Genomic DNA, 57,439 nt, shown 5'->3' on the forward strand with positions numbered 1-57,439 from the left:
CGCCAACGCCGCCTTCGGTGACCTGCTCGGCAGGGAGCCCGACGCGCTGACCGGACGGATCGTCGCCGACCTGGTGGACCTGGCCTCCGACGCCCGTATCCGGCACGCCTACCGAGAGGTCCTGCGCGGCCGGCAGGCCCGGCTGCGCTGCACCCGCCGGCTCAAGCGCCCCGACGGCCAGTCCTTCTGGGCGCAGGTCACGGTCGCTCCCCTCAAGGGCGAAGAGGCCGGCACGGTGCTGCTGTCGGTCGCCGACATCAGTGTCCGCCGTGAACTTCAGGCGCGGCTGCGGCACTTGCAGATGCACGACCCGGTGACCCGGCTGCCCAACCGCGCCCTGTTCTTCGAACGTCTTTCGGCCACGCTGGAGGCGGAGTCGGACAAGCAGGGCGGCACCGGCCGGGTCGGCCTGTGCTACCTGGACCTCGACGGCTTCAAGGCGGTCAACGACACCCTCGGCCACCGTGTCGGCGACCGGCTGCTGGCCGCCGTCGCCGACCGCCTCACCCGCTGCGCCGACCAGGCCGGGCGGGGCAGGGCCGGCGCGCCGCTGGTGGCCCGGCTCGGGGGCGACGAGTTCGCGCTGCTCGTCGAGGGCTCCACCGGCACCGAGCAACTCGCCGATCTCGCCGAAACCGTACTGAACGCGGTCCAGGCCCCCTTCGACATCTCCGGACAGCGGCTGTCGGTGTCCGCCTCGATCGGTGTGGTGGAACGCCAGTCGGCGGGGACCAGCGCCACCGGCCTCATGCAGGCCGCCGACACCACGCTGTACTGGGCGAAGGCCGACGGCAAGGCCCGCTGGACCCTGTTCGACCCGGAGCGCAACGCGCACCGCATGACCCGGCAGGCCCTCGTCTCCACACTCCGCCCGGCGATCGATCGCGGTGAGTTCACCCTCGAATACCAGCCACTGGTGGGGATGGAGGACGGCCGACTGCGGGGCGTCGAAGCGCTGGTCCGCTGGAACCATCCGCGGTTCGGCATGCTGACGCCGAATCGGTTCATCGGACTGGCCGAGGAGGACGGCTCGATCGTGCAGCTCGGCCGCTGGGTTCTGGCCACCGCCTGCCGTCAGGCACGGCAGTGGCAGCTGGACCACCCCGACGAGCCGCCGATCTTCGTGAGCGTGAACGTGGCGGTCCGCCAGGTGTGGGACTCCGACCTGGTCGCCGACGTGGCGGACATCCTCGCCGAGACCGGTCTGGCGCCGCAGCTGTTGCAACTCGAGCTCACGGAGTCGGCGGTGATGGGCTCGGCGGGCCGCCCGCTCCAGGCGCTCCAGGCGCTCAGCGACATGGGCGTGCACATCGCCATCGACGACTTCGGCACGGGCTACTCGAACCTGGCGTATCTGAGCCGGCTGCCGGTGTCGGTACTGAAACTGGACGGGTCGTTCGTCCGGGGCTTCCAGTACGAGGGGGAGGGCGTCCCGCCGAACCCGGCCGACGAGGTCGTCGTCGAGGCGATGATCCAGCTCGCCCACCGGCTCGGCCTGACGGTCACCGCGGAGTGCGTGGAGACCTCCGCGCAGGCTGCCCGGCTGCGGCGGATCGGCTGCGACACCGGCCAGGGGTGGCTGTACTCGCGGCCGGTGCCGCCGGATCGTATCTCCGGACTGCTGGGGGTACGGGTGTGAGGCGGGAGTACGGGGCTGAGTCGGGAGTAGCGGGAGTAGTACGGGTGCGACGCGGGAGTACGGGCGTGAGGTGCGGGCTCAGGCGGTCGGCAGTCCGTAGGCGTCCGCGATGAGTTCGTACGAGCGCAGGCGTACGTCGCCGCTGTGCGCGTTGCCCGTGATCATCAGCTCGTCGGCGCCGGTGCGCTTGTGGAGGTCGTCGAGGCCGGAGCGGACCTCGTCGGGGGTGCCGTGGATGACGTTGGTGTTCCAGGAGTCGACGAACTCGCGTTCCATGGGGCTGAAGTCGTAGGCCTCGGCCTCTTCCGGGGTGGGCACGAGGCCGGGGCGGCCGGTGCGCAGGCGCACCATGTTCAGCGCGGCGGCGAGCACCTGACGGCGGGCCTCCTTCTCGTCCTCCGTGGCGAGGGCGGAGACGCCGATGAGGGCGTACGGCTCGTCGAGGACGGCGGAGGGCCGGAAGGACTCGCGGTACAGGTCCAGGGCCGGGACGGTGTTCTGGGCCGAGAAGTGGTGCGCGAAGGCGAAGGGCAGACCGAGGGCGCCGGCCAGACGGGCGCTGAAGCCGGAGGAGCCGAGCAGCCAGACGGGCGGCCGGTGCGGAGACTGGACGCCGCCGGGGGAGGTCGCCTGGACCGGGCCGGGGACCGCGTGGATACGGCGGTAGCGGTGGCCGTCCGGGAAGTCGTCGTCGAGGAAGCGGATCAGCTCCGCGAGCTGCTGGGGGAAGTCGTCAGCGCCCTCGTTGAGCCGCTCGCTGCGCCGGAGGGCGGCGGCGGTGGCGCCGTCCGTGCCCGGGGCGCGGCCGAGACCCAGGTCCACACGGCCGGGGGCCATGGCCTCCAGCGTGCCGAACTGTTCCGCGATGACCAGCGGGGCGTGGTTGGGGAGCATCACGCCGCCCGAACCGAGGCGGATGCGGGTGGTGTGGGCGGCGAGGTGGGCGAGGATCACGGCGGGGGAGCTCGACGCCACGCCCGGCATGGAGTGGTGTTCGGCGACCCAGTAGCGGTGGAAGCCGCGGGACTCCGCGAGCTTGGCTATCTCGACGCTGGTGCGCAGCGCGTCGCCGGCGGTGCGGCCGGAGCCTACGGTGACCAGGTCCAGGACCGAGAGGGGGGTGGGTGCGGTGCCGTGCGTCGTTCCCCGGATCTCGTCTGCCGTTGCGGTCACGGTGGGTGCCTCCTGGTGCTGGGCCGGTGCGATGTCCTCCGGAGGCAACAGGAGGGGGGCTCCGTTTATTTCCCGGCGCCGGCGTCGCTGACGGCGCTGCGAGGGATCCGCCCCGGGTGCGGGCGCTGCCGGGGCTCCGCCCCCGGGCACCGGAAGACCCCGGGGGCTGTGCCCCCGACCCCCGACCCTCGACCCCCCGGCCTGGGCGAAGGTCGGGGGTCGGGGGTCGGGGGCACAGGTCCCTGCGGTAGGACCGGGGTCAGGCCTGCACGATCGGCTCCCTCGTGAACAACGCCCCCAGTACCGGTGCGTTCACCCTCCGGTCGGCCAGCCTCAGGGCCTCCCACACCGTGACCTGGTTCGCGGTGAGGACCGGCTTGCCCAGGTCCTTTTCGAGGGTCGGGAGGTGGGCGGCCGTGTGCAGGGCCGTGTCCGGCAACAGCAGAACCTCCGCGTCCGGGGAGTCCGCCTCGCGGGCCAGGGCGAAGACCTCCGCCTCGCCCCACGTGCCGACCTCCGCCGCCGTGATGATTCCGGAGCCGCGGACGCCGGTCACCTCCAGGCCGGCCGCGCGCAGGAAGTCCGCGAAGAGGCCGGCCACGTCGTCCGGGTAGGTCGCGCCGACCGCGACCCGGCTCGCGCCGAGCTCCCGGACCGCGTGCACGAAGCCGAAAGAGGTGGAGGAGGCCGGCAGGCCGGCGGCGAGGGCGAGGGCGCGTACCTGTTCGTGGGCGCCCTCCCAGCCGTGGACGAAACTGCCGCTGGTGCAGGCCCACACCACCGACTCGGCGCCCGACATGCGCAGTTCCTCGACGCCCGCCGCGAGCCGCTCCGCGGAGCCCATCTCAAGGAGGGCGTCGACCCGGTGGGCGTCCTCGCCCATGTCGGTGTGCACCAGGTCCAACCGGACGTCGCTCCCGAGCAGCTGCTCGATGCGTGGATAGTCGTCCTCGGCGGAGTGGCCCGGGTAGAGGAATCCCAGTGCTGTCATGTCGAGCCTTCCTGCTGCTGTTCTTCGTCCGGCAGTCGCGGGACGTCCGGGAGGCCCGGTCCGTCCGGCAGTACGGGGCCGAGCCGGGCCGCCGGATCGATCAGCGCCTGGTACGGTCCCACGGCTCGGGTACCCAGTCGGCGCAACGCCGCCCACATCGTCACCTGGTTGGCTGAGATCACCGGGATCCGCAGTTCCGCCTCCAGTTGGGGGATCACGTCGTACGTGGGGAGGTTGGTGCAGCTGATGAACAGCGCGTCGGCTCCGCCGTGTACGGCCCGGCGTGCCATGGCCGCCACGTCCCGGTACGGGACCTTCCAGATGTGCCTGGTCAGGCCCATGTACGCGCATCCGGTGACGGTGACGCCCGCCTGTGCCACGTACTCCTCCAGCGCACGGGTGACGGACACGGTGTACGGCGTCACCAGGGCCACCCGGTGGGCGCCGAGCTCCGCCAGCGCCTCCAGCAGCGCCCCGGACGTCGTCACCGACGGCAGTGCACCGCCCGCCCGGGTCATCGCCTCGCACATCGCCCGCTCCCCCGCGATCCCGCCGACGAAACTGCCGGAGGTGCAGGCGTAGGCCACGACCTCGGGCTCGATGGCGATGAGCGTGCGGACCGCGTCGTGCAGGGTCTCGTGCTCGCTGACCAGGCGGGCGAGGTCGAGGCTGACCTCGACCGGGACGTACGGCGTCCGGGTCAGGTGGAGGGAGACCTCGTCGGGCACCCAGCGCCACAGCTCCCGGTCGAGGGCGAAGTCGAACGGGGCGACGACCCCGACACCACGCTGGGGGCGTGGGCCCCCCAGAAACGAAACGTCCATGGCGACACCGGCCTCACACTGAGGGACCAGGGGACAACGGACCGTGCACACGCCCCTGTTGACGAAGGTAGATATGGGTGCCAGCGTGGTCAATCCGCCCTGGTGACGCCCGCGTCACGCCTCGGTCACCCGCTCGTGTCCGCCCACGTCAGGCGGCCGTCACCGCCCGAGAAACGGCTGAATAATGACCGCATCCGCATCCGCATCCGTATCCGCATCCGGCTCTACATCCGCTTCCGTATCTACATCCGCGTCCCCGTCCTCCGCCCGCTCCTCCCCCACCCTGCTCGTCCTGGACGCCGACCCGCCGCCCCGGCTCGGGAAGCTCACCGGCCGTGCCCGGGTCGAGCACGCGGACGCGTCGACGCTCGCCGAGCGGCTGCCGTTCGCCGATGTGCTGCTGGTGTGGGACTTCACCTCGCACGCGGTGCGCGCGGCCTGGCCCGGCGAGGGGCCGCGGCCGCGCTGGGTGCACACGGCGAGCGCGGGCGTGGACCATCTGATGTGTCCGGAACTCGCCGCCTCCGACACGGTGGTGACGAACGCGCGGGGCGTCTTCGACCGGCCGATCGCCGAGTACGTCGCCGCGCTGGTCCTGTCGATGGCCAAGGACCTACCGCGGACCCTGGAGTCGCAGCGAGAGAAGACCTGGCGGCACCGGGAGTCGCAGCGGGTGGCCGGCACGCGCGCGTGCGTGGTCGGGTCCGGGCCGATCGGACGGGCGATCGTCTCCACACTCAAGGCGCTCGGCGTCACCGCCGCCCTGGTCGGCCGCACCCCGCGCACCGGCGTGCACGGCCCGGACGACCTGGACCGGCTGATGGCCCGCTCGGACTGGGTGATCGCGGCGGCGCCCCTCACGGAGCAGACGCGCGGCATGTTCGACGCCCGCCGCTTCGGCATGATGCAGCCCTCCGCCCGCTTCATCAACATCGGCCGGGGACAGCTGGTCGTCGAGGACGCGCTGGTCGAGGCGCTGCACAAGCGCTGGATCGCGGGCGCCGCCCTGGACGTCTTCGAGCACGAGCCCCTCACCCCCGACAGCTCGCTCTGGCAGGTCCCGAACCTGATCGTGTCCCCCCACATGAGCGGCGACACGGTCGGCTGGCGGGACGAGCTGGGCGCACAGTTCGTGGAGTTGTACGAGCGCTGGGAGACGGGCAGATCACTGCCGAACGTGGTGGACAAGCAGCACGGGTATGTACCCGGACACTGACGTCCTACGTTCTACGTTTTACGTCCTACGTCTTACCTCTTACGTCCTGCGGAGGGCCTGATGACGGAGCTCACCGAGCTGACCGCCTTACAACTCGTCGACGGCTACCGCAAGGGCGAATTCAGCCCCGTGGAGGCGACCCGCGCGGCCCTGAAGCGGGCGGCGTCGATCCAGCCGAAGGTGAACGCGTTCGTACGGCTCACCGCGGACGAGGCCCTGGCGCGGGCCCGGGACTCGGCCGACCGGTGGCGTCGCGGTGAGCCGGCCGGGCTGGTGGACGGGGTCCCGGTGACGGTGAAGGACATCCTGCTGCTGCGCGGCACGCCGACCCTCAAGGGCTCCAAGGCGATCTCGGAGCAGGGCCGTTGGGACGAGGACGCCCCGTCCGTCGCCCGCCTGCGGGAGCACGGTGCCGTCTTCCTCGGCAAGACCACGACCCCGGAGTTCGGCTGGAAGGGCGTCACCGACTCGCCACTGACCGGGGTGACCCGCAACCCGCACGATCCGACCCGTACCGCGGGCGGCTCCAGCGGCGGCGCGGCGGCGGCCGTGGCTCTCGGCGCGGGACCGCTCGCCCTCGGGACCGACGGCGGCGGCAGTGTCCGTATCCCGGCCGCGTTCTGCGGGATCTTCGCCCTGAAGCCGACGTACGGCCGCGTGCCGCTCTACCCGGCGAGCGCCTTCGGCACCCTCGCCCATGTGGGCCCGATGACCCGGGACGCGGCGGACGCGGCGCTGCTCCTCGACGTGATCGGGAACCCGGACTCCCGGGACTGGTCGGCGCTGGGCCCGGCGCCCGGCACCTTCTCGGCGGGGCTGTCGGGTGGGGTGCGGGGGCTCCGGGTGGCCTACTCGCCGTCCCTCGGCGGGCAGGTCGCGGTACAGCCGGCGGTCGCGGCGGCGGTACGGCGGGGCGTGGAGCGGCTGGCGGAGCTCGGGGCGTACGTCACCGAGGCCGACCCCGACCTCACCGACCCGGTGGACGCCTTCCACACCCTGTGGTTCAGCGGCGCGGCCCGGATGACCCAGCCCTTCGGGCCGCGGCAGCGCGAACTGCTCGACCCTGGGTTGCGGGAGATCTGCGACCGGGGCGCCCGCTACAGCGCCCTCGACTATCTGGCCGCGGTCGATGTCCGGATGGACCTCGGCCGCCGCATGGGCCGCTTCCACGACTCCTACGACCTGCTGGTCACCCCGACCCTCCCGATCACCGCGTTCGAGGCGGGCGCCGAGGTGCCGAAGGGTTCCGGCCACCGCCGGTGGACGGGGTGGACGCCGTTCACGTACCCCTTCAACATGACCCAGCAGCCGGCCGCCTCGGTCCCGGTGGGCACGGACGGCAACGGGCTGCCCGTCGGACTCCAGCTGGTGGCCGCCCGCCACCGCGACGACCTCGTGCTCCGGGCGGCCCACGCCCTGTACGAGACTGGCACCCCTTACGAGGCCGGCATCCCTTGCGAGGCCGGCGCCGGGATCACGCCCGCCGGAAGCTGAGCGACTCCCCGGCCGCCCCGGTCCGCCACAGATCGTTGCACCCGTCCGCGAGGTCCGGCAGGCCCTCGACGATCTGGCCCCAGACGATGCCCGGCACCCAGCCCACGTCGGCGTTGAGCAGCAGGTTGTTGCGCTCGTAGAACAGGGCCAGGTCGACGACCGTCGTGCCGGGGCGGACCTCCCGGTCGTAGCCGTAGGCCTGGGTGCCCAACTCCGCGCCCGCGAAGGAGAAATAGCAGAGATCACCCGGAATGGGGGTGACTGTCGGGTTTTCCAGCGGTGGTTCGGAAGTCGCGAAAGGCGGGAACAGGGCGTAGATCTCGTTGCGTGCGTATTTGGCGTGATAGACCTCCCCGGCGAGCGGAAGGGCATCCCAGACGGCCGCGCAGGTGATCGGCGCGCGATCGTCGAGCAGCTTCGCGGTGGCGGTGATTCCGCGCTTGACCAGCGAGACTTCGAGGTATCGGTCAGCCATGCGTTCCATGGTCCCGTGGCAGTCAAGAGGCCCCGGGCGAGGAACGGGGCTGAATTCGATCTGCATAACTCACATGCTCTCGGGTAGCCGCGCCGCCATGGCTCCACCTATGGAACATGGCGCACACACGTCCAGACCCACACGCCGGTCGCTGCTCGCGGGGGTGGCGGCGCTCGGCGCGCTGGGTGCGGCGGGCTGCTCGCGCGTGGCGACCGCCTCGACCACCGAGGGCGGTGATCTCCTCGACCGCATCAAGGCGGCCGGTGTCGTACGGCTCGGAATCGCAGGCGAGATCCCGTTCGGGTACATCGACAGGAACGGCGATCTGACCGGCGAGGCACCCGAACTCGCGAGGGTCATCTTCAAACGGCTCGGGGTGGACAAGGTCCAGCCGGTACCGACCGAGTTCGGCTCGCTGATTCCCGGTCTGAACTCCCAGCAGTTCGATGTCGTCGCCGCCGGGATGTACGTCAATCCCGAGCGCTGCGAACAGGTCATCTTCGCCGATCCCGACTACCAGATGCTCGATTCCTTCATCGTGCGCAAGGGCAACCCGAAGGGCCTGCGCACCTACAAGGACATCGTCGAGAAGAAGGCCAAGTTCGCGACCGGCACCGGATACGCGGAGATCCAGTACGCCGTCGAGGCCGGGTACAAGGAGAGCGACATCCTGATCGTGCCGGACCAGGTCGCCGGGCTGAACGCCGTGGAGGCCGGGCGCGTCGACGCCTTCGCCGGGACCGCGCTGACCGCCCGCGAGGTGGTCAAGAAGTCGGGCAAGGCCGAGTCCACCAAGGCCTTCACGCCCATCGTCGGCGGCAAACCGCATGTCGACGGGGGCGCCTTCGCGTTCCGGCCGACCGAGACCGGGCTGCGGGACGCCTTCAACGTCGAGTTGCGGAAGCTGAAGAAGAGCGGGGAGTTGTTCCGGATCCTCAAGCCCTTCGGGTTCACCGAGGCCGAGATGACCGACCTCACCGCGAAGGAGCTGTGCGGCGGATGACCTCAGGACTCTGGGAACTGGTACTCAAGGGCATATGGACCACGGTCCAGCTGCTCGTGTTCAGCGCGCTGCTGGCCGCCGCGGTCGCCTTCGTCGCGGGTGTGGCCCGCACCCACCGGTTGTGGATCGTCCGCTTCCTCGCGGGCCTGTACACCGAGGTGTTCCGCGGGACCTCCGCGCTGGTGATGATCTTCTGGGTGTTCTTCGTGCTGCCGATCGCCTTCGGCTGGCAGCTGGTGCCGATGTGGGCGGGCACGCTCGCGCTCGGGCTGACCTACGGGGCGTACGGCTCGGAGATCGTGCGCGGTGCGCTGAAGGCCGTCGACCCGGCGCAGCAGGAGGGCGGGATCGCGCTGAGCTTCACGCCCTGGCAGCGGATGCGGCTGATCCTGCTGCCGCAGGCGGTGCCGGAGATGATCCCGCCGTTCTCCAACCTGCTGATCGAGCTGCTCAAGGGCACCGCGCTGGTGTCGGTGATGGGCATGGGCGACCTGGCGTTCAGCGGCAACCTGGTGCGCCTCGCGCTGCAGGAGAGCGCGGAGATCTACTCGTATCTGCTGGTGATCTACTTCGTGATCGCCTTCCTGCTCACCCGGGTGATGCGCGGGCTGGAGAAGAAACTGAAGGCGGGCGTCGGGAAGGCGCCGCAGCGCGGCGTGGACGCGCGGGAGCTGAAGCCTGCGGAGACGACCGGGGTCGGAGGTGCTGTCGTATGAAGTGGGACTGGAACGCGGTGAGCGACTTCATGCCGCACTTCTGGGACGGTCTGCTGATCACCCTGCAGGCGCTGGCGCTGGGGTCGGTCATCTCCTTCGTACTGGGCCTGGTGTGGGCGATGCTGATGCGCACGCCGTCGCGCTGGGTGCGCTGGCCGGTCGGGGTGGTCACGGAGTTCGTGCGCAACACTCCCCTGCTGGTCCAGCTGTTCTTCCTCTTCTATGTGCTGCCCGAGTGGGGCGTGACCCTGTCGGCGCTGAGCACCGGTGTGATCGGGATCGGGCTGCACTACTCGACGTACACGATGCAGGTCTACCGGGCCGGCATCGAGGCGGTGCCGGCCGGCCAGTGGGAGGCGGCGACGGCGCTGAACCTGCCGGTGGCCCGGACCTGGCGGGTGGTGATCCTGCCGCAGGCGATCCGTCGGGTGGTGCCGGCGCTCGGCAACTACGTGATCGCGATGCTCAAGGACACGCCGATGCTGATGGTGATCACCGTGCTGGAGATGCTCGGCCAGGCGCGGCTGTTCTCCCAGGAGCACTTCCAGTTCACCGAGCCCCTGACCGTGATCGGCGTGGCCTTCATCGTCATTTCCTATCTGGCCTCCCTTCTCCTGCGAGCACTGGAGCGACGTCTTGTCCACTGACACCTCCCTGATGAAAGATCCCGACGCCCACTCCAACCCGCCGGTGGACGGCAGCGAGCTGATCCGGCTGGAGCGGGTCACCAAGCGGTTCGGGTCCAACACGGTCCTCGACCGGCTGGACTTCTCCGTGGACTCCGGCAAGCACGTCACGCTGATCGGGCCGTCCGGCTCCGGCAAGACGACGATCCTGCGGCTGCTGATGACGCTGACCAAGCCCGACGAGGGCACGATCACCGTCGACGGTCAGCAGCTGTTCCCGGCACCGGAGAAGCAGGTCCGGGAGGTCCGCAAGAAGATCGGGATGGTGTTCCAGCAGTTCAACCTGTTCCCGAACATGTCGGCCCTGAGGAACATCACCGAGGCCCCCGTCACCGTCCTCGGGATGTCCAGGGACGAGGCGGACGAGCGGGCCCGCGACCTGCTCGACCTGGTGGGTCTCGCCGACAAGGCCGACGCCCGTCCGAGCCAGCTGTCCGGCGGGCAGCAGCAGCGGGTGGCGATCGCGCGGGCGCTGGCGATGCGGCCGCGGATCCTGCTGATGGACGAGGTGACCTCCGCGCTGGACCCGGAGCTGGTGGCCGGTGTCCTGGACGTGCTGCGGGACATCGCCCGCACCACCGACATCACGATGCTCTGCGTGACCCACGAGATGAACTTCGCCCGGGACATCTCCGACCAGGTCCTGATGTTCGACTCGGGCCGGGTCATCGAGTCCGGCCCCCCGGAGAAGATCTTCGGCGATCCCGAGCACGACCGGACCCGCGAATTCCTCGGCGCGGTGCTGTGATCTCCCAGAGGTGAACGGCGCTCAACGTCCGAGGTCCCGGCACCGGGTCATACCTCTGGCACATGCCAGGTGTCAGCGTTCCTGTTGACAGGGGTGCCGGGCCCTCGGAATCTCGTCAGCAGGCTCTTGTCAACAACCGCTCGCCGCACGCCATGTGCCCGCTATCGTGGACGCGATTCGCTGTCCGGATTACAGCCCAGTTGTAGAGATTACGGCCCAGTTGTAGAGCGACCGAGCGAGCGCAAGGGGAACACCGTGGCGCTGATGCACGAGCCGACCGCGCCGTACCACTCGGCCCAGGACGCCCTGCGGGTGCTGGAGACCGTGGCACGGCACACCACCGGAGTCACCGACAGCCGACTCGCCCGCCTGACCGGCATCGGCCCGGAGCGCCTGACCACGCTCCTGAGGATGCTGCGCCGCGAGGGTTACGTCGAGCAGGTCACCGACAGGGCGTACGTCACCGGCGCCGCCCTCACCCGCCTGGGCTCCACCCGGGACCGCGAACGGACCCTGCGCGAGAAGCTCCAGGGGGTCCTGGACCGGCTGCGCGACTCGGTCGGCGCCGCCGTGTACATCAGCCGGTACGTCGACGGCGAGATCAACGTCACGCAGTACGCCGCCGGCCCCGGCACCCCCGCGGTGAACGAGTGGGTGGACTTCCGCCACTCCGCCCACGCCACCGCGATCGGCAAGAGCCTGCTCGGCCAACTCGACCACAACGGCCGGCGGGACCACCTCTCCCGGCACAAGATGGCCCGCCTGACCTCGCGCACCATCACCAGCGACAAGCTGCTGCTGTCCCGCCTGGAGTCCCAGCCGCCGACCGTGCCCCACCTCGACCTCCAGGAGTACGCGGTCGGCACGGTGTGCGCGGCCGTCCCGATCACGGCCGGCTCCTCGGTCGGCTGCCTCGCCCTGTCCCTCCCGGTCGAGCACGCGCACCGTCTCCGCCAGGCCGCGGACCGGCTGAACCGGGGGGCGGCACCGGTGCTGCTGTCCCTGGCGCTGTAGGGCCTGCTGGGTGGATCATGCCGCGGACGCGGGGGTCCGGCCCGCCCGGCAGGTGGTCCGAAGCACTCGCGCGGACCGGGTAGTATTTTCTCTGTCGTCAGCCGCGGAGAGCGGCTGGCGGGAGTCATGCGCCGTTAGCTCAGTTGGTTAGAGCAGCTGACTCTTAATCAGCGGGTCCGGGGTTCGAGTCCCTGACGGCGCACCGATGAAGGGCCTCTCGTGAGACGAGGGGCCCTTCGGCGTCCTCCGAGGTCAGCCTCCGGTAGGTCTGCTCTCCGGGCGGTCGCCACCACACCGGATCGGCACACCGGACCCCCTCCTTCCTGAGCCGCGCCCGGTGGATCTTGTTCGTGGCCGTGACCGGCATCCGCTCCACCACCCGGACGAACCGGGGCGCCATCTTCGTCCCCAGGTCCGGCTGGGCGCGCAGGAACGCCGCGAAGTCCGCGGGGTCGAAGTCGCCCGCGAGTGCCGCCATCACCTGGTCCCCGGTCACCGGGTCCGGCACCGCGTAGACGGCGACGGCCACCGCGCCCTCGTACCGGGCGAGGATGTTCTCGATCATCGCGGCGGCCAGGTTCTCGCTGTCGACGCGGAGACGGTCGTCCGTGCGGCCCGCGAAGTAGAGGAAGCCGTCGGCGTCCCGGTAGAAGAGGTCGCCGGTCCAGTAGCCGCCGTCGTGCCGGCGCTCGGACTCCGCCTCGGGGTTGCGCCAGTAGCCCTCGAAGGGGCTCGGTCCGAAGTTCACCAGCTCCCCGATGGCCTCGTCCCCGTTCAGCAGCCGCCCCGCCGGGTCGAGGACGGCCGGCGGACACTCCTCGTGCGTCTCGGGGTGGAGGACGGCCAGGCCGGGCACCGTCGGGCCGACCGCGCCGGGCGGTGTGCCGGGCCGCCACTGGATCGCGGCGCCGCCCTCCGAGGACCCGTACCCCTCCACCAGCCGCACTCCGAACCGCCGCTCGAAGGCCGCCGCGTCCACCGCCCCCGCCTCGGTGCCGAAGCCCAGCCGGAGCGGATTGTCCCGGTCGTCCGGGCCCGGCTCGGTGGCGAGGAGGTACTGGATCGCGCGGCCCACGTAGGTGAAGTACGTCGCCCGGTACCGCCGTACGTCCGCCAGGAACCATGACGCCGAGAACCGTGGCCTGAGCGCCACGCCCGCCCCGGCCGCGAGGGCGGGAGCCCAGTCGGCGATCACCGCGTTGCCGTGGAACATCGGCATGCACACGTAGTGCACGTCGTCGGCGCGGACGGCGAACTGGTCGGCCAGGGAGCGCCCGGCGGCGGCCAGGCGGCCCTGGGAGCAGAGCGCGGCCTTGGGGGCGCCGGTCGAACCCGAGGTGAAGTAGAGGAGGAGGCGGTCGGCGGGGGTGGCCCGGGAGGGGTCCGGCCGCGCGTCCGCGTAGGGGGCGAGCAGGGCGTCGTACTCCTGCGTGTCCGTCACCAGCAGCCGTACGCCGGGGAGTTCGAGGCCGGTGAGGAGCGGGAGGTGGGTGCGTTCGGTGACCAGGATCCGGCACTCGGCGTGCAGGATGTCGCGGGCCAGTTCGGGGCCCCGCCGGGTGGGGTTGATGCCGGCGACGGCCATGCGGGCGACGGCGGCGGCGCTCAGCCACAGCGGGTACTCGGGGGTGTTGTCGAGCAGGATACCGATGTGCGCCGCGGCCGGCAGCAGGTCCGCCAGCAGCGCGCCCCGGGCCGCGGCCCCCGCCGACACCTCGTGATGCGTGAGCGTCCGCTCCCCGCACCACAGCCCCGGCCGGTGGTCGCCCCACCGTGCCGCCACGAGCTCCGCCACCGTGCCGTGCCGACTGGACTCCATGGGCGCGCACAGTAGTTGACGGTCCGTCAGATGTGGAGGGCGAACGACTGCGGAATCAGGTCGCGGCGGCGTCGAACATCGCGTGGGCCACGGCCATGAATCCGAGGCAGATCAGGATGATCACCGCGAAGAACGCCAGCAAGCAGCCGGTGCCCGCCGCCAGCTTCCCGGGCGCCGGCGCCTTGGCGGTGGCCCGTTCGGGGCGGTCCGCCGCGTAGTGCACGGTGACGACGTCGCCCTCGATGGTCGTGCCCGGGCCGCCCGTCTCGTCGAACCGGACGACACGGCCCTCGCGGGTGGCGAACTCGTAGACGTGGTGCAGTACCGTGCTCACGGCCGTCTCACCGCCGCCGCTGGTCGTCGTGTACGTCCGCAGACAGCGTGCCTGGGCCGTCAGACCGCTGCTCCAGGCACTGCTGATGTCCCGGGCCCGGCGGGTCACGGTGACCGCGGCATAGGACACGAGCCCGATCATGAGCAGCGGCACGACGTAGAAGAAGGCTTCCATGGTGTCCCCCGGGGTCCGTACGCCGTCACGCTCGGCGGCGTGTGGGGGGAACCTACCCGTGGGGGGTGCCGGACGGCCTCAAGGAACGCTCAAGGTTCCGACACCCCCGAACCGGATCAGAAACGTCAGAACGTGACGTCCGAGCAGGCGTAGAAGGCGTTGGTCGTGTCCGCGACCGTCCACACCGCGACGATGACGTGGTGGCCGCTCAGGCCGGACGGCAGGGTGCCGGAGTGGGAGAGCATGTTCGGGGGCCGCTGGCCGTTGTAGGGGACGGTCAGGAACGGGGTGAGGTTGAGGTCGGAGCGGGCCAGGTTGTGGCTCTGGTTCCAGCCCGCCTTGGTGACGTAGTACCTGAAGTCGGTGGTGGCGTGCATGGCCGTGAACTGCCACCGGAACGTGTACTTCTGACCGCCGGTCACCTTCGTGGTGGGCCAGGCGCCGCCCGAGGGGGTCTTCGCGCTGTCGAGCTGGGCGAAGCGGGTGTTGGCGCCTGAGCAGATCTGACCGTCGGCCGGGCCGGCTCCGGGGAAGCCCTTGAGGCCCTCGACGCTCTGCGGCTCGTACTGGATGTCACCGCAGTTGGTCACGGAGGCGTTCTGACAGAGCTTCTGACGGCTGACGGGAAGGTCGGTGTAGCCGTGTCCACTCGCACCCTGGGACGAGAGCACCAGCGCTCCGGTCGTCGCGAGGCCGAGCACGGCGGCGTACCACTTGGTCTTTTTGCGCATGCTGCCGCTCCTGGAGAACGTGGGGGAAATTCAGCGAGCTGTGCAGGTAGGTCTAGACCAAGGCCCAGATTATTGCGGCTCCTTGAACATGTCCATCCCCATCAGGAGGCGGCTTCCCCTCGTCCCGAGCAGAACGCCACCGTCAGGTCCTTCACCAGCGCCTTGCGTTCGTAGTCGTCCAGCTCCACCAGTCCGCGCATGGTCAGCCGGGTCACCGTGTCCTCCACCGAGTCCACCACCGAGGTGAGCACGCTCGCCCGCTGCTGGGCGTCCAGCGCGGCGATCCGGCGGCGGTGCATCGCGGCGGCGACCTCGGGGGCGTACTCCACCCGCAGCGGCTGCACCGAGAACACCTCGATGCCGACCGGTGCCGCGTCCCCCGCGACCAGCCGGGTCAGCGCATCCCCGGCCGCGTCGACGGAACCCCGGCCGGAGCCCGGCATCTCCACCGGCACCCGGGCGAGCCCCGCCTCCACGCACTCGCGCAGATACGTCTCGTGGTCCTCCACGCCCAGCGTGGCCTTCGCGGTGTCCCGCACCCGCCACACCACCAGCACCGCCACCCGCAACGCGACCCCGCTCGCGTCGGCCGCGGGCATCTCCTCGGTACGCCAGTGCCGCAGCCGTACGTCCACCCGGCGGCGCAGCAGCAGCGGGTTGACCCACATCAGGCCGGTGCGCCGGACCGTGCCCCGGTAGCGGCCGAACAGGCCGAGCACCCAGGCCCGCCCGGTCCGGCCCCGGGCGAGCCCGCCGAAGCCGAACAGTCCGAGGGCGCCGGCCCCCGCGTACGCCGCCCACTGCACGGGCCCCAGGCCGGTGCCCGCGGACGCCGGCAGCCCGAGCGCGTGCACCGCGAGCGGCGGCAGCATACCCGCCCACCACGAGGTGGCCACGCCCCCGGCCACCCCGCAGGCACCGGCGAACACCCCCGCCGTGCCCGGCAGCACCCGCGCGGGCCGTTCCCCCAGCGCGGGGTCGACCTCCGGTACGGGCCGGGGCCCGGACGGCATCCGGCGCCTGAGGCGCGGCTGCTCACCCGTCCCCTGGCGGCGTGCCACGACCGCGGGCGCCAGCGGCACCGCCACCGGGCTGGGGTCGTCGCGGAACAGCAGATGGACGGGGATCTCGGTGGTCGCCTCGTTCTGGATGAGCCGGGCGGGCCGGGACGGACTCCCGGCCGGCCCCTCGGGCTCAGTCGGCCCCTCGGGCTCAGGGGTGTGTGAAGGGGTGTGTGAAGTGGTCGTACTCATCGGTGCCTCCAGCCTCCGCGCCAGATGCGTCACAACAGGGGGCCACGGCAGACGCCGTGGTCAGGAACGGCAGATGCCGCGGTCAAGAGCGGCACACGCCGTGGTCAGGAAGGGCACGCGCCGCGGTCAAGAGCGGCACACGCCGTGGTCAGGAACGGGACAGCCGTGGTCAGGAGAAGAGCCGCCGCCAGGTTTCCGGTCCCGGGTAGCCGTCCGCCGCGCCGCCCCGCCAGCCCTGGGCGCGCTGGAAGGCCTCGACGCCTCGCCGGTCCGCCTCGCCCCAGCGCGGTCCCGTATCGGTCGTGTAGTACATGCCGAACCCTTTCTTCAGAAGCTGCTCCCCGAGCTGGGTGACGTACTCGTTGTCGGCGCCCGGCCGGAACATCGCCCGTCCCGGATAGCCGGGCACCCCGTGCGAGGAGGGCGCGGGCGGCCCCGCCGCCCCCTTCGTCGCCGTCCCTCTCGTGACCCCGCTCGTCGCCGCTCCGCTCTCGGCCGTCACTTTCATCACCGTCCCGCTCGTCGCCGCTCCGCTCTCGTCCGCCCCGCTCGTGATGTCCCGGCCCGCGCCCGTCACCAGCAGCTTCCAGGTCCGCGGGCCCGGCCTCCCCTCGGCGTCCTTGCCCCGCCAGCCCTGGGCCTCCTGGAACGCCCGGGTGGCCCTGCGGTCCGCGTCCGACCAGCGAGGGCCGGGCCCGGAGGTGTAGTAGCGCCCCGCCCCGCGCTCGACGAGCATCCGGCCGAGCCGGGTGACGTGCCTGTTGTTCGCCCCGGGGCCGAAGTACGCGCGGCCCGGGTACGCCATCGCGTCGCCCCTGGTGATGGCCGGCTCGGCGGTGCCGGGTTGCGTGCCGTCCTGCGTCGCACCCCCGGTGCCGTCCGGCGTCTCCCCCGCCGTGCCGCCCGCGAGCCCCTTGTAGCGGTAGGCGACATAGCGGTCGGCGTTGTTCCAGTAGGCGTACGGGGTGGTCTTCCGGCGGGCATGCGGGCGGGTCTCCTCGTAGGCGATGTAGGAGGTGTGCGTGGAGTCGGTCCAGCCACCGAAGAGCACGACGTGGGATCCCCGTTGGGCGTCGGCCGCGTTGTGGAAGAGGAGGATGTCGCCGGGCTGGAGGTCGTCCCTCTCGATCCGCACCCCGTACTGGTCGAGGCTGCCCGTCCATTCGCTGCCCGGCAGGTTCCAGGCCATCGACACGAAGCCCGAGCAGTCCTGCCGGTATCCGTCGCCCCAGTACGCGTACATGCTGTACGGCACCTTCGCGGCGACCCACTCCCTGGCCCGCTGGATGATGTCCGCGCGAGTGGTCGCCGACGCCCTGCCCGACGCTTTCGCCGCCTTCCCGACCGACGGTTTCTCCGCCTTCCCGACCGACGGTTTCTCCGGCGTCCCGACCGGGTCGCGCAGCGGGGTCCCGCCGCTCTGCGCGGTGTCCGGCGCGTCGCCCGCGGGAACGCCCGGGCGGGCGGGGGCGTGGGGAGCGGCGAGGGCCGGTGCCGTATGACCCACGACGAGCGTGGTGGAGGCCGCGGCGGCGAGAACCACGGCCCGGTGGGCGGCCGGGTGGCGGCCGGCCCGGGAGTGCGGCAGGACTCGCCGCCAGTGAACGCATCCGGGGCAGTCGCAGTCGCTCGCGGGATCGAATTCCTCGAAGACCGGAGCCGCCATGCCGTTCCCCTCACACCTTGGGTTGAAATATCCGTACCTGTACACGTCTGTCAGTTTCTCAACTGTCTTCCCGACGCGCATTCTGACGGTCCGAATGATGTACGGCGGTTGCTCCGGGTGGTGGGCCTGCGGTTCCGCCGGGCGGCAGGTGAATGGTCCGGGGCACCCTCCCGCATCCGGTAGAGTTGTGCAGGTCAGCAGGCGCCGCTAGCTCAGTTGGTTAGAGCAGCTGACTCTTAATCAGCGGGTCCGGGGTTCGAGTCCCTGGCGGCGCACGACAGTGGGAAGCCCCTCGCGACAGCGGGGGGTTTTCGCGTTTCCGGAGGCACCCCTGAAAGCCCCCTGGAAGCGCCCCCAGAATCCTTCCCGCAAGCTCTCCCGTAAGTGTTCCCGGAAGGAACGGCTCCCCCGTCGGCCGGACTCCGTTGAACTGGACGCGCCCTCCGGCCGTATGGAACGGGAGGCCGGCGAGGAACCCGGTCTCGCCGGGACCGACCGCGCGCTTCACGCCACCTGGTAGCGCGGAACCGACAACGCGCTACTGAGCGAGGTGCCGGAGTTGTTCCGGGTCGCCTTCCTCCGCGTAGGCACGGATCCAGGCGGTGTACGGGAGGAGCCGCAGGTCACCCGCCGTCAACGCCGGAATGCCCCGGGCGCGGCCGGGTCGGCCGACGCGATACCGGCAGAGGAGGTCACAAGAAAACACCTCGCCACCGTCCGCGCCCGGCTGTCCACAACCGCTCCACAAGCTCCCCACAGGGGCCACAATGAACGCGTATGACCGGTAAACACCGCGTTTCGCATCTTGCGATCATGATGAACACCGTAGAACCCTGGTTTTCAAGATGCTGCGTATACGCGGCACTTGGGGGGCAAGGAGCCGGTTGCCGGTGTTGCGGGGATGAGGGGCCCCGTTCATGGAGCGATGCCGAGGGGGGCATCATGCAACCGGAAGGCCGCGGTTCTGTGTCCATGGATGTGGACGAAGTGGTGACTGTGGCCCATCTGATACGACTGTGGAGGGTCGAGGGGGACCCGAGCAGTAGAAAGACACGACACCACGCGGTGACCCGCGTGTGGGGGGATGACTCATGACGTCGACGCCGACGGGCGCCCGGCAGAACTACGACCCGTCCCAGACCACCCAGCTGAGGGTGCCGTCACATCGGACCGGCGCGTTCCGCCGGATAAAGAAGACGCTGCCGAAGTACGACTACGAGCATTACAGCCGGCTCGCAGGTCCCCTCACCCAGCCCGATCCGTCCAAGCCGTACAGAGTCCAGTACCGCTCGCTGATCTCGCAGGAGCCGCACCGCATCCGGGTCGCTCTGATGCTGGCCGCCGCACCGCTGCTGTCGCTGGTGCTGCTCGCGTGGCTGCTCCAGCCCGAGCACTGGACCGAGCGCGACTACCCGGCCTTCTCCTGGCTGCCCGCGCTCGACATCGTGATGCTCGTCTCGATCGGTCTGATCGAGTTCTTCCGCTGCATGAACGTGTTGTCGAACGCGCACGCCACCCTGGTCGCCCGCGACCCGATCCCGGTGGTGCCCGAGACCGGTACCAGAGTCGCCTTCCTCACCTCCTTCGTGCCCGGCAAGGAGCCGCTGGAGATGGTGACGAAGACCCTGGAAGCCGCGGTGCGGATCCGCCACCGCGGCCTCATGCATGTCTGGCTCCTGGACGAGGGCGACGATCCGGCGGTCAAGGAGGTCTGCGCGCGCCTGGGTGTGCACCACTTCTCCCGCAAGGGTGTCGCCAAGTGGAACCAGCCCTCGGGACCGCACCGCGCCAAGACCAAGCACGGCAACTACAACGCCTGGCTGGACGCGCACGGCGACGACTACGAGTTCTTCGCCTCGGTCGACACCGACCATGTGCCGCTGCCCAACTACCTGGAGCGGATGCTCGGTTTCTTCCGTGACCCGAACATCGGCTTCGTCATCGGCCCGCAGGTCTACGGCAACTACGACAACTTCGTCACCAAGGCCGCCGAGTCGCAGCAGTTCCTCTTCCACGCGCTGATCCAGCGTGCCGGCAACAAGTACGGCTCGCCGATGTTCGTCGGCACCTCGAACGCCGTACGGATCAGGACCCTCCAGCAGATCGGCGGCCTGTACGACTCGATCACCGAGGACATGGCCACCGGCTTCGAGATCCACCGTGCCAAGAACCCGGCCACGGGCAAGAAGTGGCGCTCGGTCTACACCCCGGACGTCCTCGCGGTCGGTGAGGGTCCCAGCGCCTGGACGGACTTCTTCACCCAGCAGATGCGCTGGTCCCGCGGTACGTACGAGACGATCCTCAAGCAGTACTGGAAGGGCTGGTACTCGCTGCCGCCGAGCAAGCTCTTCAACTACACGATGATGATCATCTTCTACCCGATGTCCGCCCTCAACTGGATCCTCGCGGCGCTGAGTTGCGCGCTGTTCCTGGGCCTGGGCGCCTCGGGTGTGAACATCGACCCGACCGTGTGGCTGATGCTCTACGGCAACGCCTCCGCGCTGCAGATCGGCCTGTACATCTGGAACCGCCGGCACAACGTCTCGCCGCACGAGCCGGAGGGATCCGGCGGTGTGGCCGGCATGGTGATGTCCGCGCTGTCCGCGCCGCTGTACGCCAAGGCGCTGATCGACTCCGTCCTGCGCCGCAAAAGCAAGTTCGTGGTCACTCCAAAGGGTGATTCCGCGAGCCCCGACCGCTGGTTCGGGACCTTCCGGTACCACTGGTACTTCATCGCGATCTTCGGCGGCTCGATCACCGCCGGTTTCGTCTTCGGGCACTCGCACCCCGCGATGATCATCTGGGCGATGTTCGCCACGCTGATCACCGCGACGCCGATCTTCGCCTGGCGCCACATGCTGCGTCAGGAGAAGAAGAAGCCCGCCGTGCCCGAGCAGGAGCCGCAGGACGCGGTTCCCGTCGCCCCGCCCCTCCAGCCCGCGGCGCACGCCGGGCCCTACGAGTCGCAGTCGCTGCCCACGCAGCGCACCCCGGCGCAGCACGCCCCGGCGCAGCACGCTCCGGCGCAGCACGCTCCGCAGCAGAAGCCGAGCTGGGCCGACTCGAACGGGACGGGCGACCAGACCATGCAGATCGCCCTTGGTGGACTTGGGGGACGTAAGGAATGAACGACCGTGCAGGCCGCCGCCGCGCCCGTCGACTCGCGATAGGCACGGCGGTGGTGCTCGCGCTGGCCGGGATGAACGGACCGTGGGTGTACCGCTTCGGGACCGCGAAATACCACCAGTACCAGATCAACAAACCCGAGTACAAAGCCGAGAACGGCAAGTGGGACGTCATCGATTTCCCCGAGAAGTACCGGCAGAACACCATTCACGCGGCGCTCTTGCGCACCGGAAAGGTGCTGCTCGTCGCGGGTTCGGGCAACAACCAGGACAACTTCGACGACAAGAAGTTCGACACCCGGGTCTGGGATCCCGTCAAGGGCACCATCAAGAAGATCCCGACGCCGAAGGACCTGTTCTGCACCGGCCACACCCAGCTCGCCAACGGCAACCTGCTGATCGCGGGCGGCACCAAGCGGTACGAGAAGCTGAAGGGTGACATCACCAAGGCCGGCGGCCTGATGGTCGTCCACAACGAGAACCCGGACAAGCCGATCACGCTGCCCGCGGGCACCACGTTCGTGGGCAAGGAGAACGGCAAGACCTTCGTGTCGAAGGACCCGGTCGTCGTCGAGCGGGCCACGAAGAACTTCGACAAGCAGACCGGCAGGTTCCTCGGCAACACGCCGGGCCTCGGCCGCATCTACGTCGAGGCGCAGAAGAGCGGCGCCAAGTACGAGACGGGCACGCAGGACAACTACACCGTCCAGGGCCTGACCGGCGCCGACGCGAAGAACACGTACGGCATCGCGCAGAAACTCGCCCTCGACAAGAAGGACTTCCAGGGCATCCGCGACGCCTTCGAGTTCGACCCGATCGCCGAGAAGTACATCAAGGTCGACCCGATGAAGGAGGCCCGCTGGTATCCGACGCTCACCACCCTGAGCAGCGGGAAGATCCTCAGCGTCTCCGGCCTCGACGACATCGGGCAGCTGGTCCCGGGCAAGAACGAGGTCTTCGACCCGAAGACCAGGAAGTGGACGTATCTGCCGAAGACCCGTCAGTTCCCTACGTACCCCGCGCTGTTCCTGATGCAGAACGGCAGGGTCTTCTACTCGGGTTCCAACGCGGGCTACGGGCCGGACGACGTGGGCCGCGTCCCGGGCGTGTGGGACGTGGACACCAACAAGTTCACGAAGATCCCCGGGCTGAGCGACCCGGACCGGATGGAGACGTCCGGGACCGTGCTGCTGCCGCCGGCGCAGGACGAGAAGTTCATGGTGATCGGCGGCGGCGGGGTCGGCGAGTCCAAGCTGTCCAGCAACAAGACGCGGATCGTGGACCTGAAGGCGGCCGACCCGAAGTTCGTGGACGGGCCGACACTGGAGAAGGGCACACGGTATCCGCAGGCCTCGGTGCTGCCGGACGACTCCGTGCTGGTGTCGGGCGGTTCGGAGGACTATCGGGGGCGTGGCGACTCCAACATCCTTCAGGCACGGCTGTACCACCCGGACAGCAACACGTTCAAGAAGGTCGCTGATCCGCTGGTGGGGCGCAACTACCACTCCGGGTCGCTGCTGCTGCCGGACGGGCGGGTGGTGTTCTTCGGGTCGGACTCGCTGTACGGGGACAAGGCGAACACGAAGCCGGGAACCTTCGAGCAGCGGATCGAGATGTACACGCCGCCGTATCTGTACCGGGATGCCCGGCCGTCGTTGTCGGGCGGACCGGGGACGATCGCGCGTGGCGGGTCGGGGACGTTCACGTCTCAGCACGCGTCGTCGGTCAAGAAGGTGCGGTTGATCCGGCCCAGTGCGTCCACGCATGTGACGGATGTGGATCAGCGGTCCATCGCCCTGGACTTCAAGACGTCCGGGAACAAGATCACGGTGACGGTGCCGAAGAACAAGAACCTTGTTCAGTCGGGGTGGTACATGCTGTTCGTGGACGACGATCAGGGGACGCCGTCGAAGGCGCGGTGGGTGAAGGTTCCCTGATGCCGCCGCGGTAGGCACGGGTTCGTCTGCCGGTTCCGCCCCGTTCCCCGCACCCCCTTCCGGGGGGGGGCTGCGGGGAATTGCCGTGTTCGGGGCGCGGGGAGTTGCCGTCGTCGGGGCGCGGGAAATTGCCCTCTTCGGGCGCCGGGAATCGCCGTCGTCGGGGCGCGGGCGATTGCCGTCGCCGGGGCGCCGGGAATCGCCGTCATCGGGGCGCGGGTAATTGCCGTCGTCGGGGCGCGGGGAATTCCCCGCGTTTGGGCGCGGGGAATTGCCGTCAGTCTGAGGCTTTGGCCAACTTCAGTGCGTAATCCACCCACCACTGGCCCGCCTTCGGGCCCCCTTTGCACTCGCCGTCCGATTCTCCGGGGCGTTTGACCCAGACGTAGGCGTCGACCAAGGGGTCTGACGTCTTCGTGGTGGGTGGTTCTCCCAGGGCGCGGCCGGGCGGGTTGCACCAGCGTTCGTCCGGGTTGCCGCCCTTGTACGGGCCGTTGCCGTTCCGGCTGGTGTCGATGACGAAGTGCTTGTTGCCCACCTTTGAGGAGAGGTCCTTGCCGTAGGCGAGGGAGTCCTCGGTGGAGTAGAAGTTGGAGACGTTGACCGCGAAGCCGTCGGCCTGTGCGATGCCCGCGCGTTGGAGGGGCTCGAAGATCTGGTCGGGGTGGCCCCAGCCGGCGTTGCCCGCGTCCAGGTAGACCTTGGTGTCCTTCAAGGCGGCGAGCTTGCCCACAGCCTCCTTGAGGAGGGCGTAACGCTCCTCGTGGAACTGCTCGCCGGTGCAGCCGTCGACGAGGTGGAGTACGGCGTCGGGCTCCAGGATGACCGTGGCCGAGCGGTCGCCGATGCCCTTGGCCACGCCGTCGATCCAGGAGCGGTAGGCGTTGCCGTCGGCGGCGCCGCCCTGCGAGTACTGGCCGCAGTCGCGGTGCGGGATGTTGTAGAGGACCAGCAGGGCCGTGCGGTCGGCCTTCTCGGCGGCCTCGGTGAAACCGCGCGCCTCCTGCTCCGGGTTCTCCGGGCCGATCCATTCGCCGGTCGGCTGCTCGGCGATCTCGCGGATCTGCTCGGCCTGCGCCTTCTTGCCGGCCTTCTCGTAGTCCGCCACCTGCTGGGCCGCGTTGCCGTCCGGGTTCACCCAGAAGGGGTCGGTCGCCTTGGGCTGCTGGCTGATCGCCGCCCCCGCGTCGTCGCCGTTCTTCCCCCCTCCGTCCCCGCCCCCGTCCCCCGAGGAACAGCCCGCGACGAACAGCGCCATCCCCAGCACCGCCGTGGCAGCCCTCGTTCCGGCCCCCCTGCTGACGTACATCCAACTCCCCCTTGGGTGCACCATGCCAAGTCTCAATCCTGACACACCCGTCGTGCTGCCCACGAGGTCGTTCGAACCTTGTCCGCGAGCTGTTACAGCCCCGACGCGCGGGATACGCGAGCGCCTGGTGACCGCCCTCGCGGCCCTGTACGGGGGGTGGTTCCGCGGTCCGCCGGGCGTCGGGTCCGCGAGCGCCCACCAGCGTCCGGCACAGTCGGTCCCGTCACGGTCCCCGGCACTGTCGGCCCCGTCACGGCCCGGGCACAGTCGGTCCCGTCACGGCCCGGTGCCCGTCAGGTACGCCGAGACGATCACGTTCGCCGTGTAGCTGCGGCTCGCCTGGTCGAAGCTGCCGCCGCAGGTGATCAGCCGCAGTTCGGCCCGTCCGGTCCGGCGGGGGCCGTAGGCCTGCTGGGCGTCGAAGCGGTCGCGGGTGACGACCTGGACGTCGTCGACGGTGAACTCGGCGATCTCGCCGTCGTCGCGGAACACCCGGACCTTCTCGCCGGGCTTCATCGCGCTGATCTTGTAGAAGACGGCGGGTCGGGTCTCGGTGTCGACGTGCCCGACCATCAGTGCGGTCCCTGCCGCGCCCGGGCTCGTTCCGGCCGCGTACCAGCCGACGACCGCCGCCTGGTCGTAGGACGGCGGGTCGATCGCCCCCTGCCCGTCGAGGCCGCGGGCGACGACCGGTGCCTGGATGCCGAGCTGGGGGACGTCGACGCGCTGCGGGAGCGCGTTCCCGAGCGGCCGGTGCGGGGGCGGCAGGTCCACGTCCGGGGGCCGGCCGACCGCCGCCATGTCGCCGGTGTCGGGCGCGGAGGTGCCGGGCCGTACGTCGGTCACCTCGCGGCCCCACAGCCACAGCCCGAGCAGCAGGACCACCCAGGCCACGCCGGTGAGCAGCCGGCCGGTGTGGGAGGGGCGTGCGCGGTCGGCTGGGTGGTCGTCGGCGGAGAGGTGTTCGTGCTTTCCCATGGCGTCAGCCCGTCCTACGGCTCCGGCGGCTGCCGCGCAGCACGACGGCCACCGCGGCGACCCCGGCGAGGAGCAGCCCGATCACCGCGTGCCCGGTGCCGGGACCGGCCTCGCGTGCGTCGCCCGCGGCGGCCAGACGCGCGGTGCCTCCGCCGCCGGCCTGCACGGGTGCGACCGGCGAGGCGGGGGTGGAGGGGGCGGCCCGCGGGACGGGAGCGGGAGCGGAGGGGGCGGCCCGCGGGACGGGAGCTACGGGTGCGGCGGAGGTGGCGGGCGAGGCGGGCGAGGCGGGGGCGACCGGCGAGGCGGGGCCGGCGGCCTGCCCCGGCCTGTTCACGACGGTCACCGTCCTGTCCACGACGGTCAGCGGAATCTCGCGGTCGATGTCGCCGCAGCTGACCTTCACGTCGTACGTGCCCGCCCTGAGCGTGGAGCGCACCCGGCTCTCGCCCACGAGCACGTCGTCCGCGACGGTGAGTTCGGCGTCCGCGACGAACGCGGCGGAGACGGCCGTGGCGGTCTTCTCCCCGCAGCCGCTCATCCGCAGGCCGACGTCGCTGCCGGGAGCGGGGGACGACGGGCTGACCGAGAGACCGCCGTCCTGCGCGTACGCCGTGGGAACGTACGCGACGACAGCCAGGAGACCGGCACAGAGAGTGATTTTCGCTGAACCCATCGTGAACCTCCAGATACCTGGAGACTCTCCCCCGGTCACCGGCCCCGCATCCCGGGCTGGGCCGCACTGCTCCGAACGGGTCGTCACCCTCACCACCCGGGTCTCGGACCCGGTCGGGCAGCCCGTCACCGGCCTGTGAGCCGCCCCCGGTCCACCACACCGGCTCGAACACATGCCGACGGTAGTGTCTGGACATCAGCCCTGGCCACGGCACAGTTCCTCGACGACCAGCGGCCGAACGGCACGGCGTACGTCATCGGCGAGGCGGGCCTGACAACTGCCCTGCATGCGATCGGGTACGTCCTGACCGACACGGAGCCCGACTTCGTCATTCTGGGTGAGACTCGGACGACCAAAACATACTTGGCCCTGACCTGCGGTTTGTCGCCCTCTGTAAGACATCGGCCACACGCCGAGACCAACAAGAAGGCCCTCCCTGGATACCGGGAGGGCCTTCTTCGTTGTGGCGGATTCCCCGCGATCAGACGTAGTCGATCAGGTCCGCAATCGAGTTCACGACCTTCGAAGGCCCGTACGGGAAGCGGTCCACTTCACCCGGCTGGGTCACTCCAGTCATGACGAGGAAGGTCTGCATACCGGCCTCAAGGCCCGCCAGTACATCCGTGTCCATCCGGTCGCCGATCATGGCCGAGGTCTCCGAGTGAGCCCCGATGGCATTCAGCCCGGCGCGCATCATCAGCGGGTTCGGCTTGCCGACGAAGTACGGCTTCTTGCCGGTCGCTGCGGTGATCAGTGCCGCGACGGCCCCCGTAGCGGGGAGTGCCCCCTCCGTGGAAGGCCCAGTCTCGTCGGGGTTCGTGGCGATGAAGCGGGCGCCATTGTTGATCAGCCGGACAGCCTTCGTCATGGCCTCGAAGGAGTATGTCCGAGTTTCACCCAGAATGACGAAGTCGGGCTCCGTGTCGGTCAGGACGTACCCGATCGCATGCAGGGCAGTTGTCAGGCCCGCCTCGCCGATGACGTACGCCGTGCCGTTCGGCCGCTGGTCGTCGAGGAACTGTGCCGTGGCAAGAGCCGAGGTCCAGATGTTCTCGATCGGCACATGGAGGCCCATGCGGGCCAGGCGCGCGTGTAGGTCGCGCTGGGTGTAGATCGAGTTGTTGGTCAGAACCAGGAAGGGCTTCCCGGACTCCTTCAGCCGCTTGAGGAAGTCCTCGGCGCCGGGGATCGGTACGCCCTCATGGATGAGCACACCGTCCATGTCGGTCAGCCATGACTCGATGGGCTTGCGGTCTGCCATGGGGCGTTTCTCCTGCCGGACGCGTTCATACGAGGCGGCTTGCGCTCGACGTAGACACTACCGCCGACATGTGTTCGATTCCGGTGTGGGTGAATGCGTCCGATAAACGGTGATCCGCGTCCGAGGTTACTTAGCGGTACATGGTTGACCTCACAGAGTGAGCGTGCGAGCGAAAGGCACAACGAGGGGCCGCATGTCGAGCCCGTGGTGAAGAGCGTCGTCACGGACACCGACACAGGGGAAGTCCTCGCCGAGGACACTGAGACCTGCCCGAACGCACACTCCGTCTCGGCGGTGGCCATCGGTCAGACCGTCGATGTGGTGATCGAAGCGCGCGAGGCCGAATTGGCGAAGGCCCGGCCGCCGAGGTGGCCGGGCTATGCCGCGCTCAGGGCTGGGCGGCCTCGACGGTCTCGGGTTCGAGGGGCTGGCCGGACAGGTTCGTGACGGGCTGGCCCGTGAGGGACTGGGCGATCTACCAGAGCTGGCCGCCGCGCGACGCCTTGATGAGCACCTTGTCCCCAGGTTTCAGGATGGTGTGAAGGAAAGCCGCGGCGGTCTTGTTGTCGCCCACCATCGCAAGGTCGGGCACGCCTGCCGCGCCGGCTGCAAGGGCGAGTTGCTTCGCGAGGTCTCCTCCGATCGCCACGACGAGATCGACGCCGTTTTCGGCTGCCATGCGCCCAACCTCGCGGTGGGCTTCTACGGCCTCGTCGCCCAGCTCCAGCATCTCTCCGAGTACGGCGATCCTCCGGCCTCCTGCGGCCTCGGCGGTTGTAGAGGGTGCTCTCCTCCAGGATGATCACGAACGTGCGCGGTGTGTAAACGATCCTCTGCTTCTCCAGGCGGACCTCAACAGCCGCGTCCACATCGTCCTTCAGGCCACGACGGTCGCGGATGGAGGTCAACAACGCCTTGATGTAAGAAGCCGTTTGCACCGGCCCAGGGATGAGCCACGGCGAGTAGAAGCGGAAGTGTTGAGTGCGATCCCACAGAGGGAGGGCTGATTGCTGGGCCCACTTGAGTCCGTGGCCCTCCATTTCTCGCCACTGGATGTACATGCCCTCGATTCCGCGGGCTGTCATGACGAGATCCTCTGCCTGGCCCTCTGCGCCGCAGACCCTGCACCAATCACGAAGGTCGCGCTCCGAGGGCGCGCGTGTGCCGCTCTCGAAGCGCGATGCCTTTGATTCGTGCCAGCCCAGATCCGCAGAGAGGGCTCGTTTGGTGAGTCCGGCCGCTATCCGGATTTCAGCGAGGCGTTTTCCGAGCGCCTTCCGGGCTTCCTGTGCGCTCGAAGATGCCGGTTCCATTTTCGGGTGACGGTCCTATGTGAGGTGCTCAGTGCGCTTCGAAGTCTGCGTGCGGTGTCGCCCTGTCCCACATGACCTCGAAGGCTGACTCGTAGAGCTTCGCGATCTCGGGGTCTTCGGTGATCTCGGGCTCTGTCGGCTCGCCCTCTCCGTCAAAGTGGTTCAGGTACGTCAGCCGGGAGTCGAACAGCCAGAAGTCGTTGCCCGGCACGAGCAGGTCCGAAGCGTTCCGCCGGGGGAGCCATCGCACCTGCTCGCCCGCCGCGATGTTGAGCCCGTCTGTCACCTCGTGCTCGAAGCGGATGTACTCACTCACGGGTGTCGACACGATGCGGGCCCGACGTACCTCGACACCCCGCGAGACCGCCTCCGAGACGATCGTGTGCCAGGCGGCCCACCGCTCGGCCGGGTCGATGTGCCTGCCGGCCTTCCAGTCGACGAAGGTCGAGTCCGTCTTGCTGTAGGCGTCGCGGGCTTCCAGGTGGACGGCTGTCCTCTGGCAGTCGCGGAACAGTTCCTTAAACGTCGGGGGACTCGACAACCTTCTTCTCCTCCGGCTCGGCGTCCTTGGCGGCAGGCTCCCTGTCGCTAGGCAGGAAGAACTGCACCATATAGCGCGGGATCTCTACCACCGTCTCGTGCTCGGGGATGTCCATCTGACCGAGCCGCTCCTTGTCCAGAACCTTGAACCCCTGGACGAGGTACCTGTCCGTCTCGTCGTCCACGTAGATGGTGGGCGAGTTGCCGTCAGGGCTGTTCGGGTCCTTACCGAGCATGCGCAAGGCCGTGATGTCCTCCTACCTCGCCGGTGATACTTCCCATGCCAGAGCTTGCCTGCGCCTTCGCTACGATGCGAGGAACTTGCCCAAACTTGCCGGGGCTTGGCGTGTTGACCTTACGCAGCCGGGGCGTACCCGCCGACTACTATCCCCATGTGGATTCTTTCGTTCCGGTTCGGGGGTCAGGGTAATCGAATCTGTTCGAACTACGGTTTGGTGGTTCGGGGTGAGACTCGGACCTATTCCTTCGAGGCCATGACGAAGGCGGTCCGGCTGATCAACAACGGCGCCCGCTTCATCGCCACGAACCCCGACGAGACGGGGCCTTCCACTGAGGGTGCACTTCCCGCCACAGGGGCTGTCGCGGCACTGATCACCGCGGCGACCGGCAAGAAGCCGTACTTCGTCGGCAAGCCGAACCCGCTGATGATGCGCGCCGGGCTGAACGCGATCGGGGCTCACTCGGAGACCTCGGCCATGATCGGCGACCGGATGGACACGGATGTACTGGCGGGCCTTGAGGCCGGTATGCAGACCTTCCTCGTCATGACTGGAGTGACCCAGCCGGGCGAAGTGGACCGCTTCCCGTACGGGCCTTCGAAGGTCGTGAACTCGATTGCGGACCTGATCGACTACGTCTGATCGCGGGGAATCCGCGGCACATCCGCCGCACATCCGCGGCAAAGAAGAAGGCCCTCCCAGCAGGAGAGTGGGCGCGGGGTCCGGGGTCGGTCAGCGGCGTCTGCGGCGGGTCAGCAGCAGGGTGCCGGTGGTGACGAGGAGGAGGGCGAGGGCGGCCGCGATGGCTTCGGCGGTCGGGCCGGGGCCGGTTCCGGTGCCGGCGAGTTCGTCGGCACCGGGGAGCCGGCTGGGGTCCGGTGCGGTGGCGTCGGGGCCCGGGGTCGGCGACGCCGACGGTGACGGTGACGGTGACGGTGACGGCACCAGGTTCGGGATCGGGATCGGAGCGTCCGCCTCGATGTCGATCCCGAACAGGTAGTCGTTCGACTGCCCCACCCAGTCGCCGTCGTCCTCATGCCGTTGTACGACGGCCGCGTTGGCGGTGACGTGGTTCGGTACGGCGTCCGAGCCGACCGCGAGGCGTACCTTCACGCTGAGCGTCTTCCCCGGCCCGACGGTGAACCCGGGGAACCGGTCCTTCTCCCCGGCGAAGACTCCGACCAGCTCGTCGGAGTCGGTCCGCTCGAACGGGACGGAGTGCGTACGGGCGCCGTCTGCTGTCTCCTCGTAGAACTCCAGGTGGGGCTGCCCGGGTTCGAGAGCCCGCCGCTCGTCGACGAGGACGATCACCGGGTGGATGTTCCCGCAGCTCAGGCTGGTGGTGTTGGTCAGGTCGAGATACCAGACGCCGTATCCGCCCCCGGCCTCATAGGAGTCGGGCCCCCCGTGAATCCGAGCCGTGAGCGGAAAGTCCCGCCCCTCGGACGCATCCGCGCAGGAATCGGCATACGCCGGACTCACGAGCGGAAGCTGAACGCCGGCGGCTACCGCGAGGCAGAGCAGAGCAGACATAGGCAGTCGTCGCATAAACACATGACCATGCCGGGTGGGAGCACCTGATGATCGGCGCCGCCCCGACCGGGTTCACCGGATGGACGCGCGATGCCGCCCGATTGGCGGGCTGGGGGCATCGGCTGCGGGCGTCCCTACCCGTCCCCCCGCCCGAACACCGGCGCCAACAGCAACTGAGCCGCCCCCTCCGCGACCCCCCACACCCCGCCGGAGGCAACCCGCACGGGCACGCCACCCTCCCGACTCCCCTCCCGTCCCCCCTCACGCCGGGCCCGCGCCGCCAACACCGCGCCGACCCCCCGTACGAAAGCCGACGGATCCGCAGTCACCGTCCGGCCCCCCAGCAACACCAGGTCGATATCCAGCAACCCCACCAGATTCGCCGCCGCCTCCCCCAGCACCCGCGCCGCCTCCCCCACCTCCCGCCGCGCCACCGCCCCCAGACACAGGGCCTCCACGCACCCCCGGTTCCCGCAGCCGCACACCGGCCCGTCCAGCTGAATGACCTGGTGTCCGAACTCCCCCGCCCCGGTCCGCGCCCCCCGATGCAGGCTCCCGCCGATCACCAGCCCCGCCCCGAGCCCCGTACCGAGGTGCAGATAGGCGAAGGACCCGCCCTCACCGCCCACCGCGAGCCCCAGCGCGGCGGCGTTCGTGTCCTTGTCGACGACCACCGGCACGCCCAGCCGCTCCGCCAGGGCGTCCCGCAGCGGAAACCCGTCCCACTCGGGAAACCCGGTGACGCGGTGCAGGACCCCCTGGGTGTGGTCGAGCGGACCCGGCAGCGCGACGCCGAGCCCGAGCAGGGAGCCGACCGTCGCGAGCGACCCGGCGGCAGCGGTCCCGAGCGCGTCCCTCACCAGTTGCTCCGTCTCCTGGGCCACCGCCGTCACCACTGCGTCCGCCCCCGCCCCCAGATCCAGCGCGGCCCGCCGCTGCCCCACCACGGTCCCGGTGAGATCGACGAGCACGGCCCGCAGCTCGTCCCGGTCGAGGTGCACCCCGGCCGCGTGCCCGGCCTCCGGCACCAGCCGCAGGACGGTGCGCGGCTTGCCGCCCGTGGACGCCCGGCGTCCCGCTTCCGCGGCCAGTCCGGCCTCCCGCAGCCGTGCGGTGATCTTGCTGACCGCCTGCGGGGTGAGCCCGGTCCGCTCGGCGAGTTCGAGCCGGCTGATGCCCCGCGCACCCGCCGTGCGCAGCAGATCGAGGACGAGCGCGGTGTTGTGGCTGCGCAACGCGAACAGGTTCACGCCGACCGCCGCCCCCATCGCTCCCTTCCCCCTCATGCCATTCATCGCACCCGTACTCGCACTCGCACTCGTACTCGTACCTGCGCCCGTACCCGTACCCGTACCCGCGCCCGCGCCCGTACTGGACTCCGCGCCCGTCCCCGCGCCTGCGCCACCCTTCACACCACCCGTCGCCGCGCCTTCCGTACCACCCTCCGTGCCGCCCTCCGTGCCGCCACCACCTGCCCCGCCGCTTCTCGCCCTGTTCACGCCACCATTCTCCCCGCCGCTTGCACTTTGGCAACAGCGTTGCGAAAGTGGGACGTATGACTGGTACGACTGGTACGGCTGGTACCTCCCTCCGCGTGGGCCTCGTCGGCTACGGCCTCGCCGGGTCCGTCTTCCACGCCCCGCTGATCGCCGCCACCGAGGGCCTCGCCCTCGACACGGTGGTCACGTCCAACCCCGAGCGGCAGCGGCAGGCCCGCGCCGAGTTCCCGGACGTGCGCGCGGTCGCGACCCCGGACGAGCTGTTCGACCGGGCCGGCGACCTGGACCTGGTGGTCATCGCGTCCCCGAACCGGACGCACGTCCCGCTCGCCACCGCCGCCCTGAAGGCCGGCCTGCCGGTCGTGGTCGACAAGCCGGTCGCCGGTACGGCCGCCGAGGCGCGCGAGCTGGCCGCCCTGGCGGACGAGCGCGGCCTGCTCCTCTCCGTCTTCCAGAACCGCCGCTGGGACAACGACTTCCTGACCCTCCGTAAGCTCCTCGCGGACGGCGAACTGGGCGACGTATGGCGCTTCGAGTCCCGCTTCGAACGCTGGCGTCCGCAGCGGAAGGGCGGCTGGCGGGAGTCCGGCGACCCGGCAGAGATCGGAGGTCTGCTGTACGACCTCGGCAGCCACATCGTCGACCAGGCGCTGGTTCTCCTCGGCCCGGTCGTCTCCGTGTACGCCGAGTCGGACATCCGCCGCCCGGGCGCGGAGACCGACGACGACACCTTCATCGCGCTCACGCACGCGAGCGGCGCCCGCTCCCACCTGTACGCCTCCGCCACCACCGCCCAACTCGGCCCCCGTTTCCGGGTGCTGGGGTCCAAGGCCGGTTATGTGAAGTACGGCCTCGACCCGCAGGAGGCGGACCTGAAGGAGGGGAAGCGCCCGGGCACGACTTCCGACGCGACAGCCGACGCGACAGCCGACGCGACAGCCGACGCGACAGCCGACGCGACGGTGGGCACGACAACCGGCACGACAGCCGCCACGACGGCCGAGTGGGGCCGGGAACCCGAGGACCTGTGGGGCCGGGAACCCGAGGACCTGTGGGGCCGGGTCGGCGCTGGGGGTCCCCCCTTTGGGGGAGAGTCCCCGCTGACCGGCGCCGGCCGTCCCGTACCGACGCTGCCCGGTGACTACCCCGCTTACTATGCGGCCGTGGCCAGGGCCCTCACCGACGGCGGCGCCAACCCGGTGACCGCGCTGGAGGCGGCCGCCGCCCTCGACGTTCTGGAGGCGGCACGCCGTTCGGCCCGCGACGGAGTGGTGGTAAAGCTGTGACGCACAACCCGGGGATCACCCCGAAGTTCCACCCGGAGCTCACCCCGCCACTGGAGGAACTGGAGGCGCAGGAACGCCGCCTGGTCTTCCGGCAGTTCAGTTACGAAGACGCGTGGGCGCTGGGCTCGCTGCTGGTCGGCCTGGCCCGGGAGCGGCAGGCACCGGTCGCCATCGACATCCACCGCGCCGGCCAGCAGCTCTTCCACGCGGCCCTGCCCGGTTCGGCCCCCGACAACGACGTCTGGATCGCCCGCAAGCGCCGGGTCGTGGAGCGTTACGGCTCCGCCTCCTACCTGGTCGGCGCCCGCTGCCGCGCCAAGGGCACGACGTTCGAGGAGTCCTCGCGCCTGGACCCGGACACGTACGCGGCCCACGGCGGCTCCTTCCCGATCACCGTCGAGGGTGTGGGCGTGATCGGCGCGGTGACCGTCTCCGGGCTGCCGCAGTTGCAGGACCACCGGTTCGTCGTAGAAGCGCTGGAACAGTTCCTGGAGCTCTGACTGGAGCTCTGACGGGAGCTCTGACGGGAGCTCTGGCTGGTTGCCCTGACGGGAAGATCCGGAGGTACCCTCCGATTGGTACGTATGTACTGCACCCCGACCGGAGGGACCGAACTGATGAGTGACGCCGTGAAGAAAGCCGTCGGACGGTACGGCATCTGGAGCGCCGGCCTGCGTTCCGAGGACCCGGCCCGGCGCGATGAACTGGCCGAGGCCGCGGCCGAGTTGGAGCAGCTCGGGTACGGCGCGATCTGGCTGGGCGGCAACAGCTTCGTCGCCAACGCCGTCCCGCTGGTGGCGGCGACCTCGCGGATCACCGTCGCCACCAGCATCCAGAGCATCTGGGAGCACGAGCCCGCCGACACCGCGGCCGCCCTCGCCGACCTGGAGGGGGCCCACCCCGGGCGCTTCCTCCTGGGCCTCGGCGTCAGCCACGCCAAGATCGCGGACCAGTACCGCCGCCCGTACTCGGCGCTCGTCGCCCACCTCGACGGCCTGGACGGGGCGGGCGTACCGGCCGACCGTCGCCTCCTGGCGGCTCTCGGCCCGAAGTCCCTGAAGCTGGCCCGCGACCGCGCCGCCGGCTCGATCCCGTATCTGGTCACCCCCGAGTTCACCGCTTACGCCCGCGAGATCCTGGGCGAAGCCCCGCTCCTGGCCCCCGAGTTGGGGGTGGTCCTGGAGTCGGACCCGACCCGGGCCCGTTCCCTGGCCCGCGAGGCCCTCGCCATCTACCTCAACCTCCCCAACTACACCAACAACTTCCTCCGCCACGGCTTCGCGGAGGACGACTTCACGGACGGCGGCAGCGACCGTCTGATCGACGCGCTGTTCGCCTGGGGCGACGAGTCGGCGATCCGCACCCGCATCGACGCGTTCCTCAACGCGGGCGCGGACCACGTGGCACTCCAGGTGGTGAACGACGAGCCCCGGGACTCCCTGCCGAGGGCAGCTTGGCGCCGACTCGCGGACGTACTGGCCTGACGGGGGCCCAAGGGGGCCTTAAGGGGCGCGGGGAACTGCGCGACCGGCCACGACCGGCCCGCAGCCGACAAATGACCGCAGTTCCCCGCTCTCCCCGCGGAGCGTTACGCGTCCTTGAACTCCTGGCGCTGACGGCCGAGCCCGCCGATCTCCAGCTCCACCACATCCCCGGCCCGAAGGAACGGCTTCGGGTCGGGGGCCCCCAGGGCAACGCCCGCCGGCGTCCCCGTGTTGATCACGTCTCCGGGATAGAGCGTCATGAACTGGCTGACGTACCGCACGACTTCGGCGACGCCGAAGATCTGCTCGGCCGTCGTCCCGTCCTGCTTCAACTCACCGTTGACCCACAGCTTCAGCGACAGGTTCTGCGGATCCGGAACCTCGTCCGCCGTCACCAGCCACGGCCCCAGCGGGTTGAACGTCTCGCAGTTCTTCCCCTTGTCCCAGGTCCCGCCCCGCTCGATCTGGAACTCCCGCTCGGACACGTCGTGTGCGACGGCGTACCCGGCGACATGGCCGAGCGCGGCCTCGGCCGACTCCACATACCGAGCCGTACGGCCGATGACGACCGCCAGCTCGACCTCCCAGTCGGTCTTCACCGACTTGCGCGGGACCAGCACCGTGTCGTGCGGCCCGACCACCGTGTCCGCGGCCTTGAAGAAGACCACCGGCTCCGGCGGCGGCTCGGCCCCGGTCTCGCGGGCGTGGTCGTGGTAGTTCAGCCCGATGCACACGATCTTGCCGATACGGCCCAGCGGCGGCCCGATCCGCAGTCCCGCCTGGTCCAGGACGGGCAGTGTGCCCGCGTCGGCGGCGTCGCGGATCCGGCTCAGGGCCGTCTCGTCGGCGAGCAGCGGGCCGTCGATGTCCGGAACGACACCGGACAGGTCCCGCAGGACCCCCTCGGCGTCGAGCAGTGCGGGCCGCTCCGACCCCGCCGTACCGACTCGCAGCAGCTTCATGGTTCCAATCTCCCTCAATCGCCGGCTGTCCGCCGACGGGTGCAGCACAGCCATCGGATGACTGGTCGATCCTCCAAGCTGCGTGTCCAGTCCGCAATACCCGTTCACGGAGTGGACCGAACGGGCAGGGGTCAGCGGCCTCAGCGATCTCAGTGGTCGCAGTGGTCTCAGTGGTCTCAGTGGTCTCAGTGATCAGCGGGCTCAGTCTTTTCGATCTTGAGAGATGGGCATCGAACGGGAGTCCCGATCGGGTGGTAGCGGGGCTCTGGGCCCATGAGAACAGGGCCTCCTGAAGAGATCTCCGTCGACGGCGAGGCGGAACCGGTGGCCATGGAATGGGCGTGAACGGCCTGTCCGTCATGGTCTTTCTCCCCGTACGAACGCAGGGCCGGCCGCCCTACCCTTGGATGGCTTGATGAGGACATGATTGGAGGGGGTGGTCACGTGATCGAGACCGTGTTGCGCAGTGAGGACTTACCAGTAGCCGATCGCTTCGCGTGGTGGCGGGAGATGACGTCACAAACGCTCACGCCCACGGAAATCATCAGCGACCACGCCGACGACTTCCGCGCCTGCTTCCGGCTGCTGGACCTTGGAGCCGCTCAGGTGTCGGTGCTGTCCTATCCGTCATTGCGCTCACGTCGCACGCCTGCGCTGGTGCGTCGCTCCGATCCCGAGCTGTACCACCTGGCCCTGACACTGAGAGGCCGGCAGAGCATCTCCCGTTGCCGGCGCGACGCGTCGGTGGCGGTCGGGGACCTTCTGCTGTATGACAGCTCGCACCCGAGCGACGCCTCGGCCTTCCCCGACGACGACGGCGGTGCAGTCGAGGGAATCGTCGTTAACGTGCCCCGCACGGCGATTCTCCTCCCAGCGGCGAAGGTGGACCGCCTCCTCGGGGCGCCGTTGCCGGGCGACAGCGGCATGGGGGCCCTCCTGTCACAGTTCTTGATACGCCTGGCACCGGAGTCCGACTCCTGTCGGCCGCGGGACGCCATACGTCTGGGCGGGCTCACAGTTGACCTGATCACCGCTTTTCTCGCCCACCACACGGACACCGAAGACGGCGTCCCACCCGAGAGCCGCCACCAGACGCTGATGGCCGGGATCCACTCCTTCATCGAACGCAACCTGGGCGAGCCGCAGTTGTCGCCCGGCGCGGTCGCCACCGCCCACCACATCTCCGTGCGGTACCTGCACCGGCTGTTCCAGGCGCAGGGCGTCACCGTGAGCGCGTGGATCCGGCAGCGGCGCTTGGAGGGCTGCCGCCGGGACCTCGCCGATCTGCAACTGTCCGACAAACCCATCGGTTTCCTGGCCGCACGCTGGGGCTATGTCCACGCTTCCGAATTCAGCCGCGCATTCCGTAGGACCTACGGGATCCCGCCGAGCACCTATCGGCAAGAGGTACTCCAGGGCAACAGTGCACCGGCCGCCGACTCCGGGCACCCAGGGGGACCTGGCGATCTGATGCCCAGGTAGCAGTAACACGGCGGCCTGCACGCCTGCGTTCCTTAGACGGTCTGGTCCTGCTTGGCGGTCGGTTGACGGGGTCGACCGGGGCGTCTGCGGACGTCCCTGAACGGAGCTGCGGGAACTGGCCCTCAGGGAGAGGACTGGCGGGACAATGATCTGGACGGCGTTTTCGACGGAACATCTGTCGGGGACTGAACGATTCGACTGCTGAGAAGCCATGGTCTTCCAGGCGCACTTTCGCACCACGATTGCCAGCGATCACCTGGATGACTTCCTCGCCAGCTCCCAGGCACTGAACCTGGGCGACATCCAGACCTTCGCGCAAAGCTACCCGCCCATGCACGCGCGCCGGACCCCGGCGATGATCCGGCAGAGCGATCCGGAACTGTGCCAACTCTGGCTCACCGTCCGTGGGGAGGTCGGGCTCAGCCAGTCGGGTCGGCACGTCGACGTCGGTGAGGGCGATCTGGTGCTCTACGACTCCTCCCGACCCTGCCAGGCCCAAACCGCCGCCCATGACCGCCCCGACGTCTCCTCACTGATCGTGCAGATACCCCGGGGCAAACTGCCCCTGCACTCCAACGCGCTCGACCGGCTCACCCTGACCCGCATCCAGGGACAGACAGGCATCGGCGCACTGTTCCGCCACTACCTCACCGACCTGATGAACCACGCGCCCCAGTACGAGGAATGCGACGCACCCCGCCTGGCAGGCGTCACCCTGGACCTGCTCAGCACCATGCTCGCCCAGGCCGCCCGGACCCCAGACCTCCTGCCGATCGAAACGCAGCACACCGTCCTGCGCACCCGGATCAACGCGTTCATCCAGCAGCACCTGGCCGATCCCCGCCTCGACGCCCGGTCCATCAGCTCGATCGCCGCACGCTGGGGCTTTGCGGAGCCCACATCTTTCAGCCGCGCCTTCAAGACGCTGTACGGCACCACACCACGCGACCACCGCCACCAAAGCCAGCACCGCAGGGCGCAGGCCGGGCGCTGAGTGCCAACAACCGTGCACGCAATGCCAACAACCCCACGGACATGTCAGGCAACATGTCAACGCATATCGCCCCGTTCATCCACAGAGAGGTACCGCCTCATGCTGAGCACCACATCACAGCACCGCCCGGTCCGGGCGGCCGCGAATATCCTGCTCGCAGTCCTCATGGCGTTCGGCGTCAGCACCGCGATCGCGCCGTCCGCGCAAGCCGCTCCGCAGGCGGAGTGCTGGACTCCCACGGCCAACGGGGAAGGGCGCGGGTACACGTACTGGAACAACGATAACGGCTACAACCTCAAGAGCGGGCCCTACACGGACGGATGCTGGAACGTCGGGTGGGTGGGCCAAGAAAAGTTGATCTACCTCCAGTGCTGGAAGAAGAACTCCTACGGCAACACGTGGTGGTACGTCCGGGTCGCGGGCACCAACGACTACGGCTGGACGTCGGAAAACAACTTCTGGGGCGACTCGGTGGACGAGAACGGCGACGGGCAAATCAGCTTCTACGAATGCTGAGACCCGCCCCGTATGGAAGCCGTCCCTTCTGAGCACTCTGGTGCGGAGGGGCGGCCTTCCCCCGTGTCCTTCATCTCACCGACACACTAAACAAGAGCACGGGATGCGCGCTGCCCACCATTGCGCCGCCCGACATGGCGCTGCCGATCAGCACGTACGGCGCCGCAGCCGTAACCTATGGCTTCGCGCAGCACGCTCTTCCCGACGGGTGGGGCCTCCGCAAGTCGATGCAGCGCGCCCTCAACGGCAAGGAAAGGCGCGAGTACACCTGCGGCTCCAAGAGCACTGTCCAGTTCGTCCGCAGGCCCGACATAGTGCGCGACGACTCGTGCGACGAGTATCCCTTCGCCTCAACCAAGCAAGGTGGCACCGACGGGGCACTCTGTGCCGAAATCACTCCGCTCCTCGAGGATGACGGCAAATATCAAGTGTATGACTCCGATCCGTCCAGGCCCGTCACTGGCAAGGAACCCTGCGTGCGCGGCCACGTGCCTGAGGACTTGAATGAGCTCGCCGGCAACGCGTACTCCCGCTACATCCAGGACTGGCGACTGATTGAGGATGACTCCTTCTGGGTGGATATCCCCGATTTCTTCGACAAGGTGAAAACTGGCGAAGAGAGCGGCGACGGAATCGTGATCGTTGATTGACGGAATAACCGGCGAGCGGCACCACCGCCACGGTGAACAGCGTGAAGAAGGACATGAGAGGCATGACCTTGCTCATCGCGCCCATCCCGGGCAGCTGCGCGCCGTCCCCCACGGGCACCGCCGGAGCGGCGGCCGTCATCGACTTCGTACGGCGGTAGTTGAACGCGGCGACCGCGGAGACGAGCGCGAACAGGCCGACGTACACGAGACCCGCGCCCCCGAACATCCCACCGCCGTCGCCGAGCGCGTCCGTCCACCGTTGCCCGAGGGGTGCGGCGAACAGCTGGTGCGTGAGCAGTTCGTTCGTCCGGTCGCCGATCGTCGTGTTGGAGAACAGGTGGTAGAGCAGGAAGAACGCGGGCAGCTGGAAGAGGCTCGGCAGGCAGCCGGACAGCGGCGACACCTTTTCCTCGGCGTGCAGTTCGAGGACGGCCTGCTGCAGCTTCCCCGGGTTCTTCGCGTGCTTCTTCCGCAGCTCGGCGATCTTCGGCTGGAGTTGGGTGCGCGCCTTCTGGCCGCGGGCCGCCGCCCGGGACAGGGGGTGCACGAGGAGTCTTACGAGTGCGGTGAACAGGACGATCGCAGCGGCGGCCGCGGTGGCGCCGAACAGCGGCTGGAGCAGGTCGGCCAGGTGCTGGACCAGGTCGGCGAACGCGGACATGAACACGGACATGGGTGAGCCCTCCGGGGGTCTCGTCGTGCCAGGAGTGGTGAGGAACGGCATGACGACCCGCGCGGGGCCCGGCCCGTTGGGCTCGTTGAGCTGGTTGCGCTCGTTGGGCTCGTTGGGCTCGTTGGGCTTGCTGAGCTCGTTGGAAGAGGGCGCCCTACGCGACGGTCGTCGGGAGGGCGTGTCCGGGCGCTCGGGGGCGGGTGCGCCCCCTGGCGTCGGGATCTCGCTGCGGCAGGAACGCCGTACGGCGAGCGCGGTCGCGGATGGCCGTACGCACCCGGGTGGGCGGGACGGCGGGCGCGGTGCGCGAGGCGAGGAGGGCGCAGACGGCGAGCGCGGAGCCGGCCGCTGCGGTCGCGGCGAGCGCGACGGTGACGGAGAGGCTGCTGCCGGCGTCGAGCAGCGCGAGGTCAAGGAGCAGGATCAGCAGTACGGCGACGGGACCCGCGGTGGCACTGGTCCAGCGACGGATCACGACCGGCCCCCTCCCTTCGTGCGGCTGTTGCGGCCCTGCGCGTACGGCTGTTGCGGCCCTGCGCGTACGGCTGTTGCGGCTGATGCGGCCTTACGGCCTCCGGGGCGCGGACTCTCGCGTCCTGCCTCCGACTTGAGTCCATCCTGCCTCGGTCATACCTGTATACCTGATCGCCGTGATCGATCACAGGGCGATCCTGGCCTGACCGAGGAGCTCGGGGACGGGCCCCGGAGGTGACGTGAGTCAGCGCGGTCTCACCTCTGCGAGCTTGGCCCACACCACGAGCCGGTACCTGGACGTGTACTCCGGGGTGCAGGTCGTCAGGGTCAGGTAGGAGCCGGGCTCGGTGTAGCCGCGGCCGGGGTGGACCGTGGACCGCGGGATCGGCTGGATCACGCCCCCGTCCCGGGCCGAGGTCTGCGGGAGGGCCCGGTCGACGGCGTACGTGTAGGTCGCGTCCCTGGTCTCGACCTCGATGGTGTCCTTCGGCCGCAGCCGGTTGATGTACCGGAAGGGCTCGCCGTGGGTGTTGCGGTGCCCGGCGAGAGCGAAGTTCCCGCCCTGGCCCGGCTGTTGGGTGCCGGGGTAGTGGCCGACGTACCCCTTGTTGAGGACGTTCGGCTTGCTGACGCCCTCGGCGACGGGGACCCGGAGGTGGAGGCGGGGGACGGTGAGGATGGCGTAGGCCTGGGAGCGGCGGGGCCCTGAGGGCCGGTCGCCGTCGGCGTACCGCTCCCTCGGCGACCCGGGGGACGCGGACGTGACGGACGTACCGGAATCACGGCTGCCGCCGTCGCTGCCGCCGTCGCCGGGGTCGCTGTCACCGTGGCCCGTGTCGCTGTCACTGTTGCCGAGGCCCGTGTCGCTGTCGCCGCGGCCGGTGTCGTTGCCGCCGTGGCCGTCGCCCCACTCCCGCTCCAGCGCCTCCACCTTCCGCTCGGCGCCTTCCCGGGCCTCCCGGTTGGTCCACCACAGCTGGTGCACGACGAGCAGCAGCACCAGGACCCCGACGGTGACGAGGACTTCGCCGCCGGTCCACAGCGCCCGCCGGCGCAGGGCGCGTCGGCGCCGGATGCCGTGGTGCACGACGTGAAGCCGCATGCGTACGCCTCCTCGACCGGGGCCGCCCGCACGATAGGCGCGGGGCGTCGAAGTAACCAGCCCGAACACGCCCTGGGCTTCCCGCCGTTCGGGATACCGGACTTCCTCCACAGGTTTGAGAAAGGGCTGACAGAACCCTCGACAACCTCACGCGCCACACCCGATGCTTCTCCTCCTGGCACCTGCCTCCCGGCACCTGCCTCCCGGCTTCAGCCTCGGGGCGCCTGCCTCCGGGCAACAGCGGGACAGGCCACAGGGCCGGTAACCGGCGACCGCCCCCGGCCCCCGGCGACCGGTTGCCGGTTGCCGGTTGCCGGTTGCCGGTTCAGGGACCGGTATCGCTCGACTCGAAGTTCGGAGAACCCATGATCCGACGCAGAACGCTCCTCACGGCCGCGGGCGGCACGCTCCTCGGCAGCGCCCTGGCGACCGGCACCGCACGAGCGGACGCCACCGTCGCCGTCAACCCCGGTACCTCGTACGGCACATGGGAGGGCTGGGGCACCTCGCTGGCCTGGTGGGCCAACGTCTTCGGCGCCCGCGACGACTTCGCCGACCTCTTCTTCACCACCAAGTCGGTGTCGTACAACGGCACGTCCCTGCCCGGCCTCGGTCTGAACATCGCCCGCTACAACCTGGGCGCGTGCAGCGGGAACAGCGTGGGCGGCACGACGATGACCGCCTCGCCGAACATCCCCGCCTACAAGCAGATCGAGGGCTTCTGGCAGGACTGGAACAACGAGGACCCCGCGTCCTCGGCCTGGGACTGGACCGCGGACGCCCACCAGCGCGCGATGCTGCTGAAGGCGACGGCACGGGGCGCGACGACCGAACTGTTCGCGAACTCCCCGATGTGGTGGATGTGCGTCAACCACAACCCGTCGGGCGCCTCGGACGGCGGCAACAACCTCCAGTCCTGGAACTACCGCCAGCACGCCTCCCACCTGGCCGCGGTGGCGCTGCGCGCGAAGAACGACTGGGGCGTGAACTTCGCGACGGTGGACGCCTTCAACGAGCCGTCGTCGTCCTGGTGGACGGCGACCGGCACGCAGGAGGGCTGCCACCTGGACGCGACCGTCCAGTCGGCCGTACTCCCCTACCTGCGCAGCGAGTTGGACAAGCGCGGCCTGACCGCCACCAGGATCTCGGCCTCGGACGAGACGAGCTACGACCTCGCGCGCACGACCTGGGGTTCCTTCAGCTCGTCGACGAAGGCCCTGGTGAACCGGGTGAACGTGCACGGTTACCAGGGTGCGGACGGCCGTCGGGATCTGCTGTACTCGGACGTCGTCACGTCGTCGGGCAAGGCCCTGTGGAACTCGGAGACCGGCGACAAGGACGGCACGGGCTTCACCATGGCGAGCAACCTGCTCTACGACTTCCGCTGGCTGCACCCCACCGCCTGGGTGTACTGGCAGGTCATGGACCCGTCCGCGGGCTGGGCGATGATCGCGTACGACGCGAACACCCTGCAGCCGACCACGGTCCAGACCAAGCACTACGTGATGGCCCAGTTCAGCCGCCACATCCGCCCCGGCATGCGGATCCTCGACACCGGCGTCAGCAACGCGGCGGCGGCCTACGACGCCTCGGCCAGGCGCCTGGTGATCGTCGCCCTGAACACCTCCGCCTCCGCCCAGACCCTGACCTTCGACCTCTCCCGCTTCACCACGGTCACCGGCGGCTCGGGCGGCCTGGTCCCGCGCTGGAACACGGTCACCACGGGCGGCGACACGTACCGGGCGTACTCGGACACCCGCCTCAGCGGCAAGTCGGTCGCGGTCCCGTTCGCGGCGAAGGCGGTGCAGACGTTGCAGATCGACGGAGTAACGCTCTAGATCGTGGCGTACCAGGACACTCCAGAACCCTCCAGAACGCTCCAGAACACTCCCGAGCGTGCCGGAGATCTAAGGCCTGGCCTGCACATACCTCTCCTCGGACACCTCTCGGCAGTACCGTGTCTGCCATGCGCCCCGACACCCCCGCCGAGACCGTCGACCACCCCGCCGAAGCGGCACGCCTGGAGCGGACCGCCGGCCTGCATCCCGAGGATGCCGAGGCCCTGCTCCTGCGGGCCGCGGCCCACCTGGAGCTCGCCGGCGACCGCCCCGCCGCGAGCACCCTCTACGACCGCCTGCTGTCCTCACCTGACGGCCTGGAGAACCCTCATCTGGTACGAGCCCTCAAGGCCTCGAACCTCTGGGAGTACGGCCACGAGGCCGAGGCCCGAGCGATCATCGACGGCGTCCGAGCAGCGTCCCCCCGCGACCCGGCCCCCTGGGTGATCGTCGCGGAGGCACTGGAATCCCACGACGAGCTGGAGGCGGCGCAGGAGACGTTCACGGAGGGGACGAGGCTGCTGCTGGCGGACGTCCAGCAGCCCCCGTACTCCATGCACCCGCTCCTGTTCGGCCGCCACCGGGTCCGCCGCATGCTGGGCCTCCCCCACGACGACTGGGACGTACTGGCGGACACCCTGCACGTGTCCCCGGTGTCCCTGGACGAACTCCACGACCCGAAGCGCGTCTGGTCCCTCGGCTCGGACAACCCGGCGGAACTGGAAGCGGAGATCTCCCGCCTCCGAGCAGAACTCGGCACCTACCGCGAGGCCCTCTCCCGCCCGTTCCCGGTAGCGGTCCTGCACTGGCCGGCAGCCGAACTCTCCGAACTGCTGGAGGCGTACCCGTCGCTCACGTCGGAGTACCCCTCCCACGAGACCCACCTGACCACCATAGAAACCTCCCTCCGCGAACTGGCCTCCTCCGGCACCCCCAACCTGGGCATCGTGACGGGCACGGTCCCGTCCTACGAAGCCTTCGCCGCGTCGGAGGCCTCGTCCCCGGAGGACGTCTCCCTGCTGCCGCAGTACGCGACGACGTTGGCGGCGAGGGGACGGGCGGTGGCTTGGCCGCCGGAGCGGGGGGCGGTTTGTTGGTGTGGGTCGGGACAGCCGTACGGCGACTGCCACGGGGCCTCCAACTGAGCATTCAATCCGTGGATTGGTGGTCGGGCCGTGGGCAGGTCTCGCGCCAGTTCGGGCTATCTGACCGGTGAGATAGTCGCCACCGAGAGGAAAATCACGGCGAGGCGATAGGACACTGGGAGCATGCAGGTTGCGCTCCCCTCCAGCCCTGATGTCTCGGCCCGGATGAGCCGGCAGACCAACCGGGACACCGGTGCGGAACGCGCGGTGCGGCGACTTCTCCACGCCTCCGGATACCGCTACCGGATCCACTATCCGGTACCGGGCCTGCCTAGGCGAAAGATCGACATCGCGTTCACGCAGGTCAGGTTGGCGGTCTTGATCGACGGCTGCTTCTGGCACGGCTGCCCGGAGCACGCCACCAGTCCCAAGGCGAACGCGGAATGGTGGCGGCAGAAGCTCGATCGCAACATCGAGCGGGACCGGGAGACTACCGCGCAGTTGGTGTCTGAAGGTTGGACGGTCATGCGCTTCTGGGAACACGAGTCACCGGAAGCTGTCATGCGTCAGGTGGCCGCGCATGTGGAGCGGGAGAGGGCAAGCAGGCGGAAACGGCACACGAAGGGCGGGGACAGATGAGCGGATTGGGTTCGTCGACCCGCGCGCGGGTGCCCACCGGTCTGCGTCGCGCCAACAGGCCATGGCCATCGGGCGGCGCAGGGCTCGGCCCACGGACACATACTCGCGAACAGTGGCCTCAGCCAGCCCTCCCGCCCGTTCACCGGGAAGAAGACGGCCTGATCCGGCCAGATGGGACAAGCTTCCCCACCGTCGGTGGCTGGGTCGCTGCGGGTGGTGATCAAGCGCATTGATGACACCGGCCCCCTCGACCGCCGGCTACACTTCACCCCTATGAACAGCCCGGGAACACAGGTTCGCCACCTCGACGGAATCCGGATCCTGGATCTCTTCGCGGGCCCCGGTGGACTCGACGTGGCCGCGCATTTCCTGGGTTTCAAGAGCATCGGGATCGAGTGGGACCGGAACGCTTGCGAGACGCGTTACTCGGCGGGTCTGCCGACGATCCACGCCGATGTGAGCGTCATGCGCGAGAGCCGCTTCGACGAGATCCCGGAAACAGTCGACGTCCTGGCCGGTGGACCACCCTGCCAGTCCTTCTCCGTCGCCGGGAATGGCAAGGGACGGCGAGCGCTGACGAGGGTGGAGAATTTCATCTACCGCCTCGTGGACGGGGAGGATGAAGCGAAAATCGACGAGGAACTGCACGCTCTCGACGACTCGCGCACCGCCTTGGTCCTGGAGCCATTGCGCTGGCTCCTCAAAGCGATCGACACAGAGGGACGCGACCCGTACAAGGTAATTGCTCTGGAGCAGGTGCCCGCGGCACTGCCCCTCTGGGAGGTCTACGCGAAGCTCCTGCGTGGCGGGGAAGGAAGACTGAAGGGCGTCAAGTACGAGGCCGACTGCTGGGAGTTGAAGACCGAGCAGTTCGGGGTGCCGCAGACTCGCACACGTGCCGTACTCGTCGCCCGGCGCCCGGGACACGGGGCCATCGATCCGATCGAAGCGACTCATCTGCCCTTCGACCTGCATCGTGGCAAACGGAATGCCGGTCGGACAGAGATGTTCCCCACCAATTCTCGGATTCCCGGGACCAAGCAGCGCTGGCTCTCCATGGCGGAGGCCCTCGACGCGGCGAGCAAATTGGAGGGTTCACCCGTGGATGTGTCCCGCCTCAAAACAGGAGGCAGGATGGGATTCTTCGTTGTCTCGAACTACGGCTCCGGGGGCGACCCGAAGAAGCGAGGTCGACGCTTGTCGTCCGAGCCCGCTTTCACCGTCACCGGGAAGGTTTCTCGGAACAAGGTGTACAAAAGCATGACCGAGTACGAGGCCGCCATATCCGAGCGATTTACCATTCCCGAATCAGGAGTACTCCAGACCTTCCCGCACAACTTCCCCTGGTCGGGAAACGACCAGGCGCAGCAGGTGGGCAATGCGGTGCCACCCCGGCTCGGCATGCACGTGCTGAGCCGGGCACTGCGCGGGAATGCTCCCTCGGACGAGGAGCTGGCGGCCGCAACCACTTGGCCCAGTGTGCCTCCGACCACCACGGCTGAGCTGCGCGTCATCGGATGCGGCGATCAGAGCCAATGCCCCCCGAACTCGCACAAAGTCACTCGCCCCCGTCGGAAGGCCGCCCCCTGACCGGCGCGTCCGCGAACAGTTCCTCGAAGTGGGCAACCAGTCTCCGCACCACCTCTTCCGGGGCGCGCTCCTCGTCCGGGCCCTCGGGAGGACTGTCCCGGGGGGATGGCAGAGCCGAACCGGCCGCCGCAATCCAGTCGCGCAAAGGCTCCCGGTCACGCTCCACGTCCGGGGCGATGACGTCATACATCAGGGTCGCGGCAGCGGCATTCACCGCGGGCGTCAAGGCGTTGACCTCGCGACCGGTGCGCACAATCCCCCTCTCTATCAGTCTGACGACAGCAAGGGCACTTGGACGATGGTCGACGATGTCCAACCGAAGAGCGGAGTTGAGCATGTCCTGATTACCGCAGGCCACAACAGCGGGGTGATAGTCGGGGCCGTCACGGAATAGCTCGGCCGCCCACCAGAGTCGGGCAAATGTCTGCTTGTGGTGCGGACCGACGAACCTGTCCCGGGCCACTCGTCCGCGTGCGCCGTCCGCCTTCGGCTCGGGCAGGTGCCGCCAAACGACGTAGTCCGGAGCCACACCCAAGGCCATATACGTCCAAAGCCTTTTCTCGGCCGCTTCCCGGCGCGTCAACCGGAGGGTTTCGTGCAGCCGCGGCGCCAGCCACGCATCGGCCGCCGTGGGGCGCTCGTCTCGGAACCTGTTCATGGCTTCTTCGAGCAGGTCTCGTATCCGGTGCAGCCGCAAGCGCACATCATCGCCCGGCAGCGACTCGGCGACCTTGTTCAGCGCGATGGAAGGGACATCCTCGCGTCCCTCAAGCAGTCCTGTGGACATGAACTCTGCAGCCTGCACGTCGGAGATCAGAGCAAGCCGTTCCGGCAGGTGCTCGGGGCGGGAAGTCACGCGTGGATCTCCTGGTCGAATCGTTCGATGTCGCGGACAGCGCCGGCCAAAGCTTTGGGAACTTCGGCACGACGAGCGGCTGCGTACTGGATACGCGGTTGCAGATCCGTCCAGTTCCCTTCACCGGTGCGTCGCATGTGCACCTCGCGCAGGGCATCCTCCGCCGAGCGACCGGGGACGATGTCCGGGAGCATCTCGCGGAGCACTGCGCCCCGCCAATCGGGCGGGAAAAGCGGCGTCCCGTCGTCCTCGATCTCCAAGTCACCGATGGCGGTGTGGAAAACTGCGGTCCACACGTCGGCGCACATCTGGGCCAACAGCATCTCCCTCACAATGCTCTCCACCTTCGCCCCCTGGCTTTCCAGGAGCGCGACGAGGCCTTCGAAATCCGAGTTCAGGCGGACTGTGGGCATCCGCCCCGCAGTGTCCACGATCCAGGGTGCGTCCCGGAAATTCCGCAACCACTCGGCACCACGGGCGAAACTGACCGTGCTGACGTCGAGCTGGCGATCTCTGAGCGGGGTGCTGGCCGTCATATCGATCACCCACTCCTGATCGGTGGAGGCGATGATCCGACCCGCTACCCCCCCGACATTGGCGACCACGTGCACGGCGAGGGACGCGCGGTCCAAGTGGTCGTCTCGGTCGAGCTCAATCTCCCCGCTCCAATCCCTAACGCCCGCCTTATCAGGCTCCAAGCAGGCCACAGTGCGTGCGTTTGTGGTCCCTTCCGTCAGAACGGCGACAACCGAGATATCGGACCAGTGGCCTTTGGTCTCGATCTCACGAACCGGTACGGTCGCGGTCAGGGTGAGCCGTGCGGTCTGCCAGTCGGCGCGCTCCGCCCTGCCGAGCGCCACGACCTGCTCGACAACCGAGTATCCCCTCGAGTCCAACTGCTCGCGGCTGTCGTCGGTTCCGCGCAGCCGCACGGCCGTGACCCGCATGGTCACCGCGCCGGTCAGTCGAGGGTACGGGTAGGCCTTCACGCGATGTGTCCCTTACTCTCCTGCAGTTCGACGACAAGACCGGTCAATGAGGCACGCACCGGATGTGTGGACACATCGGTGACACCTCGGAAAACAGCACGGCGGGTTCCAGGCGGGAAATGTAGGACGCCGTCGGACAGTTCACAGTTGCTGACAGCAACAAGTTCGGCCCACTTGACCACCGGACGAGGTCCTGAGCGAACCTCCATTTTGGCTACAGGGCTCATGGACCAGACCTCGCCCCCTGGCGACACCTTGACCTCGGCGGTGATCTGCCACGCGCCGGAAGGGGCGACCACGGCCTGCAAGTCATCCAGTTTCGGAAGCGTCACCGTCCCTCTGACCCTGCCTGTGGGCTTACCCGAAATCCTGAGCCGCTTGCTCACCTTGCTCGTCCCACTCTGTTTCTTTTCCTTGGGGATCGCCACAAGTTCATGCACGGCCCTGTTGGTCTCGGACGTCAACGCTGCGATCCGCCGATGGGCCGAGGGGGAGTAACGCATCCTCAGTTCCTCGGTCTGACCCCACTTGTTGTGCTCCGGCGGTTCGGAGGATCGAAGGAACTCCTCGGCCTCGGCAGCGAACGGCGCGTCGTCCCCCGCCGCTCGGCCCGCGAGCAGAACTGCTTGGAACGGATTGGTACCTACGGGAAGGCCAGGCACCCAGGTGGTCTTGACCGTCATGCGGTTGCCGCGCATCGCGGTCACCCGGTTGATTTTGCCATCGGCGTCCGTGGCCTCGGTCACGAGGAGAACTGCCCGGTGCTCGCCGGCCGTACCGGTGAGACCATTCTTCTCGGGAACCTTCAACGACACCGTGGTGAGCGCCACCTGACCCGCTTCAGTGAGGCGGTCCACCGTGGTGCCGCTCAGGAAAGCCTGAAGAGCACGCGAGCGCGCGGGTTGGTGCACTTGTGGGTCGACTCGCTCTTCCTCAAGGTGTTCCACGCCGTTCCGCAGTGTCCGAACCGATGCCTCCAGGAGCGGCTGGCTGTCGACCCCCGCTGTCATCGCAGCCCAGAAGTTGCGGCCGAGCGCGCGAACAAGCCTCTGGTGCATGCGCTCCAGACTGTCATCGTCGTCGCCTGCGTCGCTTTCCTGGTGCTGCCCGGTCTCGGCGAGGCTGGCTACGTCATGGGCACCGACGATCAGGAAGGACGTGCCGGGATCATCGCTCTCGCGGGTGAGATGTAGATTCTCGACCGTCTTCCCGTCAGCCCACCAGGAACGAACAACCTCTGCGTTGTCCGCCTCGGGGTCCGGCCGGCCCAACCAGGCGGGGCCGGCGAATCTCCTACCGTCCACCTCTCGCCAGGGCAAATCGAGTCGTCCGATCAGCCGCCGACTTGTGCGTCCCTCGTGCGGTTCGGAGAGCGTGGAGTTCATGAGGACGAGCCCCAGACGGCTCGTCGCCCAGAGTGTGGCTTTCCCGAGACCGTATGAACCGCCGGCCGCCACATCCGACTTGCGACTTTCGAGTTGGCGCCGCACCACGGCGGCGAACCGGCCGTCGTCGTAGTCGTCCCCGGTCAGCCCATTGGCGTTGTAGTCGTCGACACGTAGGAGGACCAGCCGATCTCGCTCGTCCATCTCCCGCAGACCGGCGCTGATGACACGTCCGACCTTCTGGTCCTGCGCGGCTGCCGCCTCGTAGTGCGGATGGAGGTCCTCCCAGCGGATCGCCGCCTTGAACCGGGCTAGAGCGTCACCGGTGAGTTCGTGCAAGGTGTAACGGACCTCGACCGGACGGTCGTTGCTCTTGTCACGCTCGTCCAGGCTGTTCTGGGTCGCCTCACGGGCCAGGACCTCGAGATCGGCCTCGAAGGCGAAGGCCGCTGCGTTGCCGAATTCTCGACCACCGTCTTCGTGTCCGGGGCGGTGATACCAGACGCCTGACGTCTCCACAGGCTCATCCTGCCGTTTCGAACCAACTGCTGTGCCCCTTGAGGCCACCGTTCCTTCTTTCCTCTTGGAAATTCTTTCCATCCTCAGCTTGCCGACACCCTCACCCGATACCAACTCACCTGTTCTAATTCCCTCCTGCGCCTTGAGATCAAGGCGCAGTGCGGTCCGCTCTGCGGCCTCGTGAGTGATCTTCCGGCGGCGGCGTTCTGTGCCAGGGTCGTCGGAATCCAGCCCCATCTGGATCCTCAGATCCTTCAGTGCTCGCTTCTCTATCTGCCGAATACGCTCGCGCGTGACTCCGAACCGCTTGCCGATTTCATCCAGTGTCCAGGATTCGCCATCGACGAATCCGTAACGCAGCAAAAGGACTTTCCGGGTTCTCTCTGTGAATAAACACGCATCAAAGAGCTGGAATAGCTCCTGCCGCTCGAATTCGTACCACAGCGCCTGTTCCGGTCCCGGCGCCGCGTAGAACTCATCGACGACCATCTCTCCGAGGGTCGCGCTCTCGCCGACGGGCTGCTCGAGCGAGAGAATTGCTCGATTCCCCAGCCTCAGACACTCCATCACCTTTTCGGGACTGAGATCACAAGCCAACGCAAGGTCATCGACATTAGGGATTCTCCCTTGATCGAGAAACGCCCGCTCCCTTTTACGAACCTTCTCCACGTCGGCCCATATATGGACCGGGAGACGAATGGACGATCCCTCGTTGGCCACAGCTCGAGTGATGCGCTGCCGAATCCACCAAGTGGCATAGGTGGAGAACTTGCACCCCAAGGACACGTCGAACTTCTCTACGGCCCGGATGAGCCCAATCATGCCGTGTTGTACAAGATCTTCGTACGCAGAACCGCCTGGCTGGTACCCCAGGCCACGCAGGATCCTGTGGACGAGACGCTGGTTATGGATGACCATCGCGGACAGAGCCCTGTACGGCTCACTGTCCCGCGAAAGCGTCGCCAGGTAGCCCTCGGGCAACGACTCCGATGTTTTTCTGGCACCGCGGAACAAGAGGCTGAGTCCCACTTCCTCCTCGGCGCTCAGCAGGCGCCGGTGCGGGTTCACTCTCCTTCGGTCAGCCGCGAGCAGGTCCCGAGCGCTACGGCGAGCCCCTTCCATGTCGTCGACACGCACTGTTCCCCGAAGGGACTCCACGTCCGGGGCGTCCTCTTCCCCCTCGGAAAGTTCCAAGCCTTCAAGAACTTCCTCGAGGCCGGTGCCATGGTCGCCCCTCGTGCTCTGCGCGAGGGGCGGTACCACTTCGCCGAGCTCATCCTCCAGTTCTGCTAAGGTCACCGCTTCGTACAGGGCCTCGGTCTCCTGTGCGTCGAGGCGCGCAGCCCTCATCACTTGGCTCAGAGCCACGCGGCGTTCGAGTCCTTCGGCCGTGAACCTGTGGATGAGACCGACGAGCAGATCTCGACTGGCTTCATTCATCCGTCTGTTGGATGCACCGCCCCGCTCCGTGGTCATCACGCCCCCGCGCCCCTGCTCTGTCTCGGTTCACCACGTAGTCCATCACTCATGGGACCATCGCTGCCAGCGCTCCCTTGTTGACGCCGCCGGCCCCCCCGGCATCCCTGACTCGGTATTTTAGAACTGAGTTGGCGTGACCATGGGGAGAGTTGATGCGGATCATTCCGAGCGAAGTCTCGAGCAGCACGAAGAGCCAGGCCGAGCGCAGCGTCTTCGCGGCGCTCAAGGCGATTCCCGACGACCAGAGCGTCGCGCTGCACTCGGTTCACCTTCCTCAACACCGCAGGAAGCGTGTCGGCGAGATCGACTTCGTCCTCATCATGCCCGACCTCCTGCTCTTCATCGAGGTCAAGGGCGGTCACATCCACCAACGCGACGGGGGCTGGTACTACGGTCCGCCCGGTCGCGAAGCAGGCCCCAAGGAGAGTCCTTTTGCACAGGCGAGCGGGGGTATGCACGAGCTCGAACGGGAGATCGGCGCGCTGGTCGGTGACCTGAGGGGTCATGGCGTCCCCAGCGGATACCTCGTGATCACCACGGACGTCGACCTACGTCGTACGACCGAGTTCGAGGCACCACAGTATGTCGGCACCACCGCCTACGATGGTGGACGCGGCCTGGCACAGGGCATCGAGCGAGCCACGCGCTTCTGGCTCGGGCGGAACAACTGGGCCCGTACCCCCGTCCCCGCCTCGCTGCGCAAGAAGATGCTCGACGCCGTCCGTCCGGAGTTCGACCTCGTACCCAACCTCCAGTCCCAGTTGACACACCTGGAGGTCGCCTTCGAACGGCTCACCAACGAACAGTTGGACAGGCTGGATGAGTTGGAATCCAACCCACGCCTCATCTGGACCGGTGGCGCAGGCACCGGCAAGACGTTCCTCGCAGCTGAGGCCGCTCGCCGCAAGGCTGCCACCGGCAGCGTCCTGTTCACCTGCACAAGTACCACGCTGGCCACACATATGAATCGAATCCTCACCGAAGACGCGATCACCATCCTGCCGTTCGACCGTCTGGACGAAGTTGGAGACCGTACGTTCGATCAACTGATCGTGGACGAGGCGCAGGACCTGATGAGCTTCGACAGCCTCAGCACTTTGGATGAACTGGTAGTGGGGGGACTCACCGAAGGCCGCTGGATCTTCATGTTGGATCAGAACAACCAGGTGCTGGTCCCGGACTCCTACGACCCGGAAGCCTGGGAATACCTGCGTCCTCTTGGGTCCGTATACGGACCCATGAAGCGCAACTGTCGCAACACAGTACAGATCGTCAATCAGGTTCGCCTCTACACAGGCGCCGACCTGGGCGTTGCCTCCGCCGGCGAGGGCGACCCTGTCCGTTTCGCCGACGTGCACGACGTTCAGGAGGAGGCAACCGTTCTCGATGCCTATGTGAACGAGCTCGTGGGGGAGGGTGTCTCGCCGCGGGACATCACGCTGTTGTCCGCTTCCGGGGACTGGGAGACGAGCTCGGCCCGTTTGTCACAGCGAGCCTCCAAGATGGAGCGATTCGCCGATGTGGTCGGGTCGGACCGCACGAAGCACCGTCTCACCTGGTCGTCAGTCCCCGACTTCAAGGGCCACGAAAACCATGTCGTCTGTCTGATCGACCTCGAACCTGAACACCTCCAAGGCCGCCTCGACGCGCTCTACGTCGCCTGGACCAGGGCCCGCGCCCAACTCTGGGTAGCCTGCCGGCCCGGCACCAACCGAGCTCTGAAGGACTTGGGCATGGCCGCATTGACGCGTGAAAAGAGTCTCCGATGAACGAGTCAGATGCCCGGTTCTCCGACCACCGAGACGAGTTCGTGACCTATCTCCGCCAACAGTTGGTGGGCCCTGCCATCGCAGAGGACGAGACCCTTGTCGACCCGCCTGACCGCCGCTACCTGATGGGCACTCTGTATCCGCGCGGAGCCTCCTTGCTGGAGCACTCGCAGGAGGACGGCGAGCAGGCATTTCACGAGACAGCGGCCGGAAACGGCGAGGAGGACAGCTTTGCCGACGATCCGGTGGCCGAGGCAAATGCATGGCTTCCGTCATCTCTCGGTTTCTCCTTCTTCACCAACGCTGTCGCAATCGAGGTGACTTGTGGCGCCTCACGCTATGTAACGACGCGCGAGGGAGGACGTCGCAGCTGGCGAAGGCAACCGCGACTCTCCACAACAGAGACCGTCGCTGCGGATCGGACGACCCCGATCAGTGTTCTGGGGGGTCACGGTCGCCTTCATATCCGGTGGCGCCGTTTCGGCGTCGGACATCTCGTCACGTGCGTACTGGCGAATGCACATGGCGAAGAGGAGAGTACGCACAAGGACCGCGATCTGATGCTCTTCCAGGCCGAACTAGAGGCGACAACGCTCGGCGGAGCCGTCCTGGAGTATCCGAGCACCCGCCTCAACAGCCGCGACGACGAGGAGCAGGAGCTCCGCGTCCAGTACCGGCACATCGTAAACAGGGCCGTGGGACACGGGTGTGCCGTCGAGTGGGAGGATAAATCCGACCCGGTCACCACGGTGCGGGCGCAAGTCATGCCTCAGCAGGTGGTCGAGCACATCAAACCCGACGGGCCGAAGGACCTGCCGGTGCTCAACCTCGCGTACCTCTCCCAACCCGACCTGACTGTGGACGAACTCAAGGACGAACTGCACTCCTTCGTGCTGGGCTATCTCGGGTGGTTCGATACCCAGCGGTCGGAGGCGAAGTCCTTGAGGCCATGGGCCGCCGCACCCGCCGAACGCATCCTCAACCGCATCAAGACCGCACTCGACCGTATGAAGTCGGGGGTGGAAGCCCTCACCGCACCAACTACCGCGGGGGGCAAAGCACGCGAGGGCTTCCGCCTTGCCAACCGAGCCATGGCGCTCCAGATGCTCCATAGTCGTCGTGAACTGGCGGGCAGCCGTCGCCGCAGGAACAGCGAAGTACTCGAACTGTCCGAGCCCGATGGCGACTATGCGTGGCATCCGTTCCAGCTCGCCTACTTCCTGCTTGTGGTCGAGGGCCTGATGAACCCTGAGCACGAGGACCGTAAAACGGTCGACCTCATCTGGTTCCCCACAGGTGGAGGCAAGACGGAGGCCTACCTCCTCACCGCCTGCTTCGAGATTCTCTGGCGTCGGCTGCGGTTCGGCCCAGCCGGGGGTGGCACGGCCGTTCTGAGCCGCTACACACTGAGCCTGCTCACCACACAGCAGTTCCAGCGCACGGCGACAGCCATCTGTGCCCTGGAATACATCAGGAAGGGATACGACGGGCCGCTGTCCCATGATCTGGGCCAGGAAATCTCCATCGGGCTCTGGGTGGGCAAGGAGACAACGCCGAACAAGATCTCCGCCGCACAGGACGAACTCAGTGTGCTGAAGCAGATGAACTCGCCCGATGATCGCTTCCTGCTGGAACGCTGTCCCTGGTGCGGCACCGAAATTGTTCCGGAACGACAAGGGCAGGATCGCGACTTCGGCATCCGGGCGGACGGAGTCACCACCTCGTTCTTCTGCCCGCGTGATACCTGTAAGTTCCACGAGCGTCTTCCGGTGTCCGTGGTGGACCAACAGATTTACAAGGAACCTCCCACATTCGTGCTCGGTACCGTGGACAAGTTCGCACGGCTGGCGTGGGAACCAGAGGCCGGGAGCCTGTTCGGCGGAGACGGCAGGCGCGCGCCCTCGCTGGTGATTCAGGACGAGTTGCACCTGCTGGCCGGCCCGCTGGGAACAACGGTTGGTCTGTACGAGTCGGCCATCCTCGAATTGTGCGCCTGGGGCGGCACCGTGCCGAAGGTCATCGCGTCGACAGCGACGATCCGACGCTCGCAGGACCAGATCCGCAGCCTCTACGGTCGCCCCGCACAGCTCTTCCCTCCAGCAGGGATCAGTGCCGGCCATTCCTACTTCGCCTCTCCCGACACGGACAAACCCGGCCGCCAGTACGTAGGAGTTATGGCGCAGGGCCACACCGCCTCGACCTCGACTGTTCACGTGGGCGCCGCCGCATTGCAGGCCCCGAAGGAGGTCTGTGACGACGACACCCTCCGCGACGCGTACTGGACCGCGGTCGCCTACCACAACAGCCTGCGGGAGCTCGGACGAACCGTCACGATCGCGAGAGACGACATCCCCGCTCGTCTTGGGCATCTGACCAAGGACGACACTCGGCGGCGCAAGTTGAACGACGACTCGGTGGTCGAGCTCACCAGCAACATCCCACGCGCCGCTCAACCACGGCTCCTCGAGCGCCTGAGTAAGAGTTTCAAGGAACCTGGCAGCGTCTCCTTCCTCGCCACCACCAACATGCTCTCCGTGGGCGTCGACGTTCCACGGCTCGGCCTCATGCTCATGAACGGGCAGCCCAAGACGACGTCAGAGTACATCCAGGCCACCAGCCGGGTCGGCCGTCGCCATGTACCAGGGTTGATCGTCACGCTCTTCCGCTCGACCAAACCACGCGACCGGTCCCACTACGAGTCGTTCGGTGTCTACCATCGCTCGCTCTACCGGCACGTCGAACCCACCAGCGTCACTCCATGGTCCTTGCCGTCTCGCAACCGAGCCCTGCACGCCGTACTCACCATCCTGGTGAGACACGGAATCGGCTTGAACTCCGAGAACAAGGCCGGCGACATCCTTGACCACAAGGTCGAAGTTGCCCGGATCCGTGACCTCGTGGTGGATCACGTGCGACGAGCCGACCCACACGAGGCCGAGGCCACGGGCAAGCAGTTGGATTCGCTGATCGCAGACTGGCAGCAGGAGGCCGAGATCGCGCGTGGTGACGGCAGCCGTCTCTACTACGGACCTCAAGGCCGGTTGCACACATCGCTCCTCACCGACTTCGGCAAGCAAGGCGGCCTTTGGCAGACTCCTCAATCGATGCGCAACGTCGACCGTGAGTGCCTCCTCTCCGTGAAAGGAGCATGAAAGCGGTGAAGGATATTCGGCGCAAAGTCCGGAGATCACAGACCATCGTCCCCTTCGGAGTCGGCGGAATTGTCGATCTCCGAGGCGAATCATTCGTAGCCGCCGACATCAGGAGCTGGGCGGCGGCGGCCGAGCGGGTGGAATCACCA

Annotated in this window: 47 protein-coding genes, 2 tRNA genes and 6 pseudogenes (2 of these 55 only partly in view); 28 read left to right on the plus strand and 27 right to left on the minus strand. The window is 68.5% G+C overall.

The genetic code is table 11. The features are described from left to right. Window positions 1-1,639, plus strand: the 3' portion of a protein-coding gene (locus M2271_RS22030) for an EAL domain-containing protein (RefSeq protein WP_280889009.1). Its footprint begins 170 nt before the window's first position; the window shows 1,639 of its 1,809 coding nt (coding positions 171-1,809); its start codon lies off the left edge, out of view; the stop codon is at window positions 1,637-1,639. Between the two features lie 78 nt (window positions 1,640-1,717). On the opposite strand, the gene M2271_RS22035 is transcribed toward M2271_RS22030, so the two are convergent. From M2271_RS22035 to M2271_RS22045, 3 genes are all read right to left on the minus strand, one after another. Then, window positions 1,718-2,812 carry an LLM class flavin-dependent oxidoreductase gene (locus M2271_RS22035; RefSeq protein ID WP_280889010.1) on the minus strand — a complete coding sequence of 365 codons (1,095 nt, stop codon included), beginning with the start codon at window positions 2,810-2,812 and terminating at the stop codon, window positions 1,718-1,720. A gap of 259 nt (window positions 2,813-3,071) precedes the next feature. Continuing rightward, window positions 3,072-3,803, minus strand: coding sequence for a decarboxylase (locus tag M2271_RS22040; RefSeq protein ID WP_280889011.1), 732 nt, complete (start codon window positions 3,801-3,803; stop codon window positions 3,072-3,074). Continuing rightward, window positions 3,800-4,627 (minus strand): aspartate/glutamate racemase family protein, encoded by an 828-nt coding sequence (locus tag M2271_RS22045; protein ID WP_280889012.1) that lies wholly within the window; start codon window positions 4,625-4,627, stop codon window positions 3,800-3,802. The genes M2271_RS22040 and M2271_RS22045 overlap by 4 nt, the downstream gene beginning before the upstream one ends. Window positions 4,628-4,811: 184 nt before the next feature. Between M2271_RS22045 and M2271_RS22050 the strand changes: the two genes are divergently transcribed. Then, on the plus strand, window positions 4,812-5,843 hold the full coding sequence (locus M2271_RS22050; RefSeq protein ID WP_280889013.1) for a D-2-hydroxyacid dehydrogenase: 1,032 nt from the start codon (window positions 4,812-4,814) through the stop codon (window positions 5,841-5,843). Window positions 5,844-5,903: 60 nt separating this feature from the next. Continuing rightward, the gene (locus M2271_RS22055) at window positions 5,904-7,337 is read left to right on the plus strand and encodes an amidase (protein WP_280889014.1); all 1,434 of its coding nucleotides are present in this window, start codon (window positions 5,904-5,906) and stop codon (window positions 7,335-7,337) included. Here the strand turns inward: M2271_RS22055 and M2271_RS22060 are convergent. Continuing rightward, a complete protein-coding gene (locus M2271_RS22060; protein WP_280889015.1) occupies window positions 7,318-7,812 on the minus strand; it encodes a DUF3830 family protein in 495 nt (164 codons plus the stop codon). The genes M2271_RS22055 and M2271_RS22060 overlap by 20 nt on opposite strands. A gap of 109 nt (window positions 7,813-7,921) precedes the next feature. Between M2271_RS22060 and ehuB the strand changes: the two genes are divergently transcribed. The 6 genes from ehuB to M2271_RS22090 all read left to right on the plus strand — a co-directional run bounded on the left by ehuB (window position 7,922) and on the right by M2271_RS22090 (window position 12,181). Next, a complete protein-coding gene (gene ehuB, locus M2271_RS22065; protein ID WP_280889016.1) occupies window positions 7,922-8,815 on the plus strand; it encodes an ectoine/hydroxyectoine ABC transporter substrate-binding protein EhuB in 894 nt (297 codons plus the stop codon). Then, window positions 8,812-9,531, plus strand: coding sequence for an ectoine/hydroxyectoine ABC transporter permease subunit EhuC (gene ehuC, locus M2271_RS22070; protein WP_280889017.1), 720 nt, complete (start codon window positions 8,812-8,814; stop codon window positions 9,529-9,531). The genes ehuB and ehuC overlap by 4 nt, the downstream gene beginning before the upstream one ends. After that, on the plus strand, window positions 9,528-10,178 hold the full coding sequence (gene ehuD, locus M2271_RS22075; RefSeq protein WP_280889018.1) for an ectoine/hydroxyectoine ABC transporter permease subunit EhuD: 651 nt from the start codon (window positions 9,528-9,530) through the stop codon (window positions 10,176-10,178). The genes ehuC and ehuD overlap by 4 nt, the downstream gene beginning before the upstream one ends. Window positions 10,179-10,188: 10 nt before the next feature. Further along, a complete protein-coding gene (gene ehuA, locus M2271_RS22080; RefSeq protein WP_280889128.1) occupies window positions 10,189-10,965 on the plus strand; it encodes an ectoine/hydroxyectoine ABC transporter ATP-binding protein EhuA in 777 nt (258 codons plus the stop codon). Between the two features lie 255 nt (window positions 10,966-11,220). Next, window positions 11,221-11,979 (plus strand): IclR family transcriptional regulator C-terminal domain-containing protein, encoded by a 759-nt coding sequence (locus M2271_RS22085; protein ID WP_280889019.1) that lies wholly within the window; start codon window positions 11,221-11,223, stop codon window positions 11,977-11,979. A 128-nt stretch (window positions 11,980-12,107) separates the two neighbouring features. Continuing rightward, window positions 12,108-12,181, plus strand: a tRNA-Lys gene (locus M2271_RS22090). On the opposite strand, the pseudogene M2271_RS22095 reads toward M2271_RS22090, so the two are convergent. The 5 genes and pseudogenes from M2271_RS22095 to M2271_RS22115 all read right to left on the minus strand — a co-directional run bounded on the left by M2271_RS22095 (window position 12,147) and on the right by M2271_RS22115 (window position 17,956). Next, window positions 12,147-13,798, minus strand: a pseudogene (locus M2271_RS22095) (AMP-binding protein). The gene M2271_RS22090 and the pseudogene M2271_RS22095 overlap by 35 nt on opposite strands. A gap of 55 nt (window positions 13,799-13,853) precedes the next feature. Continuing rightward, on the minus strand, window positions 13,854-14,306 hold the full coding sequence (locus M2271_RS22100) for a DUF3592 domain-containing protein (RefSeq protein ID WP_280889020.1): 453 nt from the start codon (window positions 14,304-14,306) through the stop codon (window positions 13,854-13,856). Between the two features lie 125 nt (window positions 14,307-14,431). After that, window positions 14,432-15,037, minus strand: coding sequence for a lytic polysaccharide monooxygenase (locus tag M2271_RS22105; protein ID WP_280889021.1), 606 nt, complete (start codon window positions 15,035-15,037; stop codon window positions 14,432-14,434). 101 nt (window positions 15,038-15,138) lie between these two features. Continuing rightward, window positions 15,139-16,290 carry an SPFH domain-containing protein gene (locus M2271_RS22110; protein ID WP_280889022.1) on the minus strand — a complete coding sequence of 384 codons (1,152 nt, stop codon included), beginning with the start codon at window positions 16,288-16,290 and terminating at the stop codon, window positions 15,139-15,141. A gap of 169 nt (window positions 16,291-16,459) precedes the next feature. Then, window positions 16,460-17,956 (minus strand): peptidoglycan-binding protein, encoded by a 1,497-nt coding sequence (locus M2271_RS22115; RefSeq protein ID WP_280889023.1) that lies wholly within the window; start codon window positions 17,954-17,956, stop codon window positions 16,460-16,462. Between the two features lie 201 nt (window positions 17,957-18,157). On the opposite strand from M2271_RS22115, the gene M2271_RS22120 reads away from it, so the two are divergent. From M2271_RS22120 to M2271_RS22130, 3 genes are all read left to right on the plus strand, one after another. Beyond that, window positions 18,158-18,231: transfer RNA gene (locus tag M2271_RS22120), tRNA-Lys, on the plus strand. Between the two features lie 816 nt (window positions 18,232-19,047). Beyond that, window positions 19,048-21,084: a glycosyltransferase family 2 protein gene (locus M2271_RS22125; protein WP_280889024.1), complete on the plus strand. Its 2,037-nt coding sequence runs from the start codon at window positions 19,048-19,050 to the stop codon at window positions 21,082-21,084. Further along, entirely contained in the window at window positions 21,081-23,018 is a 1,938-nt protein-coding gene (locus M2271_RS22130) for a kelch motif-containing protein (protein WP_280889025.1), read from the plus strand. Before M2271_RS22125 ends, M2271_RS22130 begins: the two co-directional genes overlap by 4 nt. Before the next feature lie 277 nt (window positions 23,019-23,295). On the opposite strand, the gene M2271_RS22135 is transcribed toward M2271_RS22130, so the two are convergent. From M2271_RS22135 to M2271_RS22145, 3 genes are all read right to left on the minus strand, one after another. Next, a complete protein-coding gene (locus tag M2271_RS22135; protein ID WP_280889026.1) occupies window positions 23,296-24,327 on the minus strand; it encodes a glycoside hydrolase family 6 protein in 1,032 nt (343 codons plus the stop codon). A gap of 276 nt (window positions 24,328-24,603) precedes the next feature. Next, window positions 24,604-25,305: a class F sortase gene (locus tag M2271_RS22140; RefSeq protein WP_280889027.1), complete on the minus strand. Its 702-nt coding sequence runs from the start codon at window positions 25,303-25,305 to the stop codon at window positions 24,604-24,606. A 4-nt stretch (window positions 25,306-25,309) separates the two neighbouring features. After that, window positions 25,310-25,981 (minus strand): hypothetical protein, encoded by a 672-nt coding sequence (locus M2271_RS22145; RefSeq protein WP_280889028.1) that lies wholly within the window; start codon window positions 25,979-25,981, stop codon window positions 25,310-25,312. 183 nt (window positions 25,982-26,164) lie between these two features. On the opposite strand from M2271_RS22145, the pseudogene M2271_RS22150 reads away from it, so the two are divergent. After that, window positions 26,165-26,356 (plus strand): annotated as a pseudogene (locus M2271_RS22150) (hypothetical protein); the annotation flags it as partial. 106 nt (window positions 26,357-26,462) lie between these two features. Here the strand turns inward: M2271_RS22150 and M2271_RS22155 are convergent. The 5 genes and pseudogenes from M2271_RS22155 to M2271_RS22175 form a co-directional block, all read right to left on the minus strand. Further along, complete coding sequence (locus M2271_RS22155; protein WP_280889029.1) at window positions 26,463-27,242, minus strand: HAD-IIA family hydrolase; 780 nt, start codon at window positions 27,240-27,242, stop codon at window positions 26,463-26,465. A 475-nt stretch (window positions 27,243-27,717) separates the two neighbouring features. Next, entirely contained in the window at window positions 27,718-27,972 is a 255-nt protein-coding gene (locus tag M2271_RS22160) for a UDP-N-acetylmuramoylalanyl-D-glutamate--2,6-diaminopimelate ligase (protein ID WP_348539182.1), read from the minus strand. Between the two features lie 88 nt (window positions 27,973-28,060). Continuing rightward, a pseudogene (locus M2271_RS22165) lies at window positions 28,061-28,555 on the minus strand (Scr1 family TA system antitoxin-like transcriptional regulator); the annotation flags it as partial. A gap of 28 nt (window positions 28,556-28,583) precedes the next feature. Next, a complete protein-coding gene (locus M2271_RS22170) occupies window positions 28,584-29,096 on the minus strand; it encodes a DUF6879 family protein (RefSeq protein ID WP_280889030.1) in 513 nt (170 codons plus the stop codon). After that, window positions 29,074-29,331 (minus strand): hypothetical protein, encoded by a 258-nt coding sequence (locus M2271_RS22175; RefSeq protein ID WP_280889129.1) that lies wholly within the window; start codon window positions 29,329-29,331, stop codon window positions 29,074-29,076. Before M2271_RS22175 ends, M2271_RS22170 begins: the two co-directional genes overlap by 23 nt. 219 nt (window positions 29,332-29,550) lie before the next feature. Here M2271_RS22175 and M2271_RS22180 point away from each other — a divergent pair. After that, a pseudogene (locus tag M2271_RS22180) lies at window positions 29,551-29,976 on the plus strand (HAD hydrolase-like protein); the annotation flags it as partial. Between the two features lie 90 nt (window positions 29,977-30,066). Here M2271_RS22180 and M2271_RS22185 read toward each other — a convergent pair. After that, window positions 30,067-30,882 (minus strand): hypothetical protein, encoded by an 816-nt coding sequence (locus tag M2271_RS22185; RefSeq protein ID WP_280889031.1) that lies wholly within the window; start codon window positions 30,880-30,882, stop codon window positions 30,067-30,069. 119 nt (window positions 30,883-31,001) lie between these two features. Then, a complete protein-coding gene (locus M2271_RS22190; protein ID WP_280889032.1) occupies window positions 31,002-32,153 on the minus strand; it encodes an ROK family transcriptional regulator in 1,152 nt (383 codons plus the stop codon). A gap of 269 nt (window positions 32,154-32,422) precedes the next feature. Between M2271_RS22190 and M2271_RS22195 the strand changes: the two genes are divergently transcribed. The 3 genes from M2271_RS22195 (at window position 32,423) to M2271_RS22205 (ending at window position 35,136) form a co-directional block, all read left to right on the plus strand. Next, window positions 32,423-33,652 carry a Gfo/Idh/MocA family oxidoreductase gene (locus M2271_RS22195; protein ID WP_280889033.1) on the plus strand — a complete coding sequence of 410 codons (1,230 nt, stop codon included), beginning with the start codon at window positions 32,423-32,425 and terminating at the stop codon, window positions 33,650-33,652. Then, complete coding sequence (locus M2271_RS22200) at window positions 33,649-34,152, plus strand: heme-degrading domain-containing protein (RefSeq protein WP_280889034.1); 504 nt, start codon at window positions 33,649-33,651, stop codon at window positions 34,150-34,152. Before M2271_RS22195 ends, M2271_RS22200 begins: the two co-directional genes overlap by 4 nt. A gap of 117 nt (window positions 34,153-34,269) precedes the next feature. Beyond that, complete coding sequence (locus M2271_RS22205; RefSeq protein WP_280889035.1) at window positions 34,270-35,136, plus strand: LLM class F420-dependent oxidoreductase; 867 nt, start codon at window positions 34,270-34,272, stop codon at window positions 35,134-35,136. A 104-nt stretch (window positions 35,137-35,240) separates the two neighbouring features. Here the strand turns inward: M2271_RS22205 and M2271_RS22210 are convergent, their stop codons facing one another. After that, complete coding sequence (locus M2271_RS22210) at window positions 35,241-36,098, minus strand: fumarylacetoacetate hydrolase family protein (protein ID WP_280889036.1); 858 nt, start codon at window positions 36,096-36,098, stop codon at window positions 35,241-35,243. A 444-nt stretch (window positions 36,099-36,542) separates the two neighbouring features. Between M2271_RS22210 and M2271_RS22215 the strand changes: the two genes are divergently transcribed. The 4 genes from M2271_RS22215 to M2271_RS22230 all read left to right on the plus strand — a co-directional run bounded on the left by M2271_RS22215 (window position 36,543) and on the right by M2271_RS22230 (window position 39,740). Continuing rightward, complete coding sequence (locus M2271_RS22215) at window positions 36,543-37,580, plus strand: helix-turn-helix domain-containing protein (RefSeq protein ID WP_280889037.1); 1,038 nt, start codon at window positions 36,543-36,545, stop codon at window positions 37,578-37,580. A gap of 211 nt (window positions 37,581-37,791) precedes the next feature. Then, window positions 37,792-38,574: a helix-turn-helix domain-containing protein gene (locus tag M2271_RS22220; RefSeq protein WP_280889038.1), complete on the plus strand. Its 783-nt coding sequence runs from the start codon at window positions 37,792-37,794 to the stop codon at window positions 38,572-38,574. A gap of 99 nt (window positions 38,575-38,673) precedes the next feature. After that, window positions 38,674-39,090, plus strand: coding sequence for a hypothetical protein (locus tag M2271_RS22225; RefSeq protein WP_280889039.1), 417 nt, complete (start codon window positions 38,674-38,676; stop codon window positions 39,088-39,090). A gap of 134 nt (window positions 39,091-39,224) precedes the next feature. Beyond that, complete coding sequence (locus M2271_RS22230) at window positions 39,225-39,740, plus strand: hypothetical protein (RefSeq protein ID WP_280889135.1); 516 nt, start codon at window positions 39,225-39,227, stop codon at window positions 39,738-39,740. 10 nt (window positions 39,741-39,750) lie between these two features. Here M2271_RS22230 and yidC read toward each other — a convergent pair. The 3 genes and pseudogenes from yidC to M2271_RS22245 all read right to left on the minus strand — a co-directional run. After that, window positions 39,751-40,401, minus strand: a pseudogene (yidC, locus tag M2271_RS22235) (membrane protein insertase YidC); the annotation flags it as partial. Between the two features lie 166 nt (window positions 40,402-40,567). After that, entirely contained in the window at window positions 40,568-40,888 is a 321-nt protein-coding gene (locus M2271_RS22240; protein WP_280889040.1) for a DUF6412 domain-containing protein, read from the minus strand. A gap of 243 nt (window positions 40,889-41,131) precedes the next feature. Then, a complete protein-coding gene (locus M2271_RS22245) occupies window positions 41,132-41,989 on the minus strand; it encodes a class E sortase (protein WP_280889041.1) in 858 nt (285 codons plus the stop codon). A 365-nt stretch (window positions 41,990-42,354) separates the two neighbouring features. Between M2271_RS22245 and M2271_RS22250 the strand changes: the two genes are divergently transcribed. The 4 genes from M2271_RS22250 to M2271_RS22265 all read left to right on the plus strand — a co-directional run bounded on the left by M2271_RS22250 (window position 42,355) and on the right by M2271_RS22265 (window position 47,141). Further along, window positions 42,355-43,827, plus strand: a complete 1,473-nt coding sequence (locus M2271_RS22250) for a glycoside hydrolase (RefSeq protein ID WP_280889042.1) — start codon at window positions 42,355-42,357, stop codon at window positions 43,825-43,827. A gap of 128 nt (window positions 43,828-43,955) precedes the next feature. Then, on the plus strand, window positions 43,956-44,972 hold the full coding sequence (locus tag M2271_RS22255) for an SEC-C domain-containing protein (protein WP_280889043.1): 1,017 nt from the start codon (window positions 43,956-43,958) through the stop codon (window positions 44,970-44,972). Window positions 44,973-45,095: 123 nt separating this feature from the next. Beyond that, complete coding sequence (locus M2271_RS22260; protein WP_280889044.1) at window positions 45,096-45,551, plus strand: very short patch repair endonuclease; 456 nt, start codon at window positions 45,096-45,098, stop codon at window positions 45,549-45,551. Between the two features lie 216 nt (window positions 45,552-45,767). Continuing rightward, a complete protein-coding gene (locus tag M2271_RS22265) occupies window positions 45,768-47,141 on the plus strand; it encodes a DNA cytosine methyltransferase (protein WP_280889045.1) in 1,374 nt (457 codons plus the stop codon). Here M2271_RS22265 and M2271_RS22270 read toward each other — a convergent pair. From M2271_RS22270 to M2271_RS42555, 4 genes and pseudogenes are all read right to left on the minus strand, one after another. Beyond that, entirely contained in the window at window positions 47,110-47,997 is an 888-nt protein-coding gene (locus M2271_RS22270; protein ID WP_280889046.1) for a DUF6339 family protein, read from the minus strand. The two genes, M2271_RS22265 and M2271_RS22270, sit on opposite strands and share 32 nt — an antisense overlap. After that, the gene (locus M2271_RS22275; RefSeq protein WP_280889047.1) at window positions 47,994-48,986 is read right to left on the minus strand and encodes a hypothetical protein; all 993 of its coding nucleotides are present in this window, start codon (window positions 48,984-48,986) and stop codon (window positions 47,994-47,996) included. The genes M2271_RS22270 and M2271_RS22275 overlap by 4 nt, the downstream gene beginning before the upstream one ends. Next, a complete protein-coding gene (locus tag M2271_RS22280) occupies window positions 48,983-51,049 on the minus strand; it encodes a transcriptional regulator (protein WP_280889130.1) in 2,067 nt (688 codons plus the stop codon). The genes M2271_RS22275 and M2271_RS22280 overlap by 4 nt, the downstream gene beginning before the upstream one ends. 90 nt (window positions 51,050-51,139) lie before the next feature. Next, window positions 51,140-52,366: pseudogene (locus M2271_RS42555) on the minus strand (sigma-70 family RNA polymerase sigma factor); the annotation flags it as partial. A 155-nt stretch (window positions 52,367-52,521) separates the two neighbouring features. Between M2271_RS42555 and M2271_RS22290 the strand changes: the two are divergent. The 3 genes in view from M2271_RS22290 to M2271_RS22300 are tightly spaced (each overlapping or abutting the next) and all read left to right on the plus strand, a layout consistent with a single transcriptional unit that may run on beyond the window. Continuing rightward, window positions 52,522-54,138 carry an NERD domain-containing protein gene (locus tag M2271_RS22290; protein WP_280889048.1) on the plus strand — a complete coding sequence of 539 codons (1,617 nt, stop codon included), beginning with the start codon at window positions 52,522-52,524 and terminating at the stop codon, window positions 54,136-54,138. Next, window positions 54,135-57,290: a helicase-related protein gene (locus tag M2271_RS22295; protein ID WP_280889049.1), complete on the plus strand. Its 3,156-nt coding sequence runs from the start codon at window positions 54,135-54,137 to the stop codon at window positions 57,288-57,290. Before M2271_RS22290 ends, M2271_RS22295 begins: the two co-directional genes overlap by 4 nt. Continuing rightward, window positions 57,287-57,439: the beginning of a DUF1998 domain-containing protein gene (locus tag M2271_RS22300; RefSeq protein ID WP_280889050.1), read on the plus strand. Its footprint extends 1,749 nt past the window's final position; the window shows 153 of its 1,902 coding nt (coding positions 1-153); it begins with the start codon at window positions 57,287-57,289; the stop codon falls past the right edge of the window. Before M2271_RS22295 ends, M2271_RS22300 begins: the two co-directional genes overlap by 4 nt.

Source organism: Streptomyces sp. LBL (assembly GCF_029893585.1).
GTDB lineage: Bacteria > Actinomycetota > Actinomycetes > Streptomycetales > Streptomycetaceae > Streptomyces.

Bases quoted from the DNA above. Each gene is read 5' to 3' on its own strand.
- M2271_RS22245 (WP_280889041.1), bottom strand. From the start codon at position 41,989: ATGCGGCTTCACGTCGTGCACCACGGCATCCGGCGCCGACGCGCCCTG.
- M2271_RS22250 (WP_280889042.1), top strand. From the start codon at position 42,355: ATGATCCGACGCAGAACGCTCCTCACGGCCGCGGGCGGCACGCTCCTC.
- M2271_RS22125 (WP_280889024.1), top strand. From the start codon at position 19,048: ATGACGTCGACGCCGACGGGCGCCCGGCAGAACTACGACCCGTCCCAG.
- M2271_RS22040 (WP_280889011.1), bottom strand. From the start codon at position 3,803: ATGACAGCACTGGGATTCCTCTACCCGGGCCACTCCGCCGAGGACGAC.
- ehuA (WP_280889128.1), top strand. From the start codon at position 10,189: ATGAAAGATCCCGACGCCCACTCCAACCCGCCGGTGGACGGCAGCGAG.
- M2271_RS22210 (WP_280889036.1), bottom strand. From the start codon at position 36,098: ATGAAGCTGCTGCGAGTCGGTACGGCGGGGTCGGAGCGGCCCGCACTG.
- M2271_RS22175 (WP_280889129.1), bottom strand. From the start codon at position 29,331: ATGCTCGGTAAGGACCCGAACAGCCCTGACGGCAACTCGCCCACCATC.
- M2271_RS22145 (WP_280889028.1), bottom strand. From the start codon at position 25,981: ATGGGTTCAGCGAAAATCACTCTCTGTGCCGGTCTCCTGGCTGTCGTC.
- M2271_RS22050 (WP_280889013.1), top strand. From the start codon at position 4,812: ATGACCGCATCCGCATCCGCATCCGTATCCGCATCCGGCTCTACATCC.
- M2271_RS22155 (WP_280889029.1), bottom strand. From the start codon at position 27,242: ATGGCAGACCGCAAGCCCATCGAGTCATGGCTGACCGACATGGACGGT.
- M2271_RS22230 (WP_280889135.1), top strand. From the start codon at position 39,225: ATGGCGCTGCCGATCAGCACGTACGGCGCCGCAGCCGTAACCTATGGC.
- ehuD (WP_280889018.1), top strand. From the start codon at position 9,528: ATGAAGTGGGACTGGAACGCGGTGAGCGACTTCATGCCGCACTTCTGG.
- ehuC (WP_280889017.1), top strand. From the start codon at position 8,812: ATGACCTCAGGACTCTGGGAACTGGTACTCAAGGGCATATGGACCACG.
- M2271_RS22190 (WP_280889032.1), bottom strand. From the start codon at position 32,153: ATGAGGGGGAAGGGAGCGATGGGGGCGGCGGTCGGCGTGAACCTGTTC.
- M2271_RS22195 (WP_280889033.1), top strand. From the start codon at position 32,423: ATGACTGGTACGACTGGTACGGCTGGTACCTCCCTCCGCGTGGGCCTC.
- M2271_RS22185 (WP_280889031.1), bottom strand. From the start codon at position 30,882: ATGCGACGACTGCCTATGTCTGCTCTGCTCTGCCTCGCGGTAGCCGCC.
- M2271_RS22045 (WP_280889012.1), bottom strand. From the start codon at position 4,627: ATGGACGTTTCGTTTCTGGGGGGCCCACGCCCCCAGCGTGGTGTCGGG.
- M2271_RS22110 (WP_280889022.1), bottom strand. From the start codon at position 16,290: ATGAGTACGACCACTTCACACACCCCTTCACACACCCCTGAGCCCGAG.
- M2271_RS22260 (WP_280889044.1), top strand. From the start codon at position 45,096: ATGCAGGTTGCGCTCCCCTCCAGCCCTGATGTCTCGGCCCGGATGAGC.
- M2271_RS22290 (WP_280889048.1), top strand. From the start codon at position 52,522: ATGCGGATCATTCCGAGCGAAGTCTCGAGCAGCACGAAGAGCCAGGCC.
- M2271_RS22255 (WP_280889043.1), top strand. From the start codon at position 43,956: ATGCGCCCCGACACCCCCGCCGAGACCGTCGACCACCCCGCCGAAGCG.
- M2271_RS22060 (WP_280889015.1), bottom strand. From the start codon at position 7,812: ATGGCTGACCGATACCTCGAAGTCTCGCTGGTCAAGCGCGGAATCACC.
- M2271_RS22140 (WP_280889027.1), bottom strand. From the start codon at position 25,305: ATGGGAAAGCACGAACACCTCTCCGCCGACGACCACCCAGCCGACCGC.
- M2271_RS22100 (WP_280889020.1), bottom strand. From the start codon at position 14,306: ATGGAAGCCTTCTTCTACGTCGTGCCGCTGCTCATGATCGGGCTCGTG.
- ehuB (WP_280889016.1), top strand. From the start codon at position 7,922: ATGGAACATGGCGCACACACGTCCAGACCCACACGCCGGTCGCTGCTC.
- M2271_RS22130 (WP_280889025.1), top strand. From the start codon at position 21,081: ATGAACGACCGTGCAGGCCGCCGCCGCGCCCGTCGACTCGCGATAGGC.
- M2271_RS22115 (WP_280889023.1), bottom strand. From the start codon at position 17,956: ATGGCGGCTCCGGTCTTCGAGGAATTCGATCCCGCGAGCGACTGCGAC.
- M2271_RS22205 (WP_280889035.1), top strand. From the start codon at position 34,270: ATGAGTGACGCCGTGAAGAAAGCCGTCGGACGGTACGGCATCTGGAGC.
- M2271_RS22055 (WP_280889014.1), top strand. From the start codon at position 5,904: ATGACGGAGCTCACCGAGCTGACCGCCTTACAACTCGTCGACGGCTAC.
- M2271_RS22220 (WP_280889038.1), top strand. From the start codon at position 37,792: ATGGTCTTCCAGGCGCACTTTCGCACCACGATTGCCAGCGATCACCTG.
- M2271_RS22225 (WP_280889039.1), top strand. From the start codon at position 38,674: ATGCTGAGCACCACATCACAGCACCGCCCGGTCCGGGCGGCCGCGAAT.
- M2271_RS22295 (WP_280889049.1), top strand. From the start codon at position 54,135: ATGAACGAGTCAGATGCCCGGTTCTCCGACCACCGAGACGAGTTCGTG.
- M2271_RS22105 (WP_280889021.1), bottom strand. From the start codon at position 15,037: ATGCGCAAAAAGACCAAGTGGTACGCCGCCGTGCTCGGCCTCGCGACG.
- M2271_RS22135 (WP_280889026.1), bottom strand. From the start codon at position 24,327: ATGTACGTCAGCAGGGGGGCCGGAACGAGGGCTGCCACGGCGGTGCTG.
- M2271_RS22160 (WP_348539182.1), bottom strand. From the start codon at position 27,972: ATGCTGGAGCTGGGCGACGAGGCCGTAGAAGCCCACCGCGAGGTTGGG.